This is a genomic window from Streptomyces sp. NPDC093984 (assembly GCF_044764595.1).
Classification (GTDB): Bacteria; Actinomycetota; Actinomycetes; order Streptomycetales; family Streptomycetaceae; genus Streptomyces; species Streptomyces cynarae.
Window position 1 is genome coordinate 282,268 of record NZ_JBIWIM010000003.1, and the last position, 57,154, is coordinate 339,421.

Below are 57,154 nucleotides of genomic sequence, written 5' to 3' on the forward strand. Positions count from 1 at the left end.
ACAGGACCGCGATCCGGCGCCTGCCCCTGGGGCGCTCGGCGGCGCCGGAACCCGGCTCCTGGGCTCCGGCGCCCTCGGCCGGGGCCCGCCCGTCGGACTGCTCCGGCCCGGCCGCGTCTGGGATGTCCGGCGTACCGATGATGCGCTCCGCCTCTGCCACGTGAATCCCTCAACCTAGGTGCCCTGACTGGACGAGACTACGACACCACCGCGCCGGATCACGTGTTCAGGCGGGGCTCATGGGCGGCGTTCCCGCTTCTGCTTGCATTCCACGCACAGGGTGGCACGCGGAAAGGCCTGCATACGGGCCTTGCCGATGGGGTTGCCGCAGCTCTCGCACAGGCCGTAGGTGCCGGAGTCGAGACGTTCCAGGGCGTGTTCGGTCTGTTCGAGCATCTCCCGGGCGTTGTGGGCGAGCGCCATCTCGTGCTCACGGGTGATGTTCTTGGTGCCGGTGTCCGCCTGGTCGTCGCCGGCGCCGTCCCCGGAGTCACGCATCAGGCCGACCAGCGCCTGTTCGGAGGCGTCGATCTCGCCGCGCAACCGCGTGGCCTCGGACTCCAGCTCGGCGCGCGCCTCGGCCACCTCCTCGGGGGTCCACGGGTCCTCTCCGGGGCGCACCGCCAGTTCCCCGGGCTCGGCCGCGGCGATCCTCGCCTTGGGGACCGCGGTGGGGCCCGTGTCCGCCGTGGCCGTCCCAGGAGTCTTCTTCGCAACCACCGTCGTGGCTCCCGTCTGCTTCGCGGCCTCGACCTCGCTCGCCTTCTTGGCCGTGCTCTTCTTGGCCGCACTCTTCGTGGGGGTGCTTTTCGTCGTGCCGCCCTTCGCGGCGCTCTTGTCGGCAGCGGCCTTGGAGGGGGCTGCCTTTTCGGCGGCGGCTTTCTTGGCCGCCGCCTTAGGAGTGACGGCCTTCTTGGCCGCCGTCTTCGAGGTGACGGCCTTCTCGGCCGCCGCCCTCTTGGCAGCGGCCTTCTTCGCTGCCGCCTTCTTCGCGACGGTGCTGGTCACCGGAGCCTCCTTGCCGGGCGCCGCCTTCTTCGCCGCCGCCTTCTCGGGAACAGTGCCGGGTGCTGCCGCCTTCCTGGCGGCGACACCCTTGGTTGCCGCCTTCTCGGCCGCCGCCTTCTTGGCCGCCGCCTTCTTCGGGACGGTCCGCTCGGCCGCCGCCTTCTCGGCCGCCGCCGCCTTCTCGGCGACGGTCTTCCTGGCCGACGCCGTCCGGGTGGTGGTCTTCTTCGCCACCGCCTTCTTCCCGGTGGTCTCCTTCACCACCGCCCTTTTCGCGACGGTCTTCTTACCGGCGGCCTTCTTCGCCACCGTCTTCTTCGCGGTGACGCTGCTCGCCGCCTCCTCCTTGCCGGCGGCGCCGGTCACCGCGGCCTTCTTCGGGGCGGACTTCTCGGCCTCCGCCTCGGGAGGGGCTTTCCCGGCCGCCGCCCTGCCGGAGACGGACTTCTTCGCCTGCGCCTTCTTCCCGGCGGCGCTCTTCTTCACCGCCGTCTTCCTGGCGACGGTGCCGGTCGCCGTCGCCTTGCCGGGCGCCGCCTTCTCACCCGCCGGCCGCTCGGGGTCGCCTTCCTTCCTGGCCGCCTTCCTGGAGGGTGCCGCCTTCGACTCCGTCCGGCGGGTGCCGGCCTGCCCGGCGGTCGCCTTGCTGGAGGCCGTGCTCTCACTGGTCCGCTCGCCCGTCCCGGCAGCCGTCGCCCTCATCGCGCCCGGCCCCTCCGAGGCGTTCACCAGGTCCGTCGCCCCACCGGGGGCGGCGGTCGCCGCTCCAGCGGCCCTGGGCGCCGCCGTGCTCCTTCCCTGCGCCCCCGTCCCCCCGGCCCTGTGCGCACCTTTTCCGGCCCCGGCCCCGGCCCCGGCCCCGGTGGCAGCCTGGCCCGGCCGGCCGGCCGCCCCCACCGTCCGCCTCGCCCCCGCCGTATGGGTGGTCTTCTTTCCGTCCACGTTCCTGGCCGCCACACCGCCGGAGGCAGCCGCGCCCGTGGTTCTGCCGGACACCGACTGCTGTACGGCGGTCTTCTTCACCACCATGGCCGCGGCCCCTTCACATATTGTGATCTTGCGCGCGAGTCGTGCTGGGACGATAAATCGACTTCTGGCCCGCGGCAACGGGGCACGCCCGCGAATCGCCCGCCACGCGCGTGCCCCGCGGCGAGCCTGCATCCGTTGTGCCCAGCTCTCAGCCCGGTAATCCGCCAGACCCCCGCTCCCCGAATCCGGCATGCCGGCGTCTCGCCATTCGGGTCACCCGCGGGCCCGTCGCACCCCCGGCCGCCGGAGCGGGAAATCCGGTCGGCCGCCGTCCGTGCGGCGCCGTACACTGGGCGGAGCGAAAAGCGTGGATGGGGACGAGTAGCGGCGTACGCAGCCCAGAGCGACCCGGGGACGGTGTGAGCCCGGGGGCGAGCGCGACGTGAAGATCACCCCGGAGCCGCCGGAAGAACGCCCCAGCGAGAGCCCAGGGGCCAGTAGAACCGGCTTCGCGACCCCAATGAGGGGGCTCACCGGCGCGTACGGCGCACCGGGGGGCCAAGGAGGGTGGTACCGCGGGAGCGCGCCGCACACGGCGTACGGAGAATTCTCGGAATTCCCGGCTCTCGTCCCTCCGACGGAAGGCAGCACGTCCGCCGGAGGAAGATCGATGACGCAGTACCGCCAGGTGCCCGCCCAGGTCGACCTGCCCGCGCTCGAGCACGCGGTGCTCGACTTCTGGCGCGAGCAGAAGATCTTTGCCAAGAGCCTGGAGCAGTCCGAGGGCCGCCCCGAATGGGTGTTCTACGAGGGCCCGCCCACGGCCAACGGCATGCCGGGCGCCCACCACATCGAGGCCCGCGTCTTCAAGGACGTCTTCCCGCGCTTCCGCACCATGCGCGGCTACCACGTGGCCCGCAAGGCCGGCTGGGACTGCCACGGTCTCCCGGTGGAGCTGGCGGTCGAGAAGGAGCTCGGCTTCAGCGGCAAGAAGGACATCGAGGCGTACGGCATCGCCGAGTTCAACGCCAAGTGCCGCGAGTCCGTGCTGCGCCACACCGACGCGTTCTCCGAGCTGACGACCCGCATGGGCTACTGGGTCGATCTCGACGAGGCGTACGTCACGATGGAGCCCGAGTACATCGAGTCCGTCTGGTGGTCGCTGAAGGAGATCTACAAGAAGGACCTGCTGGTCCAGGACCACCGCGTCGCCCCCTGGTGCCCCCGCTGCGGCACGGGCCTGTCGGACCACGAGCTGGCGCAGGGGTACGAGACGGTCGTCGACCCGTCGGTCTATGTCCGTTTCCCGCTCACCTCCGGTCCGCTGGCCGGCGAGGCCGCGCTCCTGGTGTGGACGACGACCCCCTGGACGCTGGTCTCCAACACCGCGGTCGCCGCGCACCCCGAGGTCACCTACGTCGTCGCGACGAAGGGCACGGACGGCGCAGAGAAGCTCGTCGTCGCCGAGCCGCTCGTCGGCAAGGCACTCGGCGAGGGCTGGGAGACCACGGGCCAGACCTTCACGGGCGCCGAGATGGAGCGCTGGACGTACCAACGTCCGTTCGAGCTGGTGGAGTTCCCGGAGCCGGCCCACTACGTGGTGAACGCCGAGTACGTCACCACCGAGGACGGTACGGGTCTGGTGCACCAGTCCCCCGCCTTCGGTGAGGACGACCTGAAGGTCTGCCGCGCGTACGGCCTGCCCGTCGTCAACCCGGTGCGCCCCGACGGCACCTTCGAGGAGGACGTCCCGCTGGTCGGCGGCATCTTCTTCAAGAAGGCGGACGAAAAGCTCACCGCGGACCTCCAGCAGCGCGGCCTGCTCTTCAAGCACATCCCGTACGAGCACAGCTACCCGCACTGCTGGCGCTGCCACACCGCGCTCCTCTACTACGCGCAGCCGTCCTGGTACATCCGCACCACCGCCATCAAGGACCGGCTCCTGGAGGAGAACGAGAAGACCAACTGGTTCCCCGAGACCGTCAAGCACGGCCGGTACGGCGACTGGCTGAACAACAACATCGACTGGGCGCTGTCCCGCAACCGCTACTGGGGCACCCCGCTGCCGATCTGGCGGTGCGAGGACGACCACCTCACCTGCGTCGGCTCCCGCGCGGAGCTGACCGAGCTGACCGGCACCGACCAGTCGGAGCTGGACCCGCACCGCCCGTACATCGACGAGGTCACCTTCGCCTGTCCGCAGGACGGCTGCGGGAAGACGGCCACGCGCGTGCCTGAGGTCATCGACGCCTGGTACGACTCGGGCTCGATGCCGTTCGCGCAGTGGGGCTACCCGTACAAGAACAAGGAGCTCTTCGAGTCCCGCTACCCGGCGCAGTTCATCTCCGAGGCCATCGACCAGACCCGCGGCTGGTTCTACACGCTGATGGCGGTCGGCACCCTGGTGTTCGACAAGTCGTCGTACGAGAACGTGGTGTGCCTGGGCCACATCCTGGCCGAGGACGGCCGCAAGATGTCCAAGCACCTGGGCAACATCCTGCAGCCGATCCCGCTGATGGACCAGCACGGCGCGGACGCTGTCCGGTGGTTCATGGCGGCCGGTGGCTCCCCGTGGGCGGCCCGCCGCGTGGGCCACGGCACGATCCAGGAGGTCGTCCGCAAGACGCTCCTCACGTACTGGAACACGGTCGCCTTCCAGGCCCTGTACGCCCGCACGTCGAACTGGGCGCCGAGCGAGGCCGACCCGGCCCCGGCCGACCGCCCGGTCCTGGACCGCTGGCTGCTGTCGGAGCTGCACGCGCTCACCGACCAGGTGACGCAGGCGCTGGAGGCGTACGACACCCAGCGCGCCGGCAAGCTGCTGTCCGCGTTCGTCGACGACCTCTCCAACTGGTACGTCCGCCGCTCCCGCCGCCGCTTCTGGCAGGGCGACAAGGCCGCGCTGCGCACGCTGCACGAGGTCCTGGAGACGGTGACGAAGCTGATGGCGCCGATCACCCCGTTCATCACCGAGCGGGTGTGGCAGGACCTGATCGTGCCGGTGACCCCGGGCGCCCCCGAGTCGGTGCACCTGGCGTCCTGGCCGGAGGCGGACCTGTCGGCGATCGACCCGGAGCTGTCGCAGCAGATGGTGCTGGTGCGCCGTCTCGTGGAGCTGGGCCGTGCCACGCGCGCGGAGTCGGGTGTCAAGACGCGTCAGCCCCTGTCGCGTGCGCTCGTCGCGGCGGCCGGCTTCGAGTCCCTGGACAAGGAGCTGCACACGCAGATCACGGAGGAGCTGAACGTCTCGTCCCTGGCGTCCCTCTCCGAGGTCGGCGGTTCCCTGGTCGACACCACGGCGAAGGCGAACTTCCGGGCGCTGGGCAAGCGGTTCGGCAAGCGCGTCCAGGACGTGGCCAAGGCCATCGCGAACGCCGACGCGGCGGCGCTGTCCCTGGCGCTGCGCGAGGGCACGGCGTCGGTGGAGGTCGACGGCGAGACCGTCACCCTCGCCCCGGACGAGGTGATCATCACCGAGACCCCGCGCGAGGGCTGGTCGGTGGCGTCCGACTCCGGTGCCACGGTCGCCCTCGACCTGGAGATCACCGAGGAGCTGCGGCAGGCGGGCCTCGCCCGTGACGCGATCCGGCTGATCCAGGAGGCCCGCAAGAACAGCGGCCTGGACGTCGCCGACCGCATCGCGCTGCGCTGGACCGCGACGGACCCGGCGGTCATCGCGGCCCTGACCGAGCACTCGGGGTTGATCGCCGAGGAAGTCCTCGCCACGGACTTCGCCCAGGGCGAGGCGGACGAGACCTACGGTGAGCCGTTCGCCGACGAGGGCCTGTCCCTGACCTTCCGCCTGCGCAAGGCGTAAGACACGCCCGAAGGCCCGGGCCCGCCGAAAAATCCCGGCGGGCCCGGGCCTTCGGCGTTGCGTCCGTACGCACAGCCGCTCCCCGTTCCGAACACGGGCGCCAGGGACTTCCCACGAAAGAGATGCCACACGAAAGGGCGGGGCCCCGGATCGAGATCCGGGGCCCCGCCCTGAACGCTGCCGACGCCTACGGCGTCTTCACGACCCTCAGTTGTCGTCCTCGTCGATGAGGAACCCGCGCATCGGCGAGGGCGCCTGGCCCATCGGCGACGGGCCCTGCGGACGGACCGGCGCCATCGGCTGGGTCATCGCCGGGGACATCTGCTGCTGGCCGCCGTAGGACGGAGCGGACGGGGCCGGAGCACCGCCCATCGTCTGGTTGCCGCCGTACGACGGGGCGCTCGCGCCCGCCGGGGCCATCGACGGCGCCGACGGCGACGGCAGGGAAGCCGTGGCCGGGGTGCGCGGCGGGGCCAGCGAGTCGTCGGCCTGGGTCTCCAACTGACGCAGCTGCGACTCCAGGTACGACTTCAGGCGGGTGCGGTACTCGCGCTCGAAGCCGCGCAGGTCCTCGACCTTGCGCTCCAGCGTGGCGCGGGCGGACTCCAGGGAACCCATCGCGACGCGGTGCTTCTCCTGCGCGTCCCGCTCCAGGGCGTCCGCCTTGGCACGGGCGTCGCGCTCCAGACCCTCGGCGCGGCTGCGGGCCTCACCGACGATCTTGTTGGCCTCGGCGCGGGCCTCGGCGATCGCCTGGTCGGCGGTCTGCTGGGCCAGCGAGAGAACACGCGCGGCGCTGTCGCCACCGGGACCCTGGCCGGGCATGCCCGGACCACCCATGGGGCCGCCCATCGGACCGCCCATGGGGCCACCCATCTGCTGCTGCATCGGGGGCTGGCCACCCATCGGCCCCTGACCCATCGGACCCTGGCCCATCGGACCCGGTCCCTGGGGACCACCCTGACCGCCGCCGGGGCCGGCCGGCAGCTGCGGGGCACCGCTCGGCAGCTGGGGCGGGCCACCCATGGGGCCGCCCATCTGCTGCTGCGGCGGGCCCGATATCCCGGCGGGAACGGGCGCCCCGGGACCGCGCATGCCCTGCTGCTGATGCTGCTGGTCCTGGCCCTCCGGGGGCTTGCGCATGTTCTGCTGGTTCTGCGCGGCGGCACGAGTGGCGGCGGCCAGTTTGGCGCGCAGGTCCTCGTTCTCCCGCAACAGGCGGGTCAGTTCGGCTTCGACCTCGTCGAGGAAGGCATCGACCTCGTCCTCGTCATAGCCTTCTCGGAGGCGGACGGTCGTGAACTGCTTGTTCCGAACGTCCTCGGGGGTCAGCGGCATGTCTTCACCTCAACGTAGTCATCGGCAGTCGGCAAGACCGTATCGTCCACATTCACCTCGCGAAGCTGCCCACGATCGAGATCAGGATGTAGACGATGATCATCAGTACGAAGAAGGACAGGTCGAGCGCCACGCCCCCGAGACGCAGCGGCGGGATGAACCGCCGCAGAAGCTTCAGCGGTGGATCGGTGACAGTGTAGGTGGCCTCCAGAACGACCACCATCGCCTTGCCGGGTTGCCATGAGCGGGCGAACTGGAAGACGTAGTCCATGACCAACCGGAAAATCAGCACGACGAGGAAGCACATCAGCGCGATGTAGACAACCTGTAGGAACACGCCCATGGTCCGCGCTTCCCTCTCCCCTGCTCCCGTGCCGTCTTTCCGGTCGTGCGTCTCAGCTCTGGTTGAAGAACCCGCCCTCTGCGATGCGGGCCTTGTCCTCCGCCGTGACATCGACGTTAGCAGGCGACAACAGGAACACCTTCTGCGTCACCCGCTCGATGCTGCCGTGAAGACCAAACACCAAACCGGCCGCAAAGTCGACAAGTCGCTTCGCATCTGTGTCATCCATCTCAGTCAGATTCATGATCACAGGAGTGCCCTCACGGAAGTGTTCCCCGATGGTACGGGCCTCGTTGTAGGTCCGGGGGTGAAGCGTGGTGATCCGGTACGGCTCTCGTTCGGACACGACCTTGGGCATGATCACCGGTGCGTTCTTCTCCAGACTCTGGCGTTCTTGTGTGATGGATGCCACGGGCGCGATGCGGGCAGGACGCCCGGATTCCGCGGGTAGCGAAGCGGAAGGGGACACCGGGTCGCGGGGTGCCGGCGGCTGCACCACGCGTACCGATTCGTCCCTTTGGGACTGAAGTGCCTGGTGCGCCTGGTGAGTCGGTTCGTGCCGCCTGCGGTCCCGCTCGGGCTCCGGATCGAGCTCGGGCTCGAAGTCGTCATCGGGGTCGAACCCCCGGCCGTCGTACCCATCGTCCTCCACGAGGCCGAGGTAGACCGCCATCTTGCGCATCGCGCCGGCCATGCTCTGAGTCCTCCGCTCTGTGGTGGATCGGCTGACGACTGCCAAGTGCCCGCGATCCACGAGGTCGTTACGCCCGCCTATCAGCGGTAATGACCATATTTTCTGCTGTGGTCCGACTTCTTGGCGACGTTACCCGAGCCTGGGTCGGACTCCGAGTACCGCAGTGCCGACGCGCACATGTGTCGCCCCGGCCGCAACGGCCTCCTCGAGGTCCGCACTCATTCCTGCCGAGACCATGGTGGCAGCCGGATGGGCCCTGCGCAGGTCGGTCGACAAATCCATGAGCCGCTCGAACGCCGCCCGTTGACGCCCCGCGTACTCGCCGGTGAGCGGCGCGACCGTCATCAGGCCGTCCAGCCGCAACCCCGGCGCGTTCGCGACGAGGTCGCCCAACTCTTCGATTCCTTCGGGCGCCACACCTCCGCGTTCCCCTCGGCCGCTCGCTCCCGCGTCGAGCGCGACCTGGATGAGACAGCCCACCTCGCGCCCGGCCCGTACGGCCTCCTTGGACAGGGCCGTCACCAGCTTGGAACGATCGACGGACTGCACAAGATCCGCGTAACCGACCACGGATCGCACCTTGTTGGTCTGCAACTGACCGACAAAATGCCACGAAAGCGGCAGATCCGAGCAAGCCGCCGCCTTCGGTGCCGCGTCCTGATCGCGGTTCTCGGCGACGTGCCGCACACCGAGTTCCGACAGGATCCGCACATCGGAGGCGGGATAGGTCTTGGTGACCACGATCAGGGTCACCTCCTCGCGCTTGCGCCCGGCGGCCGCGCACGCGGCGGCAATCCGATCCTCCACCTTCGCGAGGTTTGCGGCGATGTGATCCCTACGGTCCGTCATGTCCCATCAGTCCAGCCAGACATAGCCCGCGAGCCGCCCGGTCCTGCGGTCACGGCGGTACGAGAAGTGATCGTGCGACTCCAGTGTGCACACCGGCGACTGCGCCCGGTCGCGCACCCCGAGCCGGTCGAGCTGCGCGTGCACGCCGGCGGTCACGTCGACCGCGGGAGTGCCCCAGCTCGTCTCGGCGTGCGCCGCCGGTTCGACGGCGGACACCTCGGCGCGCATCGCCTCCGGCACCTCGTAGCACCGGCCGCAGACCGCGGGTCCCGTGCGGGCGGCGATCCGGGACGGGTCGGCGCCCAGTTCCATCATCGCGCGGACGGCGGCGGGGACGACTCCGGCGACCATGCCGGGCCGGCCGGCGTGGGCGGCGGCCACGATGCCGGCGACCGGGTCGGCGAGCAGGACGGGAGTGCAGTCGGCGGTGAGCACCGCGAGGGCGAGACCGCGCCGGGCGGTGACGATCGCGTCCACCTCGGGCACCCGGTTTTCACCCCAGGGGGCGTCCACCACGGCCACGTCGGCACCGTGCACCTGGTTCATCCACACCACCCGGGCCGGATCGAGGCCGAGCGACTTCGCGGCCAGCTCCCGGTTGGTGCGTACGGCCTCGGGGTCGTCGCCGACCGCGCCGCCGAGGTTGAGCTCCTCGTACGGAGCGGCGCTCACCCCGCCCCACCGGTCGGTGAAGGCGAAGTGCGCGCCGCTCAGGGTGTCGCGCTGTCCTATCACTTGAGGAAGTCCGGAACGTCCAGCTCCTCGGCCGCGCTGTCCGAGTAGGTCCGCGACGGCGGCACCGACGGCGGGGGCACCGGGAGGTCGGCCACCGGCTCCGGGGCGGGCTCCGGGGCCTCCTTCGGCGTGACGCTGCCGAGCGAGCCGAAGGACGGCCGGCTCTCGGCGGGGCGGACCGGCTCCTCGCGCTTGAGCGAGGACGAGCCGAGGACGTTCTCCCGCTTGGCGGGGGGCTGGCCGCCGTCGAAGCCGGCGGCGATCACGGTGACCCGGACCTCGTCGCCGAGGGCGTCGTCGATCACGGCACCGAAGATGATGTTGGCCTCGGGGTGGGCGGCCTCGCTCACCAGCTGGGCGGCCTCGTTGATCTCGAACAGGCCGAGGTCGGAGCCGCCGGAGATGGACAGCAGCACACCGCGGGCGCCGTCGATGGACGCCTCGAGGAGGGGCGAGGAGATCGCCATTTCGGCCGCGGCCACCGCGCGGTCGTCGCCGCGGGCCGAGCCGATGCCCATGAGGGCGGAACCGGCCTCGGACATCACGGACTTGACGTCGGCGAAGTCGAGGTTGATCAGGCCGGGCGTGGTGATGAGGTCGGTGATGCCCTGGACACCGGAGAGCAGGACCTGGTCGGCCGACTTGAAGGCGTCGAGGACCGAGACCTGGCGGTCCGAGATGGACAGCAGCCGGTCGTTCGGGATGACGATGAGGGTGTCGACCTCTTCACGGAGGGCCGCGATGCCGTCCTCCGCCTGGTTCGCCCGGCGCCGTCCCTCGAAGGTGAACGGGCGCGTGACCACGCCGATGGTGAGCGCGCCGAGCGAGCGCGCGATGTTGGCCACGACGGGCGCGCCGCCGGTGCCGGTGCCGCCGCCTTCACCGGCCGTGACGAAGACCATGTCGGCCCCCTTGAGGACCTCCTCGATCTCCTCGCGGTGGTCCTCGGCGGCCTTGCGGCCGACATCCGGGTTGGCCCCGGCCCCGAGTCCGCGCGTGAGTTCCCGGCCGACGTCCAGCTTGACGTCGGCGTCGCTCATCAACAGAGCTTGCGCGTCGGTGTTGATGGCGATGAACTCGACGCCCTTGAGACCGACCTCGATCATCCGGTTGATGGCATTGACACCACCGCCGCCGACACCGATGACCTTGATGACTGCGAGGTAGTTCTGCGGTGCTGCCACGTCGAAGGCCTCTCGCCTCGAATTACGTTGCCGTCGACCCGCGGCTTCCCGCGGACCGACGGCAGATGCCGAATGGGACGGTCCGAACGCCGACCCGAACCCTAACCCTGAAGTTTAGGGTTACCAGTGTGTCTGTTCCTTGGACTCTTCCGAACAGGACACTAAGTCGACAAGTGGCGCCCGTTCAACGAACACGCCGAACCTCCCGCTTTTCTTTTCACCCTATGTGATCAGCCGTAGCAGTGCCCAACCAGGGTGCTGGCCTGCGCGGATGTGCGTCAACTCCCCGATGACGCCGGGGCGGTGGGAACGCTGACATCGAAGTGGCGCGCGCCGGACGCGGCTTTCATCAGCGCGGTGAGCGCGGTGGCCTTCGCGCGGCCCCTCTCGCTGCTGCCCCACAGCACGGTCCGCCCGCCGGTCAACTCCAGGGAGATGGCGTCGTAGGAACGGACTCTGACGGTCCGGATGTCCCGCTTGACGCCGGCCGGTACGTCCTGCGCCACGAGGGCGGCCTCGCGGACCATCCGGTCGGTGCCGAATCGGCGCCAGCCGGCCGACTTGGACACCGTCAATTCCAGAGCCGGGATGCCGTTCGGGGCCTGCGAAACCGTGGCGAACCGTACACCCTCCCTGTCCACTTCGACGAACTTTCCGCCGTTTTTGATGACCAGAACCGGAGTACGTTCAGTCACTTTCAGCCCGATTCCATGGGGCCAGGAGCGGACGGCGTCAATCGTGTCAATTCGGGGCAGTTTCCGGCGCACACGCGCCTCGATCACCTCGGTGTCGACGGAAATCAGCGGCGATCCGATCCGTACTCCGGCTGCCTCGCGCACCTGCGCCGCGGTCAGGACCCTGGTTCCGGAGACGGACACATGCTCCACGCGCAGCCACGGGGAGCCGTACAGCAGCCAGAGCGAGCCGCCGACCGCCAACACCGCCGCCAGCGAAAGGATGATGAGCATACGAAGGGTGCGCAGACGCCCGAGGCGGGTCGGCCGGGGCGGGCCGGGCCGAACCTGCTTCCGCTCACCACGCTCGGCGGTCGTCGGTCCGGCCACGGTTCCTGCCTTCCCTCAAGCTGTTACTGGTGGCGCGAGGCGATCGCCTCGTACACCATGCCGACCAGCAGTTCGTCGGCGTCACGGCGGCCGAACTCGCTGGCGGCACGGGACATCTGGTACAGCCGGTGCGGGTCGGCGAGCACCGGCAGGACGTTCTGCTGGACCCACTCCGGCGTGAGTTCCGCGTCGTCGACCAGCAGTCCGCCGCCGGCCTTGACCACCGGCTGGGCGTTCAGCCGCTGTTCGCCGTTGCCGATGGGCAGCGGGACGTACGCGGCCGGTAGCCCGACGGCGGAGAGTTCGGCGACGGTCATCGCGCCCGCGCGGCAGAGCATCATGTCGGCCGCGGCGTACGCGAGGTCCATCCGGTCCAGGTACGGTACCGGGATGTACGGGGGCATCCCCGGCATCTGGTGCACCTGCGGCAGTTCGTTCTTCGGGCCGACCGCGTGGAGGATCTGGATGCCGGACTGCTGGAGGTACGGGGCGACCTGCTGGACGACCTCGTTGAGCCGGCGGGCGCCCTGCGAGCCACCGGAGACCAGCAGCGTCGGCAGGTTCGGGTCGAGACCGAAGGCGGCGCGGGCCTCGGGCCGTACGGCGGAGCGGTCCAGGGTGGCGATGGAGCGGCGCAGCGGGATGCCGATGTAGCGGGCGCCGCGCAGCTTGCTGTCCGGGGTGGAGACGGCGACCTGGGCGGCGTACCGCGAGCCGATCTTGTTGGCGAGGCCGGGGCGTGCGTTGGCCTCGTGGATGACGATCGGCACGCCGAGGCGCTTGGCGGCCAGGTAACCGGGCAGTGCGACATAGCCTCCGAAGCCGACGACGGCGTCCGCCTTGGTGCGCTCGATGATCTGCTCGGCCGCCTTGATCGTGCCCCGCAGCCGCCCGGGGACCGTGATCAGCTCGGGCGTCGGCTTGCGCGGCAGCGGGACGGCGGGGATCAGCGCGAGTTCATAGCCCCGCTCGGGGACGAGCCTGGTCTCCAGCCCGCGCTCCGTGCCCAGGGCTGTGATCCCCACGGTGGGATCCTGCCTGCGCAGGGCGTCCGCGAGGGCGAGCGCGGGCTCGATGTGGCCGGCGGTCCCCCCACCGGCGAGTACGACATGCACCGAAATTCACCGCTCTCCGGACGAACGCGCCGCCGAGGCACGCCGTCGCATCGTGTTCCATCTCCGAGGCCCCCGGTCAGACACAGAGCCTCCCGCCCGCTTTCTACCAAAGCGGGGTTGCCGCATCGCAAGCGCCGCCCGCGCAGCGGGCTCGTCGCGCGCGAAGGCGATCAGCAGCCCGATGGCGAACATGGTCGGCAGCAGGGCGGATCCTCCGTAGGAGAACAGCGGGAGCGGGACGCCGGCGATCGGCAGCAGGCCGAGCACCGCACCCATGTTGATCACGGCCTGGGCCATGATCCAGGTGGTCACGCCTCCCGCGGCATACCTCACGAAGGGATCCTCCGTGCGTCCGGCCACGCGGATACCCGCATAGCCTAGAGCCGCGAAGAGGGCCAGTACCGACAGCGTGCCCGCGAGGCCGAGTTCCTCACCGGTGACGGCGAAGATGAAGTCCGTGTGCGCCTCGGGGAGTTGCCCCCATTTCTCCACACTCGCACCGAGCCCGGAACCGAAGATTCCGCCCGAGGCGAGGGCGTAGAGGCCGTGCACTCCCTGCCAGCAGATGTCGTTCGGACCCAGGTCGGTCGCGCCGATGCAGGCCAGGCGGTTCAGGCGGTGCGGGCTGCTCTCGATGGCGAGGGCGCCGAGCACCACGGCGACGCCCAGCACGCCGGCGAACAGCCGCGTGGGCGCCCCGGCCAGCCACAGCAGTCCGAACAGGATCGCGGTCAGGATGATCGTCGTACCCATGTCGCCGCCCAGCATGATCAGCCCGAGCAGCAGGAACGCCATCGGAACGAGCGGCACCAGCATGTGCTTCCACTGCGTGAGCAGCCGCTTGTCCTGCTTGCGCGCGATCAGGTCGGCGCCCCACAGCACGAGCGCGAGCTTGCCGAACTCGCTGGGCTGGATCTGGAAGGAGCCGCCCAGCGAGATCCAGTTCTGGTTGCCGTTGACCGCCATGCCCACCCCCGGCACCTGCACCAGGACGAGCAGGAAGAGGGCACCGGCCAGGATCGGGTACGCCAGCGCCCGGTGCAGCTTCACGGGCATCCGCGAGGCGACGAGCATCAGCAGGGCCCCGATCGCGGCCGCCAGGAACTGCTTGCGGAAGAAGTACGACCCGGGCAGCGACATCTGCAGCGCGGTGATCTGGGAGGCCGAGTAGACCATCACCAGACCCAGCACCGTGATCAGCAGACTGCTGCCGAGGATCAGGTAGTACGCGGTGAGGGGCCTGTCCCAGGCCCGCCGGGCCCGCGCGACGAGCCGGGTGAGGGCGTTGTCGCGCGGCGGCGGGGCGGTGGAGGGGCGCTTGGGCGCACGCGGCGTGGTACGGCTACTTGTCGCCACCGGTCACCTCATCGTCGCTGTGACACCGGCGGATCGCCGCCGACGAATCACCAGCCACATTCGACTCACGAGTCCCTCCAAGGGTCCCCAGGCCACCGGCGGTGGCCGAGACCCGGCGTCAGGCGCCCGCGCCCTCACCGAGTTCGCGAACGGCCTCCGCGAACGCATCCCCACGCTTGTTGTAGTTGGCGAACATGTCCATCGAGGCACAGGCCGGGGCCAACAACACGGTGTCACCCGCATGCGCCAGCTTCCGCGCCTCGGCCACAGCCGCCCGCATCGCCCCAGTGTCGGTCCGTTCGAGGTCCACCACGGGTACTTCCGGCGCGTGTCGCGCGAGGGCTTCACGGATCAGCGCCCGGTCCGCACCGATGAGCACCACACCCCGAAGCCGCTTGGCCGCGCCCGCGACCAACTCGTCGAAGGTCGCCCCCTTGGCGAGCCCGCCCGCGACCCACACGATCGACTCATAGGCCGCCAACGAGGCTTGCGCGGCATGCGTGTTGGTGGCCTTGGAGTCGTCGACGTAGGCGACGCCGTCCACGTCCGCGACGTGCGCGATGCGGTGCGCGTCCGGCCGGAAGGCGCGCAGGCCGTCCCGTACTGCCTTGGCGGGCACCCCGAAGGCGCGCGCGAGGGCCGCCGCCGCAAGGGCGTTGGCGATGTTGTGCGGGGCGGGCGGGTTGACGTCGGAGACCTCCGCCAGCTCCTGCGCGTTCTTCTGCCGGTCCTCGACGAAGGCGCGGTCCACCAGAATGCCGTCCACGACGCCGAGTTGGGACGGCGCGGGCGTGCCCAGCGTGAAGCCGACGGCCCGGCAGCCCTCCTCGACGTCCGCCTCGCGCACCAGGTCCTCGGTGGCCTTGTCGGCGACGTTGTAGACGCAGGCGACCCGATTGCCCTCGTAGATACGGCCCTTGTCCTTGGCGTAGGCCTCCATCGAGCCGTGCCAGTCGAGGTGATCGGGCGCCAGGTTCAGCACCACGGCGGAGTGGGCGCGCAGCGACGGGGCCCAGTGGAGCTGGTAGCTCGACAACTCCACCGCCAGCACGTCGTACTTCTCCTCGCCGAGGACGACGTCGAGCAGCGAGACCCCGATGTTGCCGACGGCGGCCGTACGCAGGCCCGCCGCCTTCAGGATGGAGGCGAGCATCTGCACAGTCGTGGTCTTGCCGTTGGTGCCGGTGACCGCGAGCCAGGGGGCGGCGTCGGGGCCGCGCAGCTGCCAGGCGAGCTCGACGTCGCCCCAGACCGGCACGCCCGCCTGCGCGGCGGCGGCGAACAGCGGCTTGTCCGGCTTCCAGCCGGGCGCGGTGACGATCAGCTCGGTGCCCTCGGGCAGGGTCGCGCCGTCACCGAGCCGGACCGTGATCCCGAGCGCCTCCAGCTCCGCGGCCTGCGCCCGGGCGCGCTCGTCGTCGCCGTCGTTGACGACGGTCACGACCGCGCCGAGACCGTGCAGCACCTTGGCCGCCGGGACGCCCGAGACGCCGAGCCCGGCGACGGTGACGTGCTTGCCCTGCCAGTCGGTCACTTTTCCGCTGCCCATCCTGCATAGAAGATGCCCAGTCCGACGACCACGCAAATACCCTGGATGATCCAGAACCTGACCACCACCAGGACCTCGGACCAGCCCTTGAGCTCGAAGTGGTGCTGGAGCGGCGCCATCCGGAAGACCCGCTTACCGGTGAGGCGGAACGAGCCGACCTGGATCACGACGGACATGGTGATCAGGACGAACAGGCCGCCCAGCAGCGCGAGCAGCAACTCGGTGCGGGAGCAGATCGCAAGGCCGGCCAGCGCGCCACCCAGCGCGAGCGACCCGGTGTCGCCCATGAAGATCTTGGCGGGTGAGGTGTTCCACCACAGGAAGCCCAGGCAGGAGCCCATCAGCGCGGAGGCGACGATGGCGAGGTCGAGGGGGTCGCGCACCTGGTAGCAGGCCGACGGGTTGGTCAGCGTCATGGCGTTGGCGCAGGACTCCTGGAACTGCCAGACGCCGATGAACGTGTACGCGCCGAACACGAGCACGGACGCGCCGGTCGCCAGGCCGTCGAGACCATCGGTGAGGTTCACGCCGTTCGACATCGCGAGGATCATGAACAGCGCCCAGATGACGAACAGCACCGGGCCGATGGTCCAGCCGAAGTCCTGCACGAAGGAGAGCTTGGTGGAGGCCGGGGTGTTGCCGTGACTGTCGGCGAACTGCAGCGCCAGCACCGCGAAGGCGATGCCGACGATCAGCTGTCCGGCCATCTTGGCCTTGGCGCGCAGACCGAGCGACCGACGCTTGACGATCTTGATGTAGTCGTCGAGGAAGCCGACCAGGCCCATGCCCGCCATCAGCGCGAGCACCAGCAGCCCGGAGTAGTTCGGCGGGTAGCCGGTGATCAGCTTCGACAGGAAGTACGCGGCGATGGTCGACAGGATGAAGGCGATGCCACCCATGGTCGGCGTACCGCGCTTGCTGTGGTGCTCGCGCGGGCCGTCGTCGCGGATGTACTGGCCGTAGCCCTTGCGGGCCAGCAGCTTGATCAGCAGCGGGGTGCCGATCAGGGTCAGGAAGAGGCCAATGACTCCTGCGAACAGGATCTGCTTCATCATCGGGCGGCAACCTCACCCTCGGCACCGGTCTCGAGCAGCGCCTGCGCCACGCTCTCGAGCCTGACCGACCGGGACGCCTTCACGAGTACGACGTCTCCCGGGCGCAACTCGCTGCGCAACAGGTCGATCGCCGCCTGTGCGTCGGACACGTGCACCGACTCCTCACCCCACGAACCCTCGTTATATGCGCCCAGTTGCAGCCAGGACGCTTCCCTGCCCCCGACCGCGACGAGCTTGCTGACGTTGAGCCGGACGGCGAGCCGTCCGACCGCGTCGTGCTCGGCGAGCGCCTCGTCCCCGAGCTCGGCCATCTTGCCGAGCACCGCCCAGGTCCGCCGTCCCCGGGCCATGGCGGCCAGCGCGCGCAGGGCGGCCTTCATGGACTCCGGGTTGGCGTTGTAGGCGTCGTTGACGATGGTCACGCCGTCAGGGCGCTCGGTGACCTCCATCCGCCAGCGGGAGAGGGAGCCCGCCTCGGAGAGCGCGACGGCGATCTCGTCTGCGGACATGCCCAGCTCATGGGCGACGGCGGCCGCGGCGAGCGCGTTCGACACGTGGTGCTCACCGTACAGGCGCATGGTCACATCGGATGCACCGGAGGGTGTGTGAAGCCTGAAGGCGGGCTGTCCGCTGTCCGTGAGTCTCACGTTCTCGGCGCGTACGTCCGCTTCGTCGGACTCTCCGAAAAGGATCACCTTCGCCTTCGTACGGGAGGCCATGGCACGCACATACGGGTCGTCGGCGTTGAGGACCGCGATGCCGCCGGCGTCCGAGGAGGGCAGGCTCTCGACGAGTTCGCCCTTCGCCTGTGCGATCTGTTCGCGGCCGCCGAACTCGCCGATGTGGGCGGAGCCGACGTTGAGCACGACACCGACCTTCGGCGGGGTCAGCTCGGTGAGGTAGCGGATGTGGCCGATGCCGCGGGCGCCCATCTCCAGGACGAGGAACCTGGTGTCCTCGGTGGCGCTGAGGGCGGTCAGCGGCAGCCCGATCTCGTTGTTGAGCGAGCCGGGTGTGAACACGGTCGGCGCCTTGCGCCGCAGCACCTGGGCGATGAGGTCCTTGGTGCTGGTCTTGCCCGCGGAGCCGGTGAGGGCCACGAGGGTCGCCCCCAGCCGTGAGACGACGTGACGCGCGAGGGCGCCGAGGGCGGCCTGGACCTCGTCCACGACGATCGCGGGCACGCCGACGGGGCGCGACGCCAGGACGGCGGCGGCACCGGCCTCGACGGCCGCCTGCGCGAAGTCGTGGCCGTCCACGCGTTCGCCGACGAAGGCGACGAAGAGGCAACCGGGCCCCACCTCGCGGGAGTCCCGGACGACCGGCCCGGTGACCTGGACGGACGGGTCCGGTATGTCATGCGTCTGCCCGCCGACGACTTCTGCGATCTCGGCGAGGGAGAGGGCGATCACAAGTTCATCCCTGGGTCTTCTGGATAGCTTCGCGAAGCACCTGGCGGTCGTCGAAGGGACGGACCACTCCGGCGATGTCCTGGCCCTGTTCGTGGCCCTTGCCCGCGACGAGCACGGTGTCCCCGGGCCGCGCGCGGGCGACGGCGGCTTCGATGGCGGCGGCCCGGTCCTCGAAGACCTGGACCTCGCCGCGCTCGTGCGCGGGCACGGACGCGGCGCCCTGGAGCATGGTGGCGAGGATCGCGAGGGGGTCCTCGGAGCGCGGGTTGTCGGAGGTCAGTACGGCGGTGTCGGCGAGCCGGGCGGCGGCGGCGCCCATCGGGGCGCGCTTGGTGGTGTCACGATCGCCGCCGCAGCCGATGACGACGTGCAGCCTGCCCTCGGTGACCTTGCGCAGGGCGCGCAGCACCGATTCCACGGCGTCGGTCTTGTGGGCGTAGTCGACGACCGCGAGGTAGGGCTGCCCGGCGTCCACGCGTTCCAGGCGCCCGGGGACGCCCGGTACGGCGGCGACGCCGTCGGCGGCGGTCTGCGGGTCCAGCCCGGCCTCGGCCAGGGCGACGATCGCGGCGAGGGTGTTCGCCACGTTGAACGGGCCCGGCAGCGGCGACCTCGCGGCGATTCGCTGCTCCTTGGGGCCGATCACGGTGAACGTGGAGTCCAGCGGGCCGATGTGGACGTCCTCGGCATGCCAGTCGGCGTCCGGGTGGCCCTCGGCGGAGTACGTGACGACCGGGACGCCGGCCTCCTTGGCGAGCCTGCGGCCGTACTCGTCGTCGAAGTTGACCACGCCGAGCCTGCTGCGCTTCTCCGTGAACAGCTGCGCCTTCGCCCGGTAGTAGTCCTCCATGTCGGAGTGGAACTCCATGTGTTCCGGGCTGAGGTTGGTGAAGACGGCGACGTCGAACACGCAGCCGTCGACGCGGCCGAGGACCAGCGCGTGGCTGGAGACCTCCATGGCGACGGCCTCGACCCCGCGCTCGCGCATGACCGCGAACAGGGCCTGCAGATCGGTGGCCTCGGGGGTGGTGCGCTCGGACTTGATGCGGGTCTCTCCGATGCGCATCTCGACCGTGCCGATGAGTCCGGTGGAGCGGACCGTCTTCAGACCGCCCTCGACCAGGTAGGCGGTGGTGGTCTTGCCGGAGGTGCCGGTGATGCCGATCTGGAGCAGGTCACGGCCGGGGTGGCCGTAGATCGTGGCCGCCAGCTCGCCCATCCGTGCGCGGGGGTCGTCGACCACCAGGACCGGCAGGCCGGTCGCGGCGGCGCGCTCGGCGCCCGTCGGGTCGGTCAGCACGGCGACCGCGCCGAGTCCGGCGGCCTGGGTGACGAAGTCGGCGCCGTGCGCTCGGGCGCCGGGCAGGGCGGCGTACAGGTCGCCGGGGCGCACGGCGCGAGAGTCGTGGGTGATGCCCGTGACCTCGGCGGCGCCCTCCGGGGCGGTGACACCCAGCTGGCCGGCGAGCTCCGCGAGGGGTGTGGCGGAGACGTGATGCGGCCTGGGCGGTCCCGGATATGTCACGGAAGCGCCCTTCTGAGTGGTGGGGGACTGATCAGCGTGTGGCACGGCGGTGAGCGTACCGGGCGTACCCCTCGGGGGGCGAAAAGGGAGCCCGCGCGAAGCGCGGTCCGACAAGGGCGGTGGTGGGAGACGGGTGGGCGAGGGCGGGGTGTGGTTCCCGGGATCGGGAGTGTTCGTTGTCACGAGCTGGTTCCTGGTCGGTCTTTCCCGTAGTGCTTCGTAGAGCTGATCATGGCTTGAACGTGACGGGCAGGTTCGCTGGGGCGGCTCCGGTGGGCGGGACCTGGAGGGTCTTCAGGGCGAACTCCATCACCTGCTTGAAGACCGGGCCACAGATGTCGCCGCCGTAATAGCTGCCCTTGGTGGCGTTCTGGATCGCGCAGTAGACGGTGACGCGCGGGTTGTCCGCGGGGGCGAAACCGGCGAAGGAGGACGTGTAGCCGCGGTACCTGCCGGTGGCCGGATCCACGCGGTTGGCCGTACCCGTCTTGCCCGCGACGCGGTAGCCGGGGATGCGCGCCTTGTTGCCGGTTCCCTGCCCGTCGTCCACGACGGCCTCCAGCATCTGGGCGAGCGTCTTCGCCGTCTTGTCGCTGACGACCCTGGTCCTCTTGGGCTGCGGGGCAGGGGTGAAGCGGCCGTCCGGGCCCTTCGTGCCGCGCACCAGGGTGGGCTCGACGCGCACGCCGCCGTTGGCGATGGTCGAGTAGACGGACGCGGCCTGCACCGCGTTGAGCGACACACCCTGGCCGAAAGGAATCGTGTACTGCTGGGAGGTCGACCACTTTCCGGGCGGCGCGAGGATACCGGCGGTCTCACCCGGGAAGTCGAGCCCGGTGGGGCGGCCGATGCCGAATTTGCGCAGGTAGGAGTACAGGACCTGGTTGGCCTGCGCCTGCGTCCTGCCGAGCTGGCCGGCCGCCAGGATGGTGCCGATGTTGCTGGACTTGGCGAGGACGCCGTTGAGGGTCAGGTACCAGGTCGCGTGGTCGACGTCGTCCGCGAAGAGCCGGTCGCCGCGGTGCAGCCGGTTGGGCACGGTGACGTGGGTCAGCGGGGTCGCGGCGTTCTCCTGGAGCACGGCCGCCATGGTCATGACCTTGGCGGTGGAACCGGGCTCGTACGCGTCCTGCAGGGCGGCGTTGCCGAGGGCCGCCGTGTCGGCGTGCGAGAGGTCGTTGGGGTCGAAGCCGGGCGAGTTGGCGAGGGCCAGGATCTGACCCGTCCGGGTGTCCTGCACCACGACGTACCCGCGGTCCGCCCCGGACTTCTTCACCTGCTCGGTGATGGCGCTCTGGGCGGCCCACTGGATGTCCCGGTCGAGGGTCAGTTCGACGTCGGAACCGGCCACGGCGGGTGTCTCGGCGGAGCCCGCGGTCGGCACCAGACGGCCGCCCGACTGGGCGTAGCGGATCTTGCCGTCCTTGCCGGCCAGCTCCTGGTTCAGCTGCTGCTCGATGCCGCCGGCGCCCTTTCCGTCGGCGTTGACCCAGCCGAGTACCCCGGCGGCGAGGTCGCCGTTGGGGTAGACGCGCTTGTTGGTGGGCTCGGCGAGGACCCCGGCGAGGACGTTGGCCGTGTTCGGGTCCGTCCTCGCCTTGGCGGCGAGGGTGTTCTTCAGATCCTTGATCTGGTTCCACACCTGGGGGGTCTGGCGGTGGGCGAGCAGCACGTACTGGGTGTCCGGGGTCTTGAGCTTCCTGGCGACCTCGGCGGCTTCCTGGCCGATGATCGGGGCGAGCAGCGCGGCCGCCTGTTCGGGGGCGTCCGCCACCTTGGTGGCCTTGGGCGTGAAGAGCGTCGGGTCGGCCGTGATGTCGTACGCGTCCACGCTGCTCGCCAGTTCGACGCCGTCGCGGTCGGTGATCTCGCCGCGGACGGCGGCCAGGGTACGGCCGACGTAGCGGTTCTGGTCGGCCTTGGCGGTGTACGCGCTCGCGTCCACGGCCTGCACCTGGAGCAGCCGCAGGACGAAGGCGGTCATCACCAGGGCCAGTGCGAGGCCGATCAGGCGCAGCCGGGGGCGGGGGCTGCCGAGCCGGATGGTGCGCGGGGCCGGGCGGCGGCCCGGCGCCGGGCGGCGTGCCGGGCGGGCGCCGGGGCCCGGGCGGGGCCGGGCGTCGGGGCGCACGGGCCGGGCGGGGCCGGGCACGCGACGGCGCGGCGGTTCCCTGTCGGACACTTCCGTCACCTGCCGGGGGTCGGGGAGGGGTGTACGGGCTGGGTCGGGGACGCGGCCGTCCGGGCGGCCGGTGTCGGGGACGCGGCCGTGAGTGTCGCGGCCGGGGTCGGGGACGCGGCCGTGGGGGTGGCCGGCGTCGGGGACGCGGCCGTGGGGGCGGCGGCCGGATGGGTGGAGCGGGAGGGCGACGGCGGTGCAGCCGGGCCGGTGCCGAGCGCCTCGGGCGGGCGCACGGCGGCGGTGCTCGCCGAGGCCTGCTGACCGGCGGGCACGGGCACGCCCTTGACGGTGCCGTCGGGGTTCAGGAAGGCGGGGTCGCCGCCGGGGACCATGCCGAGTTCGCGGGCCCGGCGCTGGAGCGCGTCGGGTGCGGAGTAGGCGTCCACGTCCCGCTGGAGGGCCTGTTCCTCGTCGGTGAGGTTCTTGGTCTGCCGTTGCAGGTCGTCGAGCTTGAACGCGCCCTCGCTGAGCGCGGAGTTCAGCATGAGGAGCGCGATGAGGCCGCCGCCGAGCAGCAGGACGACGAGCAGCACGAACGGGGTACGGGCGGCCCGGGTGCCGCCGGCGGGGATCAGCCGGGCGAGCCGGGCTGCCCGGCCCCTGAGTTCGGGTTTGCCGCTCACACGCCCTCCCGCCGCGCTTCCACACCCTCCTCGCGTCGCCTGCTCACTCGCCCACCCCTTTCGTGCGCCTCACTCGGTTGTCGTACGGCTCACTCGGTGCCCTGGCTCACTCGACGTCCTCACGGACGCGCTCCGCACCACGCAGACGTGCCGGGGCCGCCCGGCGGTTCTCGGCGATCTCCTCCTCGGTGGGAAGTTCGGCACCGCGGGTGAGGAGCTTGAGCCGGGGCTGGTAGCGCTCGGGGACGACCGGCAGCCCGGGCGGCGCGGTGCTCGCCGCACCCGCCGCGAACACCTGCTTGACCAGGCGGTCCTCGAGCGAGTGGTAGGAGAGGACGGCGATGCGGCCGCCGACGGACAGTGCCTTGACGGCCGCGGGGATCGCCCGTTCCAGGACGGCGAGCTCGCCGTTGACCTCGATGCGCAGCGCCTGGAAGGTGCGCTTGGCCGGGTTGCCGCCGGTCCGCTTGGCCGCCTGCGGGAGCGCGTCGCGGATCAGCTCCACCAGCCGCGCGCTGTTGGTGAACGGCTCCTTCTCGCGCTCGCGCACGATCGCGGACACGATCCGCTTGGCCTGCTTCTCCTCGCCGTACGTCCGCAGGATCCGCACCAGGTCGCCGGCCGGGTAGGTGTTGAGGACCTCGGCGGCGCTGATGCCCGTCGTCTGGTCCATGCGCATGTCGAGCGGGGCGTCCTGGGCGTAGGCGAAACCGCGCTCCGCCTCGTCGAGTTGCATGGAGGAGACACCGAGGTCGAAGAGCACGCCCTGGACGCGCGGAACGCCCAGCCGGGTGAGCACGTCGGGCAGTTCGTCGTAGACCGCGTGCACCAGCGTGGCGCGGTCGCCGAAGGGGGCGAGGCGCTCCCCGGACAGGCGCAGCGCCTCCTTGTCCCGGTCCAGCCCGATGAGCCGGGCCTCGGGGAACCGCGTCAGCAGCGCCTCGCTGTGGCCGCCGAGCCCGAGGGTGCAGTCGACGACGACGGCCCCCGGCTCGGCGAGGGCCGGGGCCAGCATGTCCAGGCACTGCCGGAGCATGACGGGCACGTGTCGACTCTGGGACAAGGGGGCCTCTCAGATCCGGCGCGGCCCGCATCGCACCGCCAGGTCCCCGCCCGCTCACAAGGCGGCCTGCCGGCGCCGGAAGCGTCAGCCGACCGGGAGCGGGAGGAGGCCGAGCCGTACGTACGCGCCGCGCACGCGGGGAGTCATCGGCGTCCGCCGACGTCTCCGGGGTGAACAGTGGCGGGGAGAGCGTCTCGCCTCCCGCTTCGCGTCACTTTAGTCCACCCTGTCTCGCGGTCAATCAAGGGGCCCGCGTGTGGCGCCACCGGCCCGGCGCGGCGGGAGGATTCGAAAGGATTCACCCATCCGGTGGATGTTTCCCGTCGCGTGTGGGTTACCTCACAACATGCCGCGGTGGCGTTTTTTGTCCCTGCCCACAGCGGGCCGAGATCGCCGACGACCAGTAACGTCATGGGTATGACGACTTCCGCATCCGTACCCGCCGGTCCCGAAGGCGCCATAGTGGGCCCCGTCACCGATCGCCTCGTCGAGGCCAACCAGCGCTACGCCACCGCGTTCACCGATCCCGGGATGGACGCCCGTCCCGTGCTCGGCGTCGCCGTCGTGGCCTGCATGGACGCACGCCTCGACCTGCACGCCGCGCTCGGCCTGAAGCTGGGCGACTGTCACACCATCCGCAACGCGGGCGGCGTGGTCACCGACGACGTGATCCGCTCCCTCACCATCAGCCAGCGGGCGCTCGGCACCCGCAGCGTCGTGCTCATCCACCACACGGGCTGCGGCCTGGAGTCGCTGACCGAGGAGTTCCGGCACGAGCTGGAGATGGAGGTCGGCCAGCGGCCCTCCTGGGCGGTCGAGGCGTTCCGCGACGTCGACCAGGACGTGCGGCAGTCGATGCAGCGGGTGCGCACCTCGCCGTTCCTGGTGCACACGGACGACGTGCGCGGTTTCGTGTTCGACGTGAAGACGGGCCGGCTGCGGGAGATCGATCCGGCGTAACGGCACGTACCGGGCTCCCACCCCGTACTCCACCCGCCGTCAGCAAGCCGCCGGGAAAAGTCCATTCGGACAAAGATCCCGGCTCTGGTGCACCAAAAAGCCCGTAAGGCCGACATATCGCGGCCAGTTATCCACAGGCGAGTGACACGAATCGGTAACGGCGGCAAGATTGCGGGTTGTGGCGTCACGCGGAACTTCCCACGCGTGGTGTCCGTGTTTCGGGGTGGGCCGGTCCGCACAGCAGAGCGTCGGCCCGGAGAAAGAACGGGCCGAGGAGGGCCGGGTGACGACCTATGACGATCGAGCGAGCCTCACTGATCTGACCGCCACTGTGGAGCGCGTCCGCAAATCGGTGGAAGGAGTGATCGAGGGCAAGCCCGAGGTCGTACGGCTTTCGCTGACCGTGCTGCTCGCCGAGGGCCACCTCCTGATCGAGGACGTCCCCGGCGTGGGCAAGACCATGCTCGCCAAGGCACTGGCCCGGTCCATCGACTGCTCGGTGCGACGCATCCAGTTCACCCCCGACCTGCTGCCCTCGGACATCACGGGCGTGTCCATCTGGGACCAGCAGCGGCGGGACTTCGAGTTCAAGCCGGGCGCCATCTTCGCCCAGATCGTGATCGGCGACGAGATCAACCGCGCCTCGCCCAAGACCCAGTCCGCGCTCCTGGAGTCGATGGAGGAGCGGCAGGTCACCATCGACGGCCAGACGTACGAACTGCCCAGCCCCTTCATGGTGGTCGCCACCCAGAACCCGGTGGAGATGGAGGGCACCTATCCGCTGCCCGAGGCCCAGCGCGACCGCTTCATGGCCCGTGTCTCCATCGGCTACCCCAGCCCCGAGGCCGAACTGCAGATGCTCGACATCCACGGCGGCGTCAACCCCCTGGACGACCTCCAGCCGGTGGCGCACGCGCACGAGATCGTGAAGCTGGTGGAGGCCGTCCGCGGTGTCCACGTCGCCGAGACGGTCCGGCGCTACGCGGTGGACCTGGTCGCCGCCACACGCACGCACCCCGACCTCAGACTCGGGGCCTCGCCGCGCGCCACGCTGCACCTGCTGCGCGCGGCGAAGGCCTCCGCCGCCCTGGCCGGCCGGGAGTACGCGCTGCCGGACGACGTGCAGGCGCTCGCCGTGGCGGTCCTCGCCCACCGGCTGCTGCCCACCGCCCAGGCCCAGCTCAACCGCCGTACGGCGGAACAGGTGGTGCAGGAGATCCTGCAGAGCACCCCCGTGCCCGCCGGGCCCCAGCAGCAGTCCGGCCTCACCATGGGTCGCGGCTTCGGCCAGCAGCCGCCCCGGAGCCTTTGATGACCCACGGGGGGACGGCGCGCACGGCCGAGGAGGACCGGGGCGGGCTGCGCACCGCGCTCGCCGGGCTGACCACGCGCGGCCGGTCCTTCCTGGCCGCCGGTGTGGCCGCCGCGATCTGCGCCTACGTCCTCGGCCAGAGCGAGCTGCTGCGGGTGGGCATCCTGCTCGCGGTACTGCCCCTGGCGTGCGCGACCGTGCTGTACCGCACGCGTTACCGGGTCGCGGGCAGCCGTCGTCTGTCCCCCTCGCGGGTGCCCGCGGGGTCCGAGGCGCGGGTCCATCTGCGGATGGACAACGTCTCGCGGCTGCCCACCGGGCTGCTGATGCTTCAGGACCGGGTGCCCTACGTCCTCGGGCCGCGCCCCCGGTTCGTCCTGGACCGGGTGGAGGCGGGCGGTCGCCGCGAGGTGTCCTACCGCGTGCGCTCGGACCTGCGCGGCCGGTACCCGCTGGGCCCGCTCCAGCTGCGGCTGACCGACCCCTTCGGGATGTGCGAGCTGACCCGCTCCTTCTCCACGTACGACACCCTGACGGTCGTCCCGCGCGTGGAGCCGCTGCCGCCGGTCAGGTTCGCGGGCGAGGCGCAGGGGTACGGCGACGGGCGGCAGCGCTCGCTGGCGCTGGCCGGCGAGGACGACGTGATCCCGCGCGGGTACCGGTACGGCGACGACCTGCGCCGGGTGCACTGGCGCTCCACCGCGCGCTACGGCGAGCTGATGGTGCGCCGGGAGGAGCAGCCGCAGCGGGCCCGGTGCACGGTGCTGCTCGACACCCGGGCGATCGCCTTCCAGGGCGCGGGCCCGGACTCGGCCTTCGAGTGGGCGGTGACGGGCGCGGCGTCCGCGCTGGTGCACATGCTCGAACGGGGCTTCTCCGTGCGGCTGTTGACCGACACGGGCAGTTCGGTGCCCGGTGAGGGCGCGGACGGGTTCGCGGGTGCGAGCCAGGAGTCCGCGGACGCGGCCGGACTGATGATGGACGCGCTCGCCGTGATCGACCACTCGGACGGCGCGGGTCTCTCGCGCGCCTACGACGTGCTGCGCGGCGGGAACGAGGGGCTGCTGGTGGCGTTCTTCGGCGATCTCGACGAGGAGCAGACCGCGATGGCCGCCAAGATGAGCGGGCGCAGCGGGGGCGCGCTCGCGTTCGTGCTGGACAGCGACGCCTGGGGACGCGAACCGACCGATGTGCCGGGCCCTGGCGACCGGAGCGGGGAGCGGCTGCGGCTGCTGCGCGAGGCGGGCTGGACCGCCGTGCCCGTGCCGCGGGGCGTGTCCCTGACGGAGCTGTGGCGCGAGGCGGACCGGCAGCGCACGGGCGTGGGCGCCCTGAGCGGCACGGAGGGACGGTCATGAGCGGGCGGGCGCGTCTGGCACTGTGTGCCGCGGCGGCGACGCTGATGACGTCGTGCGCCCTGCTGCCGCTGGTGAGCCCGGCGACCTGGCTGTTCCAGGCGGCGATGCTGGTGGCGGTGGTGACCGGGGTGGGCGCGGCGACCCGGCGGGTGCCGCTGGCGCGTCCGCTGACCCTCGCCTGCCAGGTGGTGGTCGCCCTGCTGCTGCTCACGCTGGTCTTCGCCCGACAGCATGCCCTCGCCGGCTTCGTCCCCGGCCCCGACGCCTTCCATCACTTCGGGGAGCTGCTGCAGTCGGGCAGGGACGACGTCGGGCGGTACACGAGCCCGGCGCCGCTGACGCCCGGGATCCGCCTGATGTTGGTCGGCGGGGTGCTGCTGATCGGGCTGCTGGTGGACGCGCTGGCGGTGACGTTCCGCGCGGCGGCCCCGGCCGGACTGCCCCTGCTCGCGCTGTACGCGGTGGCGACGGCCCTGTCGCACGGCGGAGCCGACTGGATGTGGTTCCTGGTGGCCGCGGGCGGCTATCTGATGCTGCTGCTGGCCGAGGGCCGGGACCGGCTGTCCCAGTGGGGGCGGGTCTTCACAGGCGCCCCGCGCGCGGGGGGCGGGGACTTGGGGGGCGCGGTGGCTCCCGTGCGCACCGGGCGGCGGATCGGCGCGGTGGCGCTGGGCATCGCCCTGGTGGTGCCGCTGGCCCTGCCCTCGCTGCGGGGCGGGCTGCTGGACGGCACCGGGGCCGGGGTGGGCGCGGGGCTCGGCGACGGCAACACGATCTCCGCGGTCAACCCGCTGGTCTCGCTGCGCGACAGCCTGAACGTGGACCAGGACCGCCAGGTCATGGCGTACCGCACCAACACGGACGACACCCAGGACATGTACCTGAGGATCGTCGCCCTGGACGACTTCGACGGCACCACCTGGAAGCCCGCCCAGCGGCACATCAACAACGTACCGGACTCGTTCCCGACGCCGACGGGACTGGCGGGCAGCGTGCGGCGGACCGAGATCGAGACGCGGATCTCGGCGGCGGACTGGTACGCGCAGGACTGGCTGCCGATGCCGTACCCGGCGACGAGCGTGAAGATCAAGGGCAGCTGGCGGTACGAGCCGGTGGGCCGCACACTCGTCGGCGACCACGGGCAGAACACGCGGGGCGTGCAGTACGACGTCAAGAGTCTGATCGTGCAGCCGACGGCGGAGCAGCTGGCCGAGGCCCCTGAGCCGCCGGCGTCGCTGAAGCGCGAGTTCACGAAGGTGCCGTCCTCGCTGCCCGCCGTGGTGGCGCAGACGGCCCGCAGGGTGACGGCCGGGTCGTCGAACCACTACGAGCAGGCGGTCAAGCTCCAGGACTACTTCGCGGTCGACGGCGGCTTCACCTACAACACGCAGGTGCAGGTCGGCACCGGACCGAACGCGATCGCCCGGTTCCTGAAGGACAAGCAGGGCTTCTGCGTGCACTTCTCCTTCGCGATGGCCGCGATGGCGCGGACGCTGGGGATACCGGCGCGGGTCGCGGTGGGCTTCACGCCGGGGTCGGCGCAGGGGGACGGTTCGATGTCGGTGGGGCTGCGGGACGCGCACGCGTGGCCGGAGCTGTACTTCGAGGGCGTGGGCTGGACCCGTTTCGAGCCGACCCCGAACCGGGGCTCGACCCCGTCCTACACGCAGTCGAACACGCCAACCGGGGAGATCCCGGTGGTGCCGCGGCCGTCGCTGTCGTCGTCGACGGCGTCGTCCACCGCGCCGTCGGCGAGCGAGAGCTGCTCGGCGGCCCTGCGGAAGATCGAGGGATGCCCGAGCCAGTCCTCGCAGATCGCTGCGGGCTCCGGGGACGACGGGCCGCCGTGGTACCGGGTGCTGTTCTGGGCGCTGCTGGGTCTGGTGCTGTTGGCGGTGCCGCTGACGCCGATGCTGTGGCGGATCAGGAGCCGGTCGGTGCGGCTGGCCTCCGCGCAGCACGCTCCGTCCGCGCTGCCGCTCGCCCGCGTCCGCCGCGGGGATCGCGGCGGTGAGCGGTATGCGGACGAGATGGGGATGACGGTGCTGCCCGGTGAGACGGCCCCGAGCCGGGCGGCCGAGGTGGCCGTGGGGCACACCCTGGCCGTCTGGCGGGAGCTCACGGACACGGCGTGGGACTACGGCATCGCGCCGGACGACGCGCTGACCCCGCGGAAGGCGGCCGAGCGGATCGTGCGGCTCGGCCGGCTGGACCCCGAGACGGCCGGGGCCGTGCACCGGGTGGCGGGCGCGGTGGAGCAGGTGCTGTACGCGCCGGAGCCGCGGTCCGAGACGGGCCTGGTGGACGACGTGCGCAGGCTGCGAGCGTCCCTGCGCTCCACCGCCGGCCGCCGCACCCGGCTTCGCGCGATAGTGGCCCCGCCCTCGGCGATGCGCGCGGTATGGGCGGCGGCGGACCGCTGGGCGGACCTGAGGATGCGCTGGGCGACCCGCTGGACGGCCCTGGTACGCCGCCCGTCGGACCAGCGAGGGCGCTGACACGGGGTGCCGCCCGCCCTGGCGACGGGGCGGGCGGCGGGCGGGCGCCACCGGGCACTGCGCTCGGCGTCCGATGGCCTGGTACGGCACGGCTCCCCCACTGCCTCGACGGCATGAGGGCACTCCAGCGGCGCCGTCGTCGGTCGCACGACTACACGACTATCCGGGCCTGCCGGCGCTACCGGCTCGCCGCTGCAAGCCCGGCGTTCCGCCGTCGCCGCGCACGGCCGGGGGCGGCGGCCGGCACGGGCTGCGGCGGGCCGCCAGGGCGCGTACGGGTACAGCAACAGGGGCGACCTTCCGGTCGCCCCTGTTGCGTCACGTCTGCGGCTACTGGCCCTGTTCGTCCCGTCGGCGCTGCCAGCGTTGTTCGATGCGGTCCATCATGGAGCGTCGCGGGCGCACCTGTCGGCGGATGCCCGGCGCTGCCTGCTCACCCGGCTTGGGAACCTTGCGCCAACCGGTCACCACGAGCACCGCGCAGCCCAGCATGACGAGGAATCCCACCACGCTGATCCAGATCTGCTTCGCGACCATACCGGCCATGAGGAGCGCGATACCCACGAGGAAGCCCGCGACCGCCTGGTAGACCCGCCGCCGGGTGTACGTACGCAGCCCGCTTCCCTCAAGCGCCGACGCGAACTTGGGATCTTCGGCGTACAGCGCTCGCTCCATCTGCTCGAGCATGCGCTGCTCGTGCTCCGAGAGCGGCACGGAGTCCTCCTCATCGTGCAGTCGCCGGGGCGACCGGGGGTCCCCTTCAGGATAGGCAGGGAATCGCCCCCTTGAAACCCGCCCCTCTACGCCAATTGGCCAACCGGTATCCGCCATGCCCGTCCCGGCTCACTGAGATCTTCATTCCCCAGCGGCCGACCCGTCATGCCGGTCGGTCTCCCTCGATCATACGGCGCGGACCGTCCGATCGGGGGGCCTGTGGCGTACTCCATCCGCCGCCAAGCCGCTGATCAGCGGGGCGCCACGAACAGTCCGCTCAGGACTCGGCGGCCCCCGCGGTCTCACCCAGCACGTGCAGCTGCGTCGCCACCGAGTGGAACGCCGGGGACTCGGCCGCCGCGGCCTCCAGCTTGAGCAGCGCCTCCAGCGCGCCCGGCTCGGTGTCCACCAGCACCCCGGGCACCAGGTCCGCGAAGACCCGTACGCCGTGCACCGCGCCCACGCTCAGGCCCGCGTCCTCCACGAGCGCGGTGAGCTGTTCGGCGGTGAAGCGGTGCGGTACGGGGTCGCCCTCGCCCCAGCGGCCGTTCGGGTCCTGAAGCGCCTGCCTGGCCTCCTTGAAGTGCCCGGCGAGGGCCCGCGCGAGCACGGCACCGCCGAGGCCGGCGGCGAGCAGGCTGAGGACACCGTCGGCGCGCAGGGCCGCGACGGCGTTGCGGACGCCCTCGGCGGGGTCGTCGACGTACTCCAGGACGCCGTGGCACAGCACCACGTCGTAGCCGCCGCGCTCGACCACGTCGAACAGGCCGTGCGCGTCGCCCTGCACGCCCTGCACCCGGTCGGCGACACCGGCCTCGGCGGCCCGGCGCTCCAGCGCGAACAGCGCGTTCGGGCTGGGGTCGACGACGGTGACGCGGTGGCCGAGGCGGGCGACGGGCACGGCGAAGTTGCCGCTGCCGCCACCGGTGTCGAGGACGTCCAGCACGTCCCGCCCCGTGGCCTTGACCCGGCGGTCGAGGGCGTCCTTGAGGACCTCCCAGACCACGGCGGTACGGAGAGACGCGCGGGGGCGAGTGGGGTCCGACACGGCAGTTGACTCCTCGGCGCGGCACCGCCTCAAGTTCGGCGGAGCGATCGGACGGCCTTCCGACCCCCGTTACCAGGGCGAAAGGCTTCAGGCGCCTCCACCCTATTGCCTCCGGCCCCCGCCCCGGGCCCCTCACCCCACCCGGATCCTCACCCCGCGTCCGGCATCTCCCGCTCCGGCTCCTGGCGCGGCTGCGGAAGCACCGGCTGGAGCACCAGCATCCGCTCGACCAGGCGCAGGAACATCGCCACGTCCCGTATCAGGTCGTCCGCGTCCCGGGTGCCGGCCGCGCCCCGGATGCCGGCCTCGGCGCGGGCGCGTCGGGCGGCGCCGGAGGCGAACAGCGCGCTCCACTCGGTGAGTTCGGGCGCGATCTCGGGGAGCACTTCCCAGGCGCTGCGGATCTTCGCGCGGCGTCGCGCGGTCGGCTCCGGGCGCCCGCGCGCGGCGAGCACGGCGGCGGCGGTGCGCAGGGCCGCAAGATGGGCCGTCGCGTACCGCTCGTTCGGCGTTTCGAGGAGGGTGGCCTCTTCCAGTGCGGCGCGGGCCTGAGCCAGCAGGTCGAGGGCGGCGGGCGGGGCCGTGGCCCGGCGCAGCACGGGGTGCACGTCGCTCGCCGGGCCGGTCAGTGAGGGGGCAGGGCCGGTGGCGCGGCGCCGGCGTGCGGCGGCTGCGTGGTGACTGGCCATGACGAACCTCCTGTCGTCTGTGTGACGGCACGCCCTGATACGGGCTGCCGTATGTGCCCATCGTGGGGTATGGCACTGACAATCCGTTCTGACCTGCTCTTTTGCTTCGCTCAGAGGTTCGGGGTAGTTTTTGCACTGACCAGTCAGTTCAAAAACCCGGTGCCCGGGGTCCTGTGACCGGATCCCGGGACTGGGTGCCCCACCCAGGGGAACGAGGGGGGACATGGACATGCAGGGGACGGCGGCCGGGGTGGCCGTCAGTGCCGCCGGCTTCGGGCTGAAGGGACCGCGCGGCTGGGCCTTCCGGGGCGTAGGCCTCGAGGCGGAGCCCGGCTCGCTCATCGCCGTCGAGGGCCCCTCGGGCTCCGGCCGCACCTGTCTGCTGCTCGCGCTCACCGGGCGGATGAGGCCGAGTGAGGGACGGGCCGCGGTCGGCGGGCACCGGCTGCCCAAGGAGATGTCCGCCGTGCGCCGGATCAGCGCGCTCGCGCACGTACCCGGCGTCACCGACCTCGACCCGGCCCTGACCGTCGGCGAGCACCTGCGCGAACGTGCCCTGCTGGAAAGCAGGTTCGGGGACTCCCTGCGGGCGCTGCTGCGTCCCAGGAGCGATCGGGCGGCCGAGGCGGCACGCCGGATCGACACCGCCCTCGCGGCCGCCGGACTCGACCCGGAACAACTGCCCAAGGGCCGCCGGACCTCCGTACGCGACCTGGAGCGGCTGGAGGCCCTGCGGCTGTCCGTGGCGCTGGCCCTGATCGGCCGGCCCCGCCTGCTCGCCGTCGACGACGCCGACCTGAAGCTGTCCCCCGCCGAACAGGCCGAAGCGTGGGACCTGTTGAGGTCGCTTACCGAGGACGGGACGACCGTCCTCGCGGTGTGCACCGAGGCCCCCGAGGACGCCGTCGTGGTGTCGACGGCACCCGGCGCGCGGCACGCGCGCGAGGAGACCACCCCCGACGAGCCGACCGAAGACGGCGACGACGAGAAGGAGACGGCGGATGCGCTCGCCGAAACTGGCCGCGCTTGAGCTCAGACGGTTCGGCAGGGGAAAGCTGCCGCGTGCGGCGCTGGTCGCGCTCCTGCTGCTGCCGCTGCTGTACGGCGCCCTGTACCTGTGGTCGTTCTGGGACCCGTACGGGAGGCTGGACCGCATCCCCGTGGCGCTCGTCGACGACGACAAGGGCACGACCGTGGCCGGCCGGAGGCTCACCGCGGGCGACGACCTCGTCAAGGGGCTGCTCAAGAGCGACACCTTCGAGTGGCACCGGGTGAGCGCCGCCGAAGCCAGGACGGGCGTCGAGGACGGCACCTACTACCTGTCGCTGACCATGCCGTCCGACTTCAGCGCCAAGATCGCCTCCAGCTCCGGCAGTTCGCCCGAGACGGGCGCCCTTCAGGTGCGGACGAACGACGCCAACAACTACATCGTCGGGCAGATCTCCAAGACGGTGTTCGCCGAGGTGCGTGCGGCCGCCTCCACCAAGACGTCGCGGTCGTTCCTCGACCGGATCTTCATCTCGTTCTCGGACATCCACGGGGCCACCGTCAAGGCCGCCGACGGAGCCGACCAGCTCACGGGCGGGATCGGCAAGGCGGAGAAGGGATCCAAGGACCTGGCCGACGGCCTGAAGGAGGCCAAGAGCGGCAGCGGAAAGCTGTCGAGCGGCCTGACGAAGCTCGACCAGGGCGCGGGCGCCCTCCAGGAGGGCGCCCAGCAGGTCGCGGACGGCACCCAGGCGCTCGCCGACCGGGTGCACGGCGCGGCCGACCAGGTGCGGCCCTTCCTGAAGAAGGACGGACGGCAGATCGCCGACACCGCGACCCTGGTGGCCGACTCGGCGGGCGTCATCAGCGAGCACCTCGACGCCTTCGTCACCACGGCGCCCGCCGCCGAGAAGGGCACGCGTGAAGCGTCCGAGACGCTGGACGCGGTGTACGAGAGGCGCTGTGTGAGCCAGGTCCTGCCCGACCCCGCGTGCGCGGACCTGAAGAAGGCGAAGGACGCCGCGGCGGACGCGGCGCGGCTCGCCAAGGACGTGAACACCGTGGTGCGGGACTACCGCGGCGACATGACCGCCATGCGGCAGGACCTGAAGACCCTCCAGCGGCAGGCCCGGGCGCTGGCCAAGTCGGCACCGCACCTGTCCGGCGACCTCGACGACGCGGTCTCCAAGGTGGACGCGCTCAACAAGGGCGCCGCCGAGGTCGCCAAGGGCGCCCGGACCCTGCACACCGGCCTGGGCACCGCCCGGGCCGGGGCGGCCGACCTGGACTCGGGCATCGGCAAGCTGGAGACGGGCGCGATCGATCTGAACGGCGGCATGTACAAGCTCGCCGACGGCTCCGGGAAGCTCGCCGGCGGACTGCACGACGGCGCGGGCAAGATTCCCGACTACGACAAGCAGGACCGCGACCGGCGCACCCAGGTCATGGCGGACCCGGTGCAACTCGCCTCCCGGGACCTGCACCACGCGCCCAACTACGGCACCGGTTTCGCCCCGTACTTCATCCCGCTGTCCCTGTGGGTGGGCGCGATGGTGGCGTACATGCTGATCCCGCCGATGAACCGGCGCGCGCTCGCGGCGGGCGCCTCCGCCTGGCGGATCGCGCTGGCGGGCTGGCTGCCGGTGGCCGCCGTGGGCGTGCTGCAGACGGCCGCGCTGATGGCCGTGCTGCACTGGGCGATCGGCCTGGAGATGACGCGCGCGGCGGGGACGATCGGGTTCCTGTTCCTGGTCGCGGCGTGCTTCGCGGCGCTCGTCCAGTGGCTGAACGCGCGCTTCGGGGCGGCGGGCCGGATCCTCGTCCTCGCCCTGCTGATGCTCCAGCTGACGTCCGCGGGCGGCACCTACCCCGTGCAGACCTCCCCGGGCTTCTTCAACGCCATCCACCCCTTCCTGCCGATGAGTTACGTCGTCGAAGCGTTGCGGAGGCTCATCACGGGCGGCGGCCTCGGTCCCGTGTGGCAGGCGTGCGCCGTGCTCACGGCGTTCACCGCGGGCGCCCTCGCGCTGACCGCCCTGTCCGCCCGGCGCAGGCAGGTGTGGACGCTCGACCGGCTGCACCCGGAGCTGAACCTGTGAGGTCCGCGCCATCCCACCGGGCCGTTCCTGTGAGAATCAGAGCCATGGAACGCAGCAGCGCCGCTACGTCGGGCGGCTCGAGCCGCCGCGAGGCGACCCGGCAGAAGCTCTACGAGGCGGCCGTCACCCTGATCGCGGAGCAGGGCTTCTCCGCGACCACCGTCGACGAGATCGCCGAGCGGGCCGGGGTCGCGAAGGGCACGGTCTACTACAACTTCGCGAGCAAGTCCGTCCTCTTCGAGGAGTTGCTGCGGCACGGTGTGGGGCTCCTCACCGCCTCCCTCAGGGACGCGGCCGAGCAGAGCGACCGGGCGGGCGGTACCAAGGTGGACGCCCTGGACGCCATGATCCGCGCCGGACTGGCCTTCATCGCCCGCTACCCGTCCTTCACCCAGCTGTACGTGGCCGAGCTGTGGCGCACCAACCGGGCCTGGCAGTCCACGCTCATGGTGGTCCGGCAGCAGGTCGTCGCGGCCATCGAGGACGTGCTGCGCGCGGGTGTGGAGAGCGGCGAGTTCAGCGACGAGATCGACGTCCCGCTGACGGCGGCGGCGCTGGTCGGCATGGTGCTGGTGGCGGCGCTGGACTGGCAGTCGTTCCAGCCGGAGCGCTCCCTGGACGACGTCCACGCGGCGCTGTCGCGGCTGATCCAGGGGCGCGTGAGCGGCGGCCGGTAGGGCGCATGGACGGCGGGTAGGACGCCTGGACGGCCGATAGGGCGCTCGGACGGCCGGTGGCGCCCGGCAAGACGAAAGCGCCGGTTCGTGGTGGCCGCGCCCTTGGCGGGCCGCCTCGAACCGGCGCTCCGTCGTGCCCCCGTGACCCCCGTTCGGTCCTTCCCCCGGGTCTCCCCCTGCCTCGCTTCCGCCGCAGGAGTGCCGGCGGAAGGAGCGGTCAAGGGCGGGCACCGTTCCGCCGCCCCGTGTCGGCGGTGCCGGAGCCGTGCCCCTTTCCGTGCCTCCACTGTCTCGTCCGCGCGGGTCGGACCCCATCCGCGCAGATACTCATCTCTCCGGCTAGGTACGGATACTCAGACCTGAGTGCTCAGCCCCAGGGCGAGAATGCGGCGAAAAGCGCCGGTCACAGGCCCGCCGCCGGATTGTCGGCGGCGGCCGATAAGGTCGCAGGCATGGCACGGATTGCGGTGATCGGCGCCGGGATGGGCGCGATGGCGGCTGCCGCCCGGCTGGCCGTCGCGGGCCACCGGGTGGTGGTGTACGAGCGTACGGAGACGTACGGCGGTGCGGTGCGCCGGTTCGAGCGGGACGGGTTCCGCTTCGACACGGGCCCGGGACTGCTGACGCTGCCCGCCGTGTACCGCGATCTGTTCGTCAAGACCGGCAAGGAGCCACTGGAGGACTGCGTCGATCTGGTCCAGGTGGACCCGTCGTCACGGCACGTCTTCGCGGACGGCACCGAGGTGGCGTTGCCCAACGCCTCGCGCGCGGGTGTCGTCGCGGCCCTGGACGAGGCGCTGGGCGCGGGGGCGGGCGAGCGCTGGGGCGACTTCCTGGTGCGGGCGCGCGAGGCCTGGGACCGTACGCGCCGGCCGCTCCTCGAGGAGCCGCTGTGGCCCAACTGGCAGGTGCTGGCGGAGAAGGAGCCGTATCCGGCGGTGCCGCACAAGCGGCTGCTGCGTACCCGGCGGGCCGGCACCCTCGCCGAGGTCGGCGCCTGGGAGCTGCGCGACCCGCGGCTCGTGGCCCTGCTGGAGAGCCATGCCCTGGCCTACGGCCTGGATCCCCGGACCACCCCGGCGAGCGCGGCGGTGCTGCCGTACATGGAGCACGCCTTCGGCATGTGGTACGTGCGTGGCGGGATGCGGGAGCTGGCGCGCGCCGTGTACGAGCGATGCCGCGAGCGGCGGGTGGAGTTCGTCTTCGGCGCCGAGGTCACCGGAATCGTCGAGAAGGACGGCCGGGCGGCGGGGGTGGAGCTGGCCGACGGTGTCGCGGCGGAAGCGGACCACGTGGTGGCCGGGGTCGCGCCCACGGTCCTGGACCGCCTGGTGCCGGGGACGGCGGCGCGCGGTGCGGACGAGGTCGCGCCGCAGCACGGGATGCCCGGCCGGCTGACGGTGCTCCTGGCGCTGCGCGGGGGCCGGCCGGAGGGTGCCGCGCGCCGGACGGTGGTCCACACGGCCGACCGTGAGGGCGAGCTGGACCGGCTGTTCGGTGAGCCCGCCGGGCTTCCGCCCTCCGCGACGGTGACCGTGCTGCGCCCGGACGACCCCGCGCTGGTGCCCGACACGGCGCACGAGGCGGTCACGCTGACGGTGACGGTGCCCCAGGGGCTGGAGGTCTCCGAGTCCGACGTGGACCGGATCGTCGTCGCCGCCGGGCGCGCGATACCCGGTCTGGCCGACCGTGTCCTGTGGCGCGAGGTCCGCACGCCCGCCGACATCGCCGAGGACACCGGAGCACCCGGCGGCGCGGTACCGGCGCCGGCTCTCGCCGCGGCCGGGGGCCGTCTGCTGCAGCCGTCCAACAAGACCCGTACACCGGGCCTGTTCACGGTCGGCGGCTGGTCCCAACCCGGTGGGGGTCTCCCCCACGCCGGCATGTCGGGCGCCCTGGTCGCCGGACTCATCGTGGAGGGGCCGGGCTTCCGCGGCTCGCAGTAGGCGCCGCGGGCGGCTCCGGACCTCTAGAAGCGGTAGCGCTCGTCGTAGCCGTTGCCGTGCGCGGTGCCGTTGTCCTGGTAGGGGTACGGCTGCTCGGGCGGGAGTTCGCCGCCGAACGCTTCGTCGGTGGTGCGCTGCTGGGGCACCCAGACACCGCCTGACGGGGTCTCGCCGTAGGTGCCGGTGGCGTACTGGTCCTGACCGTAGGCCTGCTGTCCGTACTGCTGCTCGCCGCCGTACGTGGTGTCGTACGAGCCGCCGTAGGTCCCCGTGCCCTGGTACGGGTCGGAGTACCCGCCGTACTGCTCCTGGCCGCCCTCGTAGCCGTAGTGCTGCTGCTGGCCGTATCCGGAGTAGCCGTCGTAGGCGTAGGCCTGCTGCTCCTGGGGCTGCTGCTCCTGGGGCTGTCCGGCGGTGGTGTAGGTGGCGTCCGCGTAGACGCCGTAGGAGCCGGTCTCCTCGGGCAGGGGCTGCGGCTCGTAGACGGCGGTGGCCTCGGCCGCGGTCTCGGCGGGCTGGGCGGTCCCCGGGCGGGAGAAGACGTCGTCGTGGTCGTCCTCGTCGTACGCGTCGTCCTGGCGGTACGTTCCGGCGGGCATCGTCGTCGCGGCCGTCGGCTCGACGTCGGTGTCCTCCGCCGCCTCCTCCTGACGGGCCTTCTCTCCCCGGCGGCGCTTGCTGCCGGTGCCCGCGCCCTCGCGCGGGCGGTTGCCGACGGCCCAGCCGGCCGCGAACCCGCGGCGGAACGACAGGGTGACGTAGGTCTGCCCGACCGCGAAGGCGGCGGCGCCCAGGCCGATGACCACCACGGATTGGATGAGCACGCCGAACACGACGCCGAGGAATCCGACGAACGCGAGCAGCCGCCAGCGAAGGCGCGCCTTGTACTGCAGCAGCACCTCACCGAGCAGCCATAGCGCGACGATGCCGAACGCGATGTAGAGGACCGTCCAGCCCATGTACGCCCCTCTCCCAGTGGCCGCTACGCAGTGTGTCGTATACGGGTGCGGCGGTCTAGGCCCGCTGCGGGTGGTGCAGGCCCAGGTTCTCGTAGATCTCCAGCGTCGCCGTGGAGTTGTTGAGTGTAATGAAGTGCAGTCCGGGGACCCCCTCGGCCAGCAGCCTCGCGCAGAACTCCGTGGCGAAGTCGATTCCGATCGAGCGTACCGCCGCCGGATCGTCCTTCGCCGCGAGGATCCGCTCCTTCAGGCCGTCGGGGATGGTGGCGTTGCTGAGCTGGGGCAGCCGCTCCAGCATCCGCACGCTGGTCACGGGCATGATCTCGGGGATGACCGGGGTGTCGCAGCCGGCCGCGGCGACCCGGTCGCGCAGGCGCAGGTACGACTCCGGCTGGAAGAACATCTGCGTGATCGCGTAGTCGGCGCCGGCCCGGCACTTGTCGACGAAGTACGTGACGTCGGTGTCCCAGTCGCCGGAGCGGGGATGCATCTCCGGGAAGGCGGCGACGCCCACGCAGAAGTCACCCGACTCCTTGATGAGCCGGACGAGTTCGGCCGCGTAGGTCAGACCCCTGGGGTGCGGCACCCACTCGCCCATGGGGTCGCCGGGCGGGTCGCCGCGCACCGCGAGCATGTTGCGGATCCCGGCGTCGGCGTACTGGCCGATGATGTTGCGCAGCTCGGCGACGGAGTGGTTGACCGCGGTGAGGTGGGCGACCGGGGTGAGCGTCGTGTCGGCGACGATCTGCTCGGTCTCCTTGACCGTGCCCGCACGGGTGGAACCGCCGGCGCCGTACGTGACGGACACGAAGTCGGGGGCGACCGCCTCGACCCTTCGGAGCGCGCTCCACAGGTTCCGCTGGCCCTTGGGGGTCTTCGGCGCCGAGAACTCGAACGAGTACGTCGTCTTGCCGGTGGCGAGGATGTCGCGCACGGTCCGTGCGCGATCAGTCCTCGTGGATGCGGTTCCGAGGGCCATAGTCGCAGGTTAGCCAGGGCGCGGCGGTCCCCCAACCGGACGCCCGGGATTTGCCCGAATTGTCGACTTGTTGTCCACCCATCGGACAACGCGGGGCAGGATCGGCCTCTGGGCGCTCCTACGCGGCGCGCAGCCGCTTGGCGAACTCGGCCGCCGCCGCGCCGGGGTCGTCAGCCTCCGTGATCGCGCGGACGACCACCACGCGGCGGGCGCCGGCCTCGAGGACCTGGTCCAGGTTGCCGAGGTCGATGCCGCCGATGGCGAACCAGGGGCGGTCGGTGCCGAGCGCGGCGGTGTGGCGTACCAGGCCGAGGCCGGGGGCGGGGCGGCCGGGCTTGGTGGGGGTGGGCCAGCAGGGGCCGGTGCAGAAGTAGTCCACACCCTCCTGGACGGCGGCGGCCTCGGCCTCGGCCTCGGAGTGGGTGGAGCGGCCTATCAGGATGTCGTCGCCGAGGATGGCACGGGCCGCGGGGACGGGAAGGTCGCCCTGGCCGAGGTGCAGGACGTCGGGGCGGGCGGCGTGGGCCACGTCCGCGCGGTCGTTCACCGCGAGGAGCTTGCCGTGGCGGGCACACGCCTCGGCGAAGACCTGGAGGTGCTCCAGCTCCTCGGCGGCCTCCATGCCCTTCTCGCGCAGCTGCACGATGTCGACGCCGCCGGCGAGGACCGCGTCGAGGAACTCGGCGAGGTCGCCCTGGCGCTTGCGTGCGTCCGTGCACAGATAGACGCGGGCGTCGGCGAGCCGGGCGGTGCGGGCGGTTTCGGGCACGGTGGTGTTCCCCCCGTTGTCGGTGGCGTACGGGCCGCGGCGGGGCGCGGTCGGCCGGAGCCGGGGCGTGTCCCTTGGCCCGCGGCCCGTACGCCGGACGGTTTTTCTTGTGTGCCGGCCGGATCAGACCGGAACCGGTCCGATCGGGTCAGGTCCGATCGGGTCAGGTCCGATCGGGTCAGGTCCGATAAGGCCGGATGGATCAGACGGCGAGCGCCTGCGCGCGGCGCTTCACCTCCGTGCCGCGATTCTCGCTGAGAGCCTGCGCGGGGGTGCCGGGCAGGGTCGGGTCGGGGGTGAAGAGCCACTCGATCATCTCTTCGACCGTGAAGCCGTCGTCCCGCAGCAGGGTCAGGGTGCCGGACAGGCCCTTGACCACCTTGTCCCCGTCGATGAAGGCGGCGGGGACGTGCAGCGCCTTGTTCTCGCCTCGGCGCACGGCGATGAGCTGGCCCTCCTTGACCAGCTGCCGCACCCGGGTCACCTCCACGCCGAGGGCTTCGGCGATGTCGGGCAGGGTGAGCCAGGCGGGGACGAGAGCATCGATCTTTGCGTCAATCTCGGTCACGGGATCAAGCGTGCCATCCCGGACTGACAGTCGGAAGCGGAGCGCCTCCGGCGGGGTTAGGCGGAGGGGGTGGTCGCGCCCTACGCCGTCGCCTCCTTCAGTGGGCGGGACGGGTCCGACAGCAGTGCGGGATTCATGGGGGTGCCCGATTCGATCAGGCGGCGGCCCTGCGCCAGGTCCCGGGGGCGGCCCACGGCCAGCAGGGCCACCAGGCGGCCCTCGCGCAGCCAGCAGACCGTCCAGGCCGCGCCCTCGGGGTCGCCGCGCCACACCGTCGTGTCGGCGGACGCGTGGTGGCCCACGTACTGGACGAACCGGCCGAACTGCTCCGACCAGAAGTACGGCACCGGGTCGTACGCCACCGGTGTCTGGCCGATGATGTTCGCGGCCACCGTGCGCGGACCCTGGAGGGCGTTGTCCCAGTGGTGGACGAGCAGGCGCTCCTCGTAGCGGCCCGACGGGAAGGACGCGCAGTCGCCGACCGCGTACACGTCCGGCACCGAGGTGCGCAGATGGTCGTCGGCCAGCACCTCGCCGTGCACGCCCAGCTCGATCCCGGACCCGGCCAGCCAGGCCGTGGCGGGCCGGGCCCCGATGCCCACCACCACCGCCCCGGCCGGCACCCGAGAGCCGTCGTCCAGCACCACCGCGCCCGGCTCGATGCGCTCCACGCGCGCGTGCGTGCGCAGCTCGGCCCCGCTGTCCGCGTACCAGGACGTCATCGGCGCCGCCACCTCCGCCGGCAGTGCCCCGGCGAGCGGCCGGTCCGCGGCCTCCACCACGGTCACCGCGCAGCCCGCCTCGCGCGCGGCGGTGGCGAACTCGGCGCCGATCCAGCCCGCGCCGACGACCACGATGTCGTGCTGCCGGGCGAGCACCGGCCGCAGCCGCTCGGCGTCGTCCAGTGTGCGCAGCAGATGTACCCCGGGGACGCCCTCCGCGCCCGGCAGCCGGATCGGTTCCGCCCCGGTCGCGATGACCAGGACGTCGTACGGGACGGGGCCCCGCTCGGTGTCCAGCTCGTGGTCCTGGGGGCGCAGGCCGGTCGCCTCGCGGCCCAGTTCCAGCTCGATGTCCAGCGCCTCGAAGTCGACGTCGAAGGCGGAGCCCTCGGCCTTGCCGAGCAGGACGGCCTTGGACAGCGGCGGCCTGTCGTACGGCTGGTGCGGCTCCGCGCCGATCAGCGTCACGCCGCCGGTGAAGCCCTGTTCCCGCAGGGCGACCGCGGTCTGCACCCCGGCCATGCCCGCGCCCACGACGACGACGCGCCGTGCCGTACCGTCCCGTGCCTGCGTCTGCTCGCTCACCTGATCACCATAGACAACTGACGAATTGTCAGTCAGGGGGCGTGCTGAGTGACGTCCTGCACAGCCCTCGGGCCGGGCGGAGGCTGTCTTACAAGGGCGGCGCTCTGCGGGCTAGGGTTGCCACCGGAAGCACTCGCGGGAGCCCGGCGCACCGGGCTGAGAGGGAGGCTGGGACGGCCTCCGACCGTACGAACCTGATCCGGGTCATGCCGGCGAAGGGAGGGGCTGGACGCCCATGTCGCGTACACCGGACGAACCGTCGACAGCGCGCGATGCGTCGACCGTGTCGGACGTTCTTGTCATCGGGGGCGGGATCATCGGTCTGGTGACCGCCTGGCGGGCGGCGCAGCGCGGGTTCGCCACCGCCGTGGTGGATCCGGAGCCGGGCGGCGGAGCCGCGCAGGTGGCCGCCGGGATGCTGGCCGCCGTCACCGAGCTGCACTACGGCGAGCAGACGCTGCTCGCCCTGAACCTCGCCTCAGCGCGCCGCTACCCGGACTTCGCCGCCGAGCTGACCGAGGCCGCCGGCCGGGACCTGGGCTACCGCAGCTGCGGCACGCTCGCCGTCGCGCTCGACACCGACGACCGCGCCGAGCTGCGCGAACTGCACGCCCTGCAGCAGCGCTCGGGGCTGGAGTCGGAGTGGCTGAGCGGGCGGGAGTGCCGCCGTCTGGAGCCGATGCTCGCACCGGGCGTGCGCGGGGGGCTCAGGGTCGACGGCGACCATCAGATCGACCCGCGCCGCCTCGCCGCGGCCCTGGTGACGGCCTGTGAACGCGCCGGGGTGGTCTTCCACCGGGTGTGGGCCGAGCGGCTCACGGTGGTGCGGGAGCGGGCCTGCGGGGTGCGGACCGCCGACGGCACCGAGTTCTCCGCCGGGCAGGTCGTCCTGGCCGCGGGGAGCCTCAGCGGGCGGCTCGCGGGCGTCCCGGCCGACGTCCTGCCGCCCGTACGTCCCGTGAAGGGGCAAGTGCTGCGGCTGACCGTGCCCGAGCGGTACGCGCCGTTCCTGAGCCGTACGGTGCGCGCCGTCGTCCGCGGTGGCGCGATCTACCTCGTGCCACGCGAGAACGGCGAGCTGGTGGTCGGCGCGACCAGCGAGGAGATGGGCTGGGACACCACGGTCACCGCGGGCGGGGTGTACGAGCTGCTGCGGGACGCTCACGAGCTGGTGCCCGGGATCACCGAGCTGCCTCTCACCGAGACGCGGGCGGGTCTGCGCCCGGGTTCCCCGGACAACGCGCCGCTGCTCGGCCCCACCGAGCTGGACGGTCTGCTGCTGGCCACCGGCCACTACCGCAACGGTGTCCTGCTCACCCCGGTCACCGGCGACGTCATGGCGCACGTGCTGACCACCGGTGAGCTTCCCGAGGAGGCCCGTCCCTTCACCCCCCGGCGTTTCACCGCCGCCGCACTCACGGAGCAGCCCGTATGAACATCTCGGTCAACGGGGAGACCCGCGAGGTCACCCCCGGTGTAGCGCTCGACGCGGTGGTGCGGAGCCTGACCGCCGCCCCCTCGGGCGTGGCCGCCGCCGTCAACGAAACCGTCGTCCCGCGCGGGCAGTGGGCGTCGACGTCCCTCAGCGAGGGAGACCGCGTCGAGGTCCTCACCGCCGTCCAAGGAGGCTGACCCATGGCTGACGATCCCTTCGTCCTCGGTGGGACCACCTACTCGTCCCGGCTGATCATGGGAACGGGTGGCGCGCCCAGCCTGGACGTGCTGGAGCGGGCGCTGGTGGCGTCCGGCACGGAGCTGACGACGGTCGCGATGCGGCGCGTCGACTCCTCGGTGCACGGTTCGGTCCTGTCCGTGCTCGACAAGCTGGGCATCCGGGTGCTGCCGAACACCGCGGGCTGCTTCACCGCGGGCGAGGCCGTGCTCACCGCCCGCCTCGCGCGCGAGGCCCTCGGCACGGACCTGGTCAAGCTGGAGGTCATCGCCGACGAGCGGACCCTGCTGCCAGACCCGATCGAGCTGCTGGAGGCAGCCGAGACGCTGGTGGACGACGGCTTCACCGTGCTGCCGTACACGAACGACGACCCCGTGCTCGCCCGCAAGCTGGAGGACGTCGGCTGCGCCGCGATCATGCCGCTCGGCTCCCCGATCGGGTCCGGGCTCGGCATCCGCAACCCACACAACTTCCAGCTGATCGTGGAGCACGCGCGCGTGCCGGTCATCCTGGACGCGGGCGCGGGCACGGCGTCGGACGTGGCGCTGGCGATGGAGCTGGGGTGCGCGGGTGTGATGCTCGCCTCGGCGGTGACCCGGGCGCAGGAGCCGGTCCTGATGGCGGAGGCCATGCGGCACGCGGTGGAGGCCGGCCGGCTCGCCCGCCGGGCGGGCCGTATCCCACGCCGGCACTTCGCGGAGGCCTCGTCGCCGGTGGAGGGCATGGCCCGGCTGGACCCGGAGCTGCCGGCCTTCTGAGCCGGACCGGAGGAGGTCGCGTCACAGGTCGGCTGCAGTCGGGCCCCGGTGTCCCCGCAGCGGACGGTGAGTGACAGTGCGCCCTCGTAGACTCACCAGCGTGGATACGACCCTTCAGGACCCTCTCGTCGGGCAGGTGCTCGACGGCCGTTATCGCGTCGACGCGCGGATCGCGGTCGGCGGGATGGCCACGGTCTACCGGGCCCTGGACACCCGCCTGGACCGTGTGCTCGCGCTGAAGGTGATGCACCCGACGCTGGCGGCCGACGGCTTGTTCGTCGAGCGCTTCATACGGGAGGCCAAGTCGGTCGCCCGTCTCGACCATCCGAACGTCGTGCAGGTTTTCGATCAGGGTGCCGACGGATCGTACGTCTACCTCGCCATGGAGTACGTCGCCGGCTGCACCCTGCGCGACGTGCTGCGCGAGCGCGGGGCGCTGCAGCCGCGCGCGGCCCTGGACATCCTGGAGCCGGTGCTGGCCGCCCTGGGGGCCGCGCACCGCGCCGGGTTCGTGCACCGGGACATGAAGCCGGAGAACGTCCTCATAGGTGACGACGGCCGGGTCAAGGTGGCCGATTTCGGTCTCGTCCGGTCCGTCGACACCGTCACGAGCACCACGGGCGCCGTCCTCGGCACCGTCTCCTACCTCGCCCCGGAGCAGATCGAGCACGGCGTGGCCGACCCCCGGGTCGACGTGTACGCCTGTGGGGTCGTCCTCCACGAGATGCTGACCGGCGCCAAGCCGCACCACGGCGACTCCCCCGCCCAGGTGCTCTACCAGCACCTGAACGAGGACGTGCCGCCGCCGTCGGCTGCCGTGCCGGGGCTGTCCGTCGAACTCGACGACCTGGTCGCGTCGGCGACCGCGCGCAATCCCGAGCTGCGCCCGGCGGACGCGGTGGCGCTGCTGGGCCAGGTGCTTCAAGCCCGTGGCGCGCTGACCGACGAGCAGCTGGACGCCGTGCCGCCGGGGGCCGTCGCCGGGGAGCACGACAACGCCGAGGACCGCACGAGCGTGATACCGCGCCTGCTGCCGACCCGCCCTGTGGGCGAGGACCAGGGGGCCGTCCTCAACCGGACGAGCCGGCTTCAGGCCCCGCCGCCCGAGCCGCCTCGGCGCTCGCCGCGGCCCCGCCGCGGGCTGCTCGCGCTGATCCTCGCGGTGCTGGTGGTGTTCGGTGTCGGCACGGGGGTGTGGTACATCAACTCGGGCCAGTTCACCAAGGTCCCGCCGCTCCTGGCGAAGACGGAGGCCGAGGCCCGGGCCCGGCTGAAGAAGGCCGGTCTCGAGGTCAAGCAGGTCAAGCACGCCTACAGCGACACGGTCGAGCGCGGCACGGTGATCAGCACCGATCCGGCGGTGGGTTCGCGGATCCGCTCCCACGACGCGGTGACGCTGACGCTCTCGGACGGTCCCGAGACGGTGCAGGTGCCCGATCTGAAGGGCTACCCGCTGGACCAGGCGCAGGCTCGGCTGAAGAAGGACGGCCTGGTGCCGGGCATGGTCACACAGGCGTTCAGCGCGGACGTGCCCAAGGGTTCCGTGATCGGCACGGACCCGGAGGCGGGGACCGAGCGGCACGGCGGCTCGGCGATCGCGCTCGTCGTCAGCAAGGGCAGCCCGGTGGACGTGCCCGACGTCAGCGGCGACTCCATCGACGACGCCACCTCGGAGCTGCAGGACGCGGGCCTGCAGGTGAAGATCGCCGACACGCAGGTCACCTCGGAGTACGACGCCGGGAAGGTCGCCCGGCAGTCGCCGGGCGCGGGCCAGCAGGCCGGCCAGGGTGACACCGTCACGCTGACGCTCTCCAAGGGTCCCGAGATGGTCCAGGTGCCGGACGTGACCGGGCAGAACGTCGACGACGCCAAGAAGACGCTCGAGGCCGCGGGTTTCCAGGTCGACGAGGACCGGGGCCTGCTGGGCCTGTTCGGCGACACGGTGAAGAGCCAGTCGGTCAAGGGCGGGGACAAGGCGCCGAAGGGGTCGACGATCACGATCAAGATCCGCTAGCCGACCGGCGGCCGAAGTACGGGCACCGGGGATCACGTGACACCCTTGGGGGGTGAGCACTGAGCAGTCCCGTGGCGCCCCCGGCACCTTCGGCCCCTCCCGCAACCCGATCGGCAGCCACGTCCCGGTGGCCGGTGGGCTGAACTCCGTCGGGCTGGCCTACGCCCGAGACATCGGGGCCGAGACGGTACAGGTCTTCGTGGCCAACCCGCGCGGCTGGGCGACTCCCGCGGGCAGTCCGCGTCAGGACGAGGAGTTCCGGGCCGCGTGCGCCGCCGAGTCGATCCCGGTGTACGTCCATGCCCCGTATCTGATCAACTTCGGCTCCCACACCGAGGCGACCGTGGACAGGTCGGTGGAGTCGCTGAGGCACTCGCTGCGGCGGGGCCGCCGGATCGGGGCGCTGGGTGTGGTCGTGCACACCGGCAGCGCGACCGGCGGCCGGGACCGTTCGGTGGCGCTGAAGCAGGTACGGGAGCGCATGCTGCCGCTGCTGGACGAGCTGACGCACGACGACGACCCGTGGCTGCTGCTGGAGTCGACCGCGGGCCAGGGGGCCTCCCTGTGCTCCCGCACCTGGGACTTCGGGCCCTACTTCGACGCGCTGGACGCCCACCCCAAGCTCGGTGTCTGCCTGGACACCTGCCACATCTTCGCGGCCGGGCACGACCTGACCGGGCCGGACGGGGCGCACCGGACGCTGGACCTGCTCGTGGACACCGTCGGCGAGGGCCGGCTGAAGCTGATCCACGCCAACGACTCCCAGGAGGCGGTCGGCGCCCACCGGGACCGTCACGCCAACATAGGCGCCGGCCACATCGGCGAGGCCCCGTTCCGTGCGCTGATGACGCACCCGGCCACCGAGGGCGTGCCGCTGATCATCGAGACGCCCGGCCGCAAGGAAGGGCACGCGGAGGACGTGGAGCGGCTGAAGAAGCTGCGCGACGGCTGACCCGCAGCCGCCCTGGACCTCAGAGCTCGGGGCCGTCCCCGGGCTCCTCCTGGTAGGAGTAGCGCTGCTCCTTCCACGGGTCACCGATGTTGTGGTACCCGCGCTCCTCCCAGAAGCCGCGCCGGTCGGTGGTCATGTACTCGACGCCGCGGACCCACTTGGGGCCCTTCCAGGCGTACAGGTGCGGCACGATCAGGCGCAGCGGGAAGCCGTGTTCCGCGGTGAGCAGCTCGCCGTCCTTGTGCGTGGCGAAGATCGTGCTGTCGGAGGCGAAGTCGGACAGGCGCAGATTGGAGCTGAACCCGTACTCCGCCCACACCATCACGTGGGTGACGGTGGGCGCGGGCGGGGCGATCTCCAGGATCGTACGGGCCGGGATGCCGCCCCATTCGGCGCCGACCATGCTGAACTTCGTCACACAGTGCAGATCGGCCACGACCGTCGCGTACGGCAGTGACGTGAACTCCTCGTGGTTCCAGCAGTGCTTCTCGCCGTCCGCGGTGGCGCCGAAGACCCGGAACTCCCAGCGCTCGGGGCGGAACTTGGGTACGGGACCGTAGTGCGTGACCGGCCAGCCCCGCTGGAGTCGCTGTCCCGGCGGAAGCTGTGACCGTGCCGTTTCTCCAGATTCGCGCTCCACCGGATGACCCATGACTCCATCCTGACAGACCGCGGAGGGTGCACATGACCAGCCCGGGTTCAATTCGGACAACTCCGACTAAGCGTGAACTTACTGGACGCCCCTGGGCGTCAGTGCCATGATGCGGCGCAGCCCGCTCGTCCCCGCCCGGAAGGATCCCCGCCATGCAGGGCGACCCAGAGGTCATCGAATTCCTCAACGAGCAGCTCACCGGTGAGCTGACCGCGATCAACCAGTACTTCCTGCACGCCAAGATGCAGGAGAACCTCGGGTGGTACAAGCTCGCCAGGTACACGCGGCGGGAGTCGTTCGACGAGATGAAGCACGCGGAGGTGCTCACCGACCGCATCCTCTTCCTCGAGGGCCTGCCCAACTACCAGCGACTCTTCCATGTGCGGGTGGGGCAGACCGTCAGGGAGATGTTCGAGGCGGACCGGCAGATCGAGGTGGAGGCGATCGACCGGCTCAGGCGCGGGATCAAGGTGATGCGGGAGAAGGGCGACATCACCTCCGCGAACATCTTCGAGTCGATCCTGGCGGACGAGGAGCACCACATCGACTACCTGGACACCCAGCTGGACCTGCTGGAGAAGCTGGGCGACGCGCTGTACATCTCCCAGATCATCGAACAGCCGGAGAGCTAGGGGTGCGCCAGGCGGCGCTAAGCGGCTTCTTCCAGGCCGGACAGGCCGGACGAGAGCACCGGCTCGGCGATCTCAGGGCGGGGGCACGCGCCGCGCCCCAAGAGCGCCTGGATCCTCCGTACGCAGGAGCCGCAGTCCGTGCCCGCCTTGCAGGCGGAGGCGATCTGCCGCGGAGTGCAGGCGCCGTTCTCCGCGTGCTGCCTCACCTGCTGCTCGGTGACGCCGAAGCAACTGCAGACATACACGCGGTGCACCTCCCGCCGGGTCGATAAGGCAACCCTAACCTTACCTGTCCCGCCGGGGGCGCAACAGCAGAGTGGGGCGCGGATCGTGTGATCCGCGCCCCACTCACGTCGGTCAGCGCCCGCAGGCTACTGGTCCCGGTACATCTCCGCGACGAGGAACGCCAGGTCCAGCGACTGGCTGCGGTTCAGCCGCGGGTCGCACGCCGTCTCGTAGCGCTGGTGCAGGTCGTCGACGAAGATCTCGTCGCCGCCGCCCACGCACTCGGTGACGTCGTCACCGGTCAGCTCCACGTGGATGCCACCCGGGTGCGTACCGAGCCCCTTGTGGACCTCGAAGAACCCCTTGACCTCGTCGAGCACGTCGTCGAAGCGGCGGGTCTTGTGCCCGGAGGCCGCCTCGAACGTGTTGCCGTGCATCGGGTCGGTCACCCAGGCCACCACCGCGCCGGACGCCGTGACCTTCTCCACCAGCTCGGGGAGCCGGTCACGGATCTTGTCCGCGCCCATGCGGACGATGAAGGTCAGCCGGCCGGGCTCACGGTCCGGGTCGAGGCGGTCGATGTACCGCAGCGCCTCCTCGGCCGTCGTGGTCGGGCCGAGCTTGATGCCGATCGGGTTGCGGATCCTCGAGGCGAACTCGATGTGCGCGCCGTCCATCTGCCGGGTGCGCTCACCGATCCACACCATGTGCGCCGAGACGTCGTACAGCTGCCCGGTACGGGAGTCGGTGCGGGTCAGCGCCGACTCGTAGTCGAGCAGCAGCGCCTCGTGCGAGGAGTAGAACTCGACGGTCTTGAACTCCTCCGGGTCGGCCCCGCAGGCGTGCATGAAGTTCAGCGCGTTGTCGATCTCGCGCGCCAGCTGCTCGTAGCGCTGGCCGGACGGCGACGACTTCACGAAGTCCTGGTTCCAGGCGTGCACCTGGCGCAGGTCGGCGTAGCCGCCGGTGGTGAAGGCACGCACCAGGTTCAGCGTGGACGCCGAGGCGTGGTACATGCGCTTCAGGCGCTCCGGGTCCGGGACGCGGGCGGCCTCGGTGAAGTCGAAGCCGTTGACGGAGTCGCCGCGGTAGGTCGGCAGCGTCACCCCGTCGCGGGTCTCGGTCGGCTTGGAGCGCGGCTTGGAGTACTGGCCGGCGATACGGCCGACCTTCACCACCGGCACCGAGGCGGCGTACGTGAGCACGGCGCCCATCTGGAGCAGCGTCTTGAGCTTGTTGCGGATGTGATCGGCGGACACCGCGTCGAAGGCCTCGGCGCAGTCGCCGCCCTGGAGCAGGAACGCCTCGCCCCTGGCGACGGCTCCCATCCGGGCGCGCAGCTGGTCGCACTCGCCCGCGAAGACGAGCGGCGGATACGACGCGAGGTCCGCGATCACCTTGCGCAGAGCCTCGGGGTCGGGGTACTCGGGCTGCTGCGCCGCGGGCAGGTCTCGCCAGGTGTTGCCAGCGCTGGGGCTGGTCTTAGCGTTCACGGTCACCCCCTAAACATTACGTGGTCGTGTCCACCGCTTATCGATGCGCTCGACTGATGAGACGGGTCGTCCCGCCCGGGACGGGGGTTCGTGTAGGGTGCCGGACATGTTCGCGCACTCGACCCAGAACCAGAACTGGTGGTGGACCGCTCGTCCGGCGGCCCACTGACTGCGCGTACGCACGACTTCGCGAAGGCCGCCCGAGGGGCGGCCTTCGGCGTTTTCGCGACCGGGCCGTTCCCTCTCACCTCACCGAGAAGGACACCGCCCATGAACCTGCTCGACCTGCTGGACGACCCCCGCCCGTTCGCCCTGCTGCGCCGCCGCACCCCGGGGCGTGACCACGACACCGTCGAGGTGCTGACCGGCCCGGTCGGCCGTTTCGAGCGGCTGGCCGACCTGCCCGACGAGGCCCTCGCCCTCGTCCCGTACCGCCAGCTCCGCGAGCGCGGCTTCGACGTCCGCGACGACGGCACACCGCTGCTGGCGCTCACGCCCGAGGAGTCGTACGAGATCCCCCTGGAGCAGGCGCTGGCGCAGCTGCCCGGGCACGACGTCCGGGTCGAGGACGGCGGCTTCGACGTCGCCGACGAGGAGTACGCCGGGATCGTGGGGCGGGTGCTGGAGGAGGAGATCGGGCGGGGCGAGGGCGCCAACTTCGTGATCCGGCGGACGTACGAGGGACGTATCCCGGCGTTCGGCCGGGCCGACGCCCTCGCACTCTTCCGGCGGCTGCTGGTCGGGGAGCGGGGCGCGTACTGGACGTTCGTCGTGCACACCGGGGACCGGACGCTGGTCGGGGCGAGCCCGGAGGTGCACGTGCGGATGTCCGGCGGGACCGTCGTCATGAACCCGATCAGCGGCACCTACCGCTATCCCGCGGGTGGCCCGACCCCCGAGGACCTGCTCCGCTTCCTCGCCGACGGCAAGGAGATCGAGGAGCTGTCGATGGTCGTCGACGAGGAGCTGAAGATGATGTGCACGGTCGGCGACATGGGCGGGGCCGTCGTCGGGCCGCGTCTGAAGGAGATGGCCCACCTCGCGCACACCGAGTACGAGCTGCGCGGGAAGTCCACGCTGGACGTGCGCGAGGTGCTGAAGGAGACGATGTTCGCGGCGACCGTCACCGGGTCGCCGGTGCAGAACGCCTGCCGGGTGATCGAGCGGCACGAGGTCGGCGGCCGGGGCTACTACGCGGGGGCGCTGGCGCTGCTCGGCCGGGACGCCGGAGGCGCGCAGACCCTCGACTCCCCCATCCTCATCCGCACCGCCGACATCGCCGCCGACGGCGGGCTGCGGGTGCCCGTCGGGGCCACGCTCGTGCGCGGCTCCGACCCGGCGAACGAGGTCGCGGAGACCCACGCCAAGGCGGCCGGGGTGCTGGCGGCGCTGGGGGTACGGCCCGGGCGGCCGCGCGAGGAGCACCTACGGCCGAACCTGGCGGAGGACCCGCGGGTGCGGGCGGCGCTGGACGGGCGGCGGGAGAAGCTGGCCCCGTTCTGGCTGCGGATGCAGGAGCGGGCCTCGGAGCTGACCGGGCACGCGTTCGTCGTGGACGGCGAGGACACGTTCACCGCGATGCTCGCGCACGTCCTGCGCTCGACCGGTCTGGAGGTGACCGTACGGCGGTACGACGAGCCGGGGCTGCGGGAGGCGGTGCTCGCGCACTCCGGTCCCGTGGTGCTCGGGCCGGGGCCGGGCGACCCCTCGGACCTGGCCGATCCGAAGATGGGGTTCCTGCGGGAGCTGACGACCCAGGTGATCCGGGGCCACCGGGACGGGGTGCTGGGCGTCTGCCTGGGCCATGAGCTGATCGCGGCCGAGCTGGGCCTCGAGATCGTCCGCAAGGAGGTTCCGTACCAGGGCGCCCAGACGGAGATCGACCTGTTCGGGCGGCGGGAGACCGTCGGCTTCTACAACAGCTTCGTGGCGCGCTGCGACGACGACGCGGCGGCCGAGCTGGTGGCGCACGGCGTCGAGGTCAGCCGCAGCGCGACCGGGGAGGTCCATGCTCTGCGCGGACCCGGGTTCGCCGGGGTGCAGTTCCACCCGGAGTCGGTGTTGTCGGTGGGCGGCGCCGGCGTCGTACGGGAGCTCCTGGCCGGGCTGGCCGCCGCGGGCACGAGCCCGTTCGCGGAGCGGCGGCCGGCGCTGTAGCGGGTCGACCCGCGCTGTGGCAGCGGGGAGGGCGCGGCCGGGGTGGACCGCCCCGGCCGGGTTCCTCGAAGTGCGGCGTCAGCCGAAGAAGACGCCGACCTCCTGGTACAGCTTCAGGTCGACCGTCTTCAGCTTGGCGGTGGCCTCGGAGAGGGGGACGCGGACGATGTCCGTGCCGCGCAGGGCGACCATCTTCCCGAAGTCGCCGTCGCGGACGCAGTCGATGGCGTGCAGGCCGAAGCGGGTGGCGAGCCAGCGGTCGAAGGCGCTGGGCGTGCCGCCGCGCTGGACGTGCCCGAGCACGGTCGTCCGGGCCTCCTTGCCGGTGCGCCTCTCGATCTCCTTCGCCAGCCACTCGCCGACGCCGGAGAGGCGGACGTGCCCGAAGGAGTCCAGCGACCCGTCCTTGAGCACCATGTCGCCGTCCTTCGGCATCGCGCCCTCGGCCACGACCACGATCGGCGCGTACGACGCCTTGAACCGGGACGTCACCCAGGCGCACACCTGGTCGACGTCGAAGCGCTGCTCGGGGATGAGGATGGCGTTGGCGCCTCCGGCCAGCCCGGAGTGCAGGGCGATCCAGCCCGCGTGACGGCCCATCACCTCCACGACCAGCACCCGCATGTGGGACTCGGCCGTGGTGTGCAGGCGGTCGATCGCCTCCGTCGCGATGTTGACGGCGGTGTCGAAGCCGAAGGTGTAGTCCGTGGCGGACAGGTCGTTGTCGATGGTCTTCGGCACGCCGACGACGTGGACGCCGTACTCGTCGGACAGGCGCGCCGCGACCCCGAGGGTGTCCTCGCCGCCGATCGCTACGAGCGCGTCGACCTCCTCCTTGGCGAGGTTGTCCTTGATGCGGCGGATGCCGTTCTCCTGCTTGAGGGGATTGGTGCGCGAGGAGCCGAGGATGGTGCCGCCGCGGGGCAGGATGCCGCGCACGGCGGGGATGTCGAGCCGGACGGTGTCACCTTCGAGGGGACCCCGCCAGCCGTCCCGGAAGCCGACGAAGTCGTAGCCGTACTCCTGCACGCCCTTGCGCACGATGCCCCGGATGACGGCGTTGAGCCCGGGGCAGTCGCCGCCTCCGGTCAGTACTCCGACCCGCATGGAAATGTCCCTTCGCCGCGGTTGCCTGGTGCAGGTCACGCTAATAGTGACCCAGGTCACTTCGGCATGGGCGGGAAGGTCAATTCCGGTGAATTGTCCGGCAGTTGATCACCGTCAATCCACTCGAAAGCGGGACATCCCTCCGGAGATTGACGTGGCCGGGGCCTTTTTGTGGCCCGGACGGGGTCTACTCGCCGTCGAGTCCCCTCTCGATCGCGTACCGGACCAGCTCCACCCGGTTGTGCAGCTGGAGCTTGCCCAGGGTGTTCTGGACGTGGTTCTGCACGGTGCGGTGCGAGATCACCAGACGTTCGGCGATCTGCTTGTAGCTCAGGCCCTTGGCGACCAGACGCAGCACCTCGGTCTCCCGGTCGGTCAGCCGCGGCGCCTTCGGCTCGTCGGCGCCGGCGGCGGGGGCCGGTTCGGAGGCGAGGCGGCGGTACTCGCCGAGGACGAGCCCCGCCAGTCCGGGGGTGAACACCGGGTCGCCGACCGCCGTGCGGCGCACCGCGTCGATCAGCTCCTGGGTGGACGCCGACTTCAGCAGGTAGCCGGTCGCACCCGACTTCACGGCCTCCAGCACGTCCGCGTGCTCGCCACTGGCCGACAGCACCAGCACGCGCAGCGCCGGATTGGCGCCGACGAGTTCCTTGCAGACCTGGACGCCTGGCTTGGCCGGCAGGTTGAGGTCCAGGACGAGCACGTCCGGCGAGGCGGCCCGGGCCCGGCGCACGGCCTGCTCCCCGTCCCCCGCGGTGGCGACGACCTCGAACCCGGACTCGGCGAGGTCACGCGCGACGGCGTCCCGCCACATGGGGTGATCGTCGACCACCATGACCCTGACCGGGCCCTGCCCCCGCTCGTCCGTCGTCGTGCTGCTCTCCGTCACCGCTGCTCCGCCTTCCCCCGTGCCGCATTCAGGTCCTGCCCGTCCCCCACAGCCTTCGGTAGCTTCAGTTCCACTTCCGTGCCCTGCCCCGGGACCGAGATCCACTCGGCCGTGCCGCCGATGTCGCGCAGACGTCCGCGGATCGACTGGGCCACTCCGAGGCGTCCCTCCTCCTCGGCGCGGGCGAGGCGCCCCTCCGGGATGCCGGGCCCGTCGTCCCGTACGGTCACCACGATCCCCTCCGGCTCGTCCTCGACCAGGATCCAGGCGCGGGCGCCCTCCCCCGCGTGCCGGTGGACATTGTCCAGGGCGGCACCGACAGCGGCGGCCAGCTCCCGTGCCACGGCCGGGGCGAGCGGCACCGGGCAGCCCGGTTCGGACAGCGTCACCCGGGCGCCCGCGTACCGGGCGAGCAGGGTGCGCAGGTCGACCGGGCCCTCCTCGGCGTCCGGCTCGTCGACCGCGCGGACGACCGCGCCGAGCGCCGCGTCCTCCGACACCCGCGACGGCGGCACCAGGCCCCCGGAGACCAGGGTGCGCAGCGCCACCTCCTGCTCCCCGGCCAGCCGGCCCAGCTCCGCGGCCTCACCGCCGAGCGCGGTGCCGCGCCGCTGCACCATGGCGAGCACCTGGAGCACGCTGTCATGGATGTCCCGGGCCAGCCGCTCCCGCTCCCGGGTCGCGGCCTCGATCTCCAGCGCGCGGGCGAGGGTGCGCTCCGAGGCGCGGGCGACCTCGACGACGTAGCCGATCGCGATGGAGGCGACCCAGACGAGGACCACGTTGTGCACGGTGTCCCGGGCCGGGGAGCCGCGCTCGATCAGGTTCGCCGCGGCGACCGGTGTGGAGGCGAAGGCCGCCCAGCGCCAGCCGCCCTTGAGCGCGTACGCCAGGACCGACCCGGCGGTCCATATCGACGGCAGGGTGGGGCCGCCGGAGGCGATCCGCTCGTGCGAGTCGGCGACGGGTGTCAGGAGGATGCCGGTGAGCGCGATGGCGAGGTCGACGGCCAGGAACCACCTGGTGCAGCTCGCCGCGTTCGCGACCCGGGGAAGCGTGGCCAGGGTCCACACGCTCAGCACGAGGTAGTACGCGATCGCCAGCCAGGGCCGGGTGAACGTGTCGTAGGCGGTCGCGAAGAACCCGATCGCGTACAGCATCGTCAGGACCCGGTACCCCGCCAGGGCACGCCACAGCGGCTGCTCGACGGACATCGTGATGACACGCTCGCGCTTGGCCATGTCCCCCCTCTTTTCCGGCCGTTCCCCGCCGCCCCAGCCGTGCGGGCCGCTTCCTAAGAGCCCGCCGGTCCCTTCCCAGCGTCCTTCTGCGCGTCCTTCTGCGCTTCCTTCTGTGCCTGCTTCTCCGCCTTGGCCGCCTCCGCGATCTGGCGCTTGGCGGCGGTCGCGTAGATGTCGACGTACTCCTGGCCGGAGAGCTTCATGATCTCGTACATCACCTCGTCGGTGATCGCGCGCAGCACGAACCGGTCGTGCTCCATGCCCTGGTAGCGGCTGAAGTCCAGCGGCTCGCCGATCCGGATCCCCGGCCGCATCAGCTTGGGGATGACCTTCCCCGGCGGCTGGATCTTCTCGGTGTCGATCATGGCGACCGGGATGACGGGCGCCCCGGTCGCGAGCGCCACGCGCGCGAGGCCGCCGGGCTTGCCCCGGTAGAGGCGGCCGTCGGGCGAGCGGGTGCCCTCCGGGTAGATGCCGAACAGCTCGCCGCGCTCCAGCACCTCGATGCCGCTCTTGATGGCGGCCTCACCGGCGCCGCGCGCTCCCGAGCGGTCCACGGGGAGCTGGCCGACGCCCTTGAAGAAGGCGGCGGTCAGCCGGCCCTTCACACC

General features: G+C 71.7%; 50 protein-coding genes and 1 riboswitch (2 of these 51 running past the window's edge). Of the genes, 17 read left to right on the forward strand and 33 right to left on the reverse strand.

The window, feature by feature from the left end; genetic code table 11:
- Both lspA and ACIRC0_RS13475 read right to left on the reverse strand, forming a co-directional pair.
- Positions 1-160, reverse strand: the start of a protein-coding gene (gene lspA / locus ACIRC0_RS13470; protein WP_403615350.1) for a signal peptidase II. Its footprint begins 461 nt before the window's first position; only the first 160 of its 621 coding nucleotides appear in the window; it begins with the start codon at positions 158-160; the stop codon falls past the left edge of the window.
- Positions 161-237: 77 nt separating this feature from the next.
- Positions 238-2,037 (reverse strand): TraR/DksA family transcriptional regulator, encoded by a 1,800-nt coding sequence (locus ACIRC0_RS13475; RefSeq protein ID WP_403615353.1) that lies wholly within the window; start codon positions 2,035-2,037, stop codon positions 238-240.
- A 610-nt stretch (positions 2,038-2,647) separates the two neighbouring features.
- Between ACIRC0_RS13475 and ileS the strand changes: the two genes are divergently transcribed.
- Positions 2,648-5,794, forward strand: a complete 3,147-nt coding sequence (gene ileS, locus ACIRC0_RS13480) for an isoleucine--tRNA ligase (RefSeq protein ID WP_403615356.1) — start codon at positions 2,648-2,650, stop codon at positions 5,792-5,794.
- Positions 5,795-6,001: 207 nt separating this feature from the next.
- Here ileS and ACIRC0_RS13485 read toward each other — a convergent pair whose 3' ends face one another.
- From ACIRC0_RS13485 to rsmH, 16 genes are all read right to left on the reverse strand, one after another.
- Positions 6,002-7,132 carry a DivIVA domain-containing protein gene (locus ACIRC0_RS13485; RefSeq protein ID WP_200416926.1) on the reverse strand — a complete coding sequence of 377 codons (1,131 nt, stop codon included), beginning with the start codon at positions 7,130-7,132 and terminating at the stop codon, positions 6,002-6,004.
- A gap of 52 nt (positions 7,133-7,184) precedes the next feature.
- Complete coding sequence (locus ACIRC0_RS13490; RefSeq protein WP_103839876.1) at positions 7,185-7,475, reverse strand: YggT family protein; 291 nt, start codon at positions 7,473-7,475, stop codon at positions 7,185-7,187.
- Between the two features lie 52 nt (positions 7,476-7,527).
- A complete protein-coding gene (sepF, locus tag ACIRC0_RS13495) occupies positions 7,528-8,169 on the reverse strand; it encodes a cell division protein SepF (RefSeq protein ID WP_366028437.1) in 642 nt (213 codons plus the stop codon).
- 129 nt (positions 8,170-8,298) lie between these two features.
- On the reverse strand, positions 8,299-9,018 hold the full coding sequence (locus ACIRC0_RS13500) for a YggS family pyridoxal phosphate-dependent enzyme (protein ID WP_403615360.1): 720 nt from the start codon (positions 9,016-9,018) through the stop codon (positions 8,299-8,301).
- A 6-nt stretch (positions 9,019-9,024) separates the two neighbouring features.
- Positions 9,025-9,753, reverse strand: a complete 729-nt coding sequence (gene pgeF, locus ACIRC0_RS13505) for a peptidoglycan editing factor PgeF (RefSeq protein WP_403615363.1) — start codon at positions 9,751-9,753, stop codon at positions 9,025-9,027.
- Positions 9,750-10,937 (reverse strand): cell division protein FtsZ, encoded by a 1,188-nt coding sequence (gene ftsZ / locus ACIRC0_RS13510; protein WP_103839872.1) that lies wholly within the window; start codon positions 10,935-10,937, stop codon positions 9,750-9,752. The genes pgeF and ftsZ overlap by 4 nt, the downstream gene beginning before the upstream one ends.
- Positions 10,938-11,215: 278 nt before the next feature.
- Positions 11,216-12,001, reverse strand: coding sequence for a cell division protein FtsQ/DivIB (locus tag ACIRC0_RS13515; protein WP_403615366.1), 786 nt, complete (start codon positions 11,999-12,001; stop codon positions 11,216-11,218).
- 23 nt (positions 12,002-12,024) lie between these two features.
- Positions 12,025-13,116 (reverse strand): undecaprenyldiphospho-muramoylpentapeptide beta-N-acetylglucosaminyltransferase, encoded by a 1,092-nt coding sequence (murG, locus tag ACIRC0_RS13520; protein WP_403615368.1) that lies wholly within the window; start codon positions 13,114-13,116, stop codon positions 12,025-12,027.
- A gap of 6 nt (positions 13,117-13,122) precedes the next feature.
- Complete coding sequence (gene ftsW / locus ACIRC0_RS13525) at positions 13,123-14,472, reverse strand: putative lipid II flippase FtsW (RefSeq protein ID WP_403615371.1); 1,350 nt, start codon at positions 14,470-14,472, stop codon at positions 13,123-13,125.
- Between the two features lie 118 nt (positions 14,473-14,590).
- A complete protein-coding gene (gene murD / locus ACIRC0_RS13530) occupies positions 14,591-16,021 on the reverse strand; it encodes a UDP-N-acetylmuramoyl-L-alanine--D-glutamate ligase (RefSeq protein WP_403615373.1) in 1,431 nt (476 codons plus the stop codon).
- Positions 16,003-17,076 (reverse strand): phospho-N-acetylmuramoyl-pentapeptide-transferase, encoded by a 1,074-nt coding sequence (gene mraY / locus ACIRC0_RS13535; protein WP_403615375.1) that lies wholly within the window; start codon positions 17,074-17,076, stop codon positions 16,003-16,005. Before mraY ends, murD begins: the two co-directional genes overlap by 19 nt.
- Positions 17,073-18,488 carry a UDP-N-acetylmuramoyl-tripeptide--D-alanyl-D-alanine ligase gene (gene murF, locus ACIRC0_RS13540; protein WP_403615377.1) on the reverse strand — a complete coding sequence of 472 codons (1,416 nt, stop codon included), beginning with the start codon at positions 18,486-18,488 and terminating at the stop codon, positions 17,073-17,075. Before murF ends, mraY begins: the two co-directional genes overlap by 4 nt.
- A 4-nt stretch (positions 18,489-18,492) precedes the next feature.
- Positions 18,493-20,013, reverse strand: a complete 1,521-nt coding sequence (locus ACIRC0_RS13545) for a UDP-N-acetylmuramoyl-L-alanyl-D-glutamate--2,6-diaminopimelate ligase (protein ID WP_403615380.1) — start codon at positions 20,011-20,013, stop codon at positions 18,493-18,495.
- Between the two features lie 229 nt (positions 20,014-20,242).
- The gene (locus tag ACIRC0_RS13550; protein ID WP_403615383.1) at positions 20,243-22,195 is read right to left on the reverse strand and encodes a peptidoglycan D,D-transpeptidase FtsI family protein; all 1,953 of its coding nucleotides are present in this window, start codon (positions 22,193-22,195) and stop codon (positions 20,243-20,245) included.
- A 5-nt stretch (positions 22,196-22,200) separates the two neighbouring features.
- On the reverse strand, positions 22,201-22,818 hold the full coding sequence (locus ACIRC0_RS13555; protein ID WP_403615385.1) for a septum formation initiator family protein: 618 nt from the start codon (positions 22,816-22,818) through the stop codon (positions 22,201-22,203).
- A 106-nt stretch (positions 22,819-22,924) separates the two neighbouring features.
- Complete coding sequence (gene rsmH, locus ACIRC0_RS13560; protein WP_403615387.1) at positions 22,925-23,881, reverse strand: 16S rRNA (cytosine(1402)-N(4))-methyltransferase RsmH; 957 nt, start codon at positions 23,879-23,881, stop codon at positions 22,925-22,927.
- A 417-nt stretch (positions 23,882-24,298) separates the two neighbouring features.
- On the opposite strand from rsmH, the gene ACIRC0_RS13565 reads away from it, so the two are divergent.
- The 4 genes from ACIRC0_RS13565 to ACIRC0_RS13580 all read left to right on the forward strand — a co-directional run bounded on the left by ACIRC0_RS13565 (position 24,299) and on the right by ACIRC0_RS13580 (position 30,009).
- Positions 24,299-24,841, forward strand: coding sequence for a carbonic anhydrase (locus ACIRC0_RS13565; RefSeq protein ID WP_366028448.1), 543 nt, complete (start codon positions 24,299-24,301; stop codon positions 24,839-24,841).
- A 283-nt stretch (positions 24,842-25,124) separates the two neighbouring features.
- Complete coding sequence (locus tag ACIRC0_RS13570; RefSeq protein ID WP_403615390.1) at positions 25,125-26,153, forward strand: AAA family ATPase; 1,029 nt, start codon at positions 25,125-25,127, stop codon at positions 26,151-26,153.
- Positions 26,153-27,511 carry a DUF58 domain-containing protein gene (locus ACIRC0_RS13575; protein ID WP_403615392.1) on the forward strand — a complete coding sequence of 453 codons (1,359 nt, stop codon included), beginning with the start codon at positions 26,153-26,155 and terminating at the stop codon, positions 27,509-27,511. The genes ACIRC0_RS13570 and ACIRC0_RS13575 overlap by 1 nt, the downstream gene beginning before the upstream one ends.
- The gene (locus ACIRC0_RS13580) at positions 27,508-30,009 is read left to right on the forward strand and encodes a DUF3488 and DUF4129 domain-containing transglutaminase family protein (RefSeq protein ID WP_403615394.1); all 2,502 of its coding nucleotides are present in this window, start codon (positions 27,508-27,510) and stop codon (positions 30,007-30,009) included. The genes ACIRC0_RS13575 and ACIRC0_RS13580 overlap by 4 nt, the downstream gene beginning before the upstream one ends.
- A 330-nt stretch (positions 30,010-30,339) precedes the next feature.
- Here ACIRC0_RS13580 and ACIRC0_RS13585 read toward each other — a convergent pair whose 3' ends face one another.
- The 3 genes from ACIRC0_RS13585 to ACIRC0_RS13595 all read right to left on the reverse strand — a co-directional run bounded on the left by ACIRC0_RS13585 (position 30,340) and on the right by ACIRC0_RS13595 (position 32,460).
- On the reverse strand, positions 30,340-30,723 hold the full coding sequence (locus ACIRC0_RS13585; RefSeq protein WP_403615397.1) for a DUF3040 domain-containing protein: 384 nt from the start codon (positions 30,721-30,723) through the stop codon (positions 30,340-30,342).
- A 277-nt stretch (positions 30,724-31,000) separates the two neighbouring features.
- Positions 31,001-31,771, reverse strand: a complete 771-nt coding sequence (locus tag ACIRC0_RS13590) for a methyltransferase (protein WP_403615399.1) — start codon at positions 31,769-31,771, stop codon at positions 31,001-31,003.
- Positions 31,772-31,920: 149 nt separating this feature from the next.
- Positions 31,921-32,460: an SAV_6107 family HEPN domain-containing protein gene (locus tag ACIRC0_RS13595; protein WP_403615401.1), complete on the reverse strand. Its 540-nt coding sequence runs from the start codon at positions 32,458-32,460 to the stop codon at positions 31,921-31,923.
- A gap of 223 nt (positions 32,461-32,683) precedes the next feature.
- On the opposite strand from ACIRC0_RS13595, the gene ACIRC0_RS13600 reads away from it, so the two are divergent.
- From ACIRC0_RS13600 to ACIRC0_RS13615, 4 genes are all read left to right on the forward strand, one after another.
- Positions 32,684-33,490, forward strand: coding sequence for an ATP-binding cassette domain-containing protein (locus tag ACIRC0_RS13600; protein ID WP_403615406.1), 807 nt, complete (start codon positions 32,684-32,686; stop codon positions 33,488-33,490).
- Complete coding sequence (locus ACIRC0_RS13605; RefSeq protein WP_403615408.1) at positions 33,462-35,546, forward strand: YhgE/Pip family protein; 2,085 nt, start codon at positions 33,462-33,464, stop codon at positions 35,544-35,546. The genes ACIRC0_RS13600 and ACIRC0_RS13605 overlap by 29 nt, the downstream gene beginning before the upstream one ends.
- Positions 35,547-35,590: 44 nt before the next feature.
- Positions 35,591-36,223, forward strand: a complete 633-nt coding sequence (locus ACIRC0_RS13610; RefSeq protein ID WP_200416949.1) for a TetR/AcrR family transcriptional regulator — start codon at positions 35,591-35,593, stop codon at positions 36,221-36,223.
- A 452-nt stretch (positions 36,224-36,675) separates the two neighbouring features.
- Complete coding sequence (locus ACIRC0_RS13615; RefSeq protein WP_403615410.1) at positions 36,676-38,169, forward strand: phytoene desaturase family protein; 1,494 nt, start codon at positions 36,676-36,678, stop codon at positions 38,167-38,169.
- Positions 38,170-38,192: 23 nt separating this feature from the next.
- Here ACIRC0_RS13615 and ACIRC0_RS13620 read toward each other — a convergent pair whose 3' ends face one another.
- The 5 genes from ACIRC0_RS13620 to ACIRC0_RS13640 all read right to left on the reverse strand — a co-directional run bounded on the left by ACIRC0_RS13620 (position 38,193) and on the right by ACIRC0_RS13640 (position 42,751).
- The gene (locus ACIRC0_RS13620) at positions 38,193-39,128 is read right to left on the reverse strand and encodes a hypothetical protein (RefSeq protein ID WP_403615413.1); all 936 of its coding nucleotides are present in this window, start codon (positions 39,126-39,128) and stop codon (positions 38,193-38,195) included.
- Between the two features lie 55 nt (positions 39,129-39,183).
- Entirely contained in the window at positions 39,184-40,107 is a 924-nt protein-coding gene (gene metF / locus ACIRC0_RS13625) for a methylenetetrahydrofolate reductase [NAD(P)H] (RefSeq protein ID WP_403615416.1), read from the reverse strand.
- 118 nt (positions 40,108-40,225) lie between these two features.
- On the reverse strand, positions 40,226-40,876 hold the full coding sequence (gene thiE, locus ACIRC0_RS13630; RefSeq protein WP_263229468.1) for a thiamine phosphate synthase: 651 nt from the start codon (positions 40,874-40,876) through the stop codon (positions 40,226-40,228).
- A 202-nt stretch (positions 40,877-41,078) separates the two neighbouring features.
- Positions 41,079-41,444 (reverse strand): Rv2175c family DNA-binding protein, encoded by a 366-nt coding sequence (locus ACIRC0_RS13635; protein WP_200416954.1) that lies wholly within the window; start codon positions 41,442-41,444, stop codon positions 41,079-41,081.
- An 80-nt stretch (positions 41,445-41,524) separates the two neighbouring features.
- Positions 41,525-42,751: an NAD(P)/FAD-dependent oxidoreductase gene (locus tag ACIRC0_RS13640; RefSeq protein ID WP_403615421.1), complete on the reverse strand. Its 1,227-nt coding sequence runs from the start codon at positions 42,749-42,751 to the stop codon at positions 41,525-41,527.
- A gap of 125 nt (positions 42,752-42,876) precedes the next feature.
- Positions 42,877-42,989, forward strand: a riboswitch (TPP riboswitch).
- Here ACIRC0_RS13640 and thiO point away from each other — a divergent pair.
- The 5 genes from thiO (at position 42,987) to ACIRC0_RS13665 (ending at position 48,147) form a co-directional block, all read left to right on the forward strand.
- Positions 42,987-44,186 carry a glycine oxidase ThiO gene (gene thiO / locus ACIRC0_RS13645; RefSeq protein WP_403615423.1) on the forward strand — a complete coding sequence of 400 codons (1,200 nt, stop codon included), beginning with the start codon at positions 42,987-42,989 and terminating at the stop codon, positions 44,184-44,186. Its footprint overlaps the riboswitch before it by 3 nt.
- Positions 44,183-44,383 carry a sulfur carrier protein ThiS gene (gene thiS / locus ACIRC0_RS13650; protein ID WP_103839848.1) on the forward strand — a complete coding sequence of 67 codons (201 nt, stop codon included), beginning with the start codon at positions 44,183-44,185 and terminating at the stop codon, positions 44,381-44,383. Before thiO ends, thiS begins: the two co-directional genes overlap by 4 nt.
- Before the next feature lie 3 nt (positions 44,384-44,386).
- Positions 44,387-45,181 (forward strand): thiazole synthase, encoded by a 795-nt coding sequence (locus ACIRC0_RS13655; RefSeq protein WP_403615426.1) that lies wholly within the window; start codon positions 44,387-44,389, stop codon positions 45,179-45,181.
- A 100-nt stretch (positions 45,182-45,281) separates the two neighbouring features.
- Positions 45,282-47,195 carry a Stk1 family PASTA domain-containing Ser/Thr kinase gene (pknB, locus tag ACIRC0_RS13660; protein WP_403615429.1) on the forward strand — a complete coding sequence of 638 codons (1,914 nt, stop codon included), beginning with the start codon at positions 45,282-45,284 and terminating at the stop codon, positions 47,193-47,195.
- 52 nt (positions 47,196-47,247) lie between these two features.
- Positions 47,248-48,147: a deoxyribonuclease IV gene (locus tag ACIRC0_RS13665; RefSeq protein WP_403615432.1), complete on the forward strand. Its 900-nt coding sequence runs from the start codon at positions 47,248-47,250 to the stop codon at positions 48,145-48,147.
- A gap of 19 nt (positions 48,148-48,166) precedes the next feature.
- Here the strand turns inward: ACIRC0_RS13665 and ACIRC0_RS13670 are convergent, their stop codons facing one another.
- The gene (locus ACIRC0_RS13670; protein WP_403615435.1) at positions 48,167-48,799 is read right to left on the reverse strand and encodes a sulfite oxidase-like oxidoreductase; all 633 of its coding nucleotides are present in this window, start codon (positions 48,797-48,799) and stop codon (positions 48,167-48,169) included.
- 152 nt (positions 48,800-48,951) lie between these two features.
- Here ACIRC0_RS13670 and bfr point away from each other — a divergent pair, with 152 nt between their 5' ends.
- Complete coding sequence (bfr, locus tag ACIRC0_RS13675; protein WP_263229476.1) at positions 48,952-49,431, forward strand: bacterioferritin; 480 nt, start codon at positions 48,952-48,954, stop codon at positions 49,429-49,431.
- A 17-nt stretch (positions 49,432-49,448) separates the two neighbouring features.
- Here the strand turns inward: bfr and ACIRC0_RS13680 are convergent, their stop codons facing one another.
- Positions 49,449-49,676, reverse strand: coding sequence for a bacterioferritin-associated ferredoxin (locus tag ACIRC0_RS13680; RefSeq protein ID WP_403615437.1), 228 nt, complete (start codon positions 49,674-49,676; stop codon positions 49,449-49,451).
- A gap of 126 nt (positions 49,677-49,802) precedes the next feature.
- On the reverse strand, positions 49,803-51,155 hold the full coding sequence (locus ACIRC0_RS13685; protein ID WP_403615440.1) for a class II 3-deoxy-7-phosphoheptulonate synthase: 1,353 nt from the start codon (positions 51,153-51,155) through the stop codon (positions 49,803-49,805).
- Between the two features lie 100 nt (positions 51,156-51,255).
- Here ACIRC0_RS13685 and ACIRC0_RS13690 point away from each other — a divergent pair, with 100 nt between their 5' ends.
- Positions 51,256-51,318 carry a trp operon leader peptide gene (locus ACIRC0_RS13690; RefSeq protein ID WP_351226422.1) on the forward strand — a complete coding sequence of 21 codons (63 nt, stop codon included), beginning with the start codon at positions 51,256-51,258 and terminating at the stop codon, positions 51,316-51,318.
- 101 nt (positions 51,319-51,419) lie between these two features.
- Positions 51,420-53,306 (forward strand): anthranilate synthase family protein, encoded by a 1,887-nt coding sequence (locus ACIRC0_RS13695; RefSeq protein ID WP_403615442.1) that lies wholly within the window; start codon positions 51,420-51,422, stop codon positions 53,304-53,306.
- A 78-nt stretch (positions 53,307-53,384) separates the two neighbouring features.
- Here ACIRC0_RS13695 and ACIRC0_RS13700 read toward each other — a convergent pair whose 3' ends face one another.
- The 4 genes from ACIRC0_RS13700 to ACIRC0_RS13715 form a co-directional block, all read right to left on the reverse strand.
- Positions 53,385-54,413: a 6-phosphofructokinase gene (locus ACIRC0_RS13700; RefSeq protein WP_103843037.1), complete on the reverse strand. Its 1,029-nt coding sequence runs from the start codon at positions 54,411-54,413 to the stop codon at positions 53,385-53,387.
- Positions 54,414-54,600: 187 nt separating this feature from the next.
- Positions 54,601-55,248: a response regulator transcription factor gene (locus tag ACIRC0_RS13705; RefSeq protein WP_263234738.1), complete on the reverse strand. Its 648-nt coding sequence runs from the start codon at positions 55,246-55,248 to the stop codon at positions 54,601-54,603.
- A 50-nt stretch (positions 55,249-55,298) separates the two neighbouring features.
- On the reverse strand, positions 55,299-56,543 hold the full coding sequence (macS, locus tag ACIRC0_RS13710; protein WP_403615445.1) for a MacS family sensor histidine kinase: 1,245 nt from the start codon (positions 56,541-56,543) through the stop codon (positions 55,299-55,301).
- A 53-nt stretch (positions 56,544-56,596) separates the two neighbouring features.
- A protein-coding gene (locus ACIRC0_RS13715; protein ID WP_403615448.1) for a lysophospholipid acyltransferase family protein crosses the window boundary here: on the reverse strand, positions 56,597-57,154 show its 3' portion. Its footprint extends 192 nt past the window's final position; 558 of the gene's 750 nt are visible here — the last part of the coding sequence; the start codon falls outside the window, past its right edge; it ends in the stop codon at positions 56,597-56,599.

Excerpts from the sequence above, each read along its gene's own strand:
- ileS (WP_403615356.1), top strand. The coding sequence starts at position 2,648 with ATGACGCAGTACCGCCAGGTGCCCGCCCAGGTCGACCTGCCCGCGCTC.
- ACIRC0_RS13705 (WP_263234738.1), bottom strand. The coding sequence starts at position 55,248 with ATGGTGGTCGACGATCACCCCATGTGGCGGGACGCCGTCGCGCGTGAC.
- ACIRC0_RS13595 (WP_403615401.1), bottom strand. The coding sequence starts at position 32,460 with ATGGCCAGTCACCACGCAGCCGCCGCACGCCGGCGCCGCGCCACCGGC.
- ACIRC0_RS13655 (WP_403615426.1), top strand. The coding sequence starts at position 44,387 with ATGGCTGACGATCCCTTCGTCCTCGGTGGGACCACCTACTCGTCCCGG.
- ACIRC0_RS13475 (WP_403615353.1), bottom strand. The coding sequence starts at position 2,037 with ATGGTGGTGAAGAAGACCGCCGTACAGCAGTCGGTGTCCGGCAGAACC.
- ACIRC0_RS13670 (WP_403615435.1), bottom strand. The coding sequence starts at position 48,799 with ATGGGTCATCCGGTGGAGCGCGAATCTGGAGAAACGGCACGGTCACAG.
- ACIRC0_RS13600 (WP_403615406.1), top strand. The coding sequence starts at position 32,684 with ATGGACATGCAGGGGACGGCGGCCGGGGTGGCCGTCAGTGCCGCCGGC.
- ACIRC0_RS13565 (WP_366028448.1), top strand. The coding sequence starts at position 24,299 with ATGACGACTTCCGCATCCGTACCCGCCGGTCCCGAAGGCGCCATAGTG.
- thiS (WP_103839848.1), top strand. The coding sequence starts at position 44,183 with ATGAACATCTCGGTCAACGGGGAGACCCGCGAGGTCACCCCCGGTGTA.
- ACIRC0_RS13500 (WP_403615360.1), bottom strand. The coding sequence starts at position 9,018 with ATGACGGACCGTAGGGATCACATCGCCGCAAACCTCGCGAAGGTGGAG.
- ACIRC0_RS13620 (WP_403615413.1), bottom strand. The coding sequence starts at position 39,128 with ATGGGCTGGACGGTCCTCTACATCGCGTTCGGCATCGTCGCGCTATGG.
- ACIRC0_RS13490 (WP_103839876.1), bottom strand. The coding sequence starts at position 7,475 with ATGGGCGTGTTCCTACAGGTTGTCTACATCGCGCTGATGTGCTTCCTC.
- murD (WP_403615373.1), bottom strand. The coding sequence starts at position 16,021 with ATGGGCAGCGGAAAAGTGACCGACTGGCAGGGCAAGCACGTCACCGTC.
- ACIRC0_RS13605 (WP_403615408.1), top strand. The coding sequence starts at position 33,462 with ATGCGCTCGCCGAAACTGGCCGCGCTTGAGCTCAGACGGTTCGGCAGG.
- macS (WP_403615445.1), bottom strand. The coding sequence starts at position 56,543 with ATGGCCAAGCGCGAGCGTGTCATCACGATGTCCGTCGAGCAGCCGCTG.
- metF (WP_403615416.1), bottom strand. The coding sequence starts at position 40,107 with ATGGCCCTCGGAACCGCATCCACGAGGACTGATCGCGCACGGACCGTG.
- ACIRC0_RS13575 (WP_403615392.1), top strand. The coding sequence starts at position 26,153 with ATGACCCACGGGGGGACGGCGCGCACGGCCGAGGAGGACCGGGGCGGG.
- ACIRC0_RS13610 (WP_200416949.1), top strand. The coding sequence starts at position 35,591 with ATGGAACGCAGCAGCGCCGCTACGTCGGGCGGCTCGAGCCGCCGCGAG.
- ACIRC0_RS13695 (WP_403615442.1), top strand. The coding sequence starts at position 51,420 with ATGAACCTGCTCGACCTGCTGGACGACCCCCGCCCGTTCGCCCTGCTG.
- bfr (WP_263229476.1), top strand. The coding sequence starts at position 48,952 with ATGCAGGGCGACCCAGAGGTCATCGAATTCCTCAACGAGCAGCTCACC.
- ACIRC0_RS13580 (WP_403615394.1), top strand. The coding sequence starts at position 27,508 with ATGAGCGGGCGGGCGCGTCTGGCACTGTGTGCCGCGGCGGCGACGCTG.
- mraY (WP_403615375.1), bottom strand. The coding sequence starts at position 17,076 with ATGATGAAGCAGATCCTGTTCGCAGGAGTCATTGGCCTCTTCCTGACC.
- ACIRC0_RS13615 (WP_403615410.1), top strand. The coding sequence starts at position 36,676 with ATGGCACGGATTGCGGTGATCGGCGCCGGGATGGGCGCGATGGCGGCT.
- ACIRC0_RS13700 (WP_103843037.1), bottom strand. The coding sequence starts at position 54,413 with ATGCGGGTCGGAGTACTGACCGGAGGCGGCGACTGCCCCGGGCTCAAC.
- thiO (WP_403615423.1), top strand. The coding sequence starts at position 42,987 with ATGTCGCGTACACCGGACGAACCGTCGACAGCGCGCGATGCGTCGACC.
- sepF (WP_366028437.1), bottom strand. The coding sequence starts at position 8,169 with ATGGCCGGCGCGATGCGCAAGATGGCGGTCTACCTCGGCCTCGTGGAG.
- ACIRC0_RS13485 (WP_200416926.1), bottom strand. The coding sequence starts at position 7,132 with ATGCCGCTGACCCCCGAGGACGTTCGGAACAAGCAGTTCACGACCGTC.